This is a genomic window from Streptomyces sp. MZ04 (genome assembly GCF_004684775.1).
Classification (GTDB): Bacteria; Actinomycetota; Actinomycetes; order Streptomycetales; family Streptomycetaceae; genus Streptomyces.
The window spans coordinates 1-42,188 of sequence record NZ_SRIC01000042.1 but is presented as its reverse complement, the minus strand read 5'-3'; the positions used below and the strand labels follow the sequence as shown (position 1 = coordinate 42,188).

Genomic DNA, 42,188 nt, shown 5'->3' with positions numbered 1-42,188 from the left:
CGCCCCCACCGCAGCGCTCCCGGACACGTCAGGACCCCGACCCGCGCTCGACGGCCTCGACGGCCTCGACGGCCTCGACGGCATCCCGCTGATCGACGTCTCCGCGACCGGGCCAGGGCCCGCCCCGCTGCAGCAGGCCATGGAACTGACCCGGCGGCACGGCCCGGTGGTGCGGCGGCGGCTGCACGGCAGGGACGCCCTGTTCGTCAGCGATCTCGACCTGGTCGCCGAACTCGCCGACGAGCGGCGCTTCGCCAAGCATGTCGGTCCTGCTCTGGAGAACGTGCGCGAGTTCACCGCGGACGGCTTGTTCACCGCGTACAACGACGAGCCCGACTGGGCCCGCGCGCACGACATCCTGATGCCCGCGTTCGCGCTGGGCTCGATGCGGACCTACCACCCCGTGATGCTGCGCGTCGCCCACCGGCTCATCGAGTCGTGGGACCGCGGCGCGCGCGACGGGCGGCCCGTGGACGTGCCCGGCGACATGACCCGGATGACGCTGGACACCATCGGCCTCGCCGGGTTCGGCTACGACTTCGGGTCCTTCGAGCGGGCCGAGCCGCATCCCTTCATCGACTCCATGGTCCGCTGCCTCGAGTGGAGCATGACGCGTCTGAGCCGTACGCCGGGCGGTGACCACTCGGCGGCCGACGCGGCGTTCCGGGCCGACGCCGACCATCTGGCGCAGGTGGTCGACGAGGTCGTCTCCGCGCGCGCCGACGCGCCGGGCACGGCGGAGTCCGCCGAGGATCTGCTCGGCCTGATGCTCACCGCACGGCATCCCGGCGACGGCGGGAAGCTGAGCACCGCCAACATCCGCAACCAGGTGATCACGTTCCTGATCGCGGGGCACGAGACGACGTCGGGCGCGATGTCGTTCGCCCTCTACTACCTGGCCAAGCACCCCGCCGTGCTGCGGCTCGTGCGCCGCGAGGTCGACGCGCTCTGGGGCGACACCGCCGACCCGGAGCCGACGTTCGACGAGGTGGGGCGGCTCACGTACACCCGCCAAGTCCTCAACGAGGCGCTGCGGCTGTGGCCGACGGCCGCCGCGTTCGGCCGCCACGCCCGCGAGGACACGCTCCTCGGCGGCCGCATCCCGCTGCGCGCCGGGCAGGGCGTCACGGTCCTGACGCCGATGCTGCACCGGCAGCCGGTGTGGGGCGACAACCCGGAGCTCTTCGACCCCTCGCGGTTCACCCCGGAGGCGGAGGCGGCCCGTTCCCCGCACGCGTATCTGCCGTTCGGCACCGGTGAACGGGCCTGTATCGGGCGGCAGTTCGCGCTGCACGAGGCGACGATGCTCCTCGCCATGCTGGTCCACCGCTACCGGCTGCACGACCACGCCGACTACCGGCTCACCGTCAAGGAGACGCTCACCCTCAAGCCCGAGGGCTTCACGCTCACCCTCACGCCCCGCACCGCCGCCGACCGCGTGCACGGCGAACTGCCGGGCGCGACGGCCCACCGCGCGGCGGCCGAGCCCGACACCGCGACACTTCCGGCGAGGGTCCGCTCCGGCACCCGCGCGCTGTTCCTGCACGGCAGCAACTACGGGACCTGCCGGGACTTCGCCGCCCAACTCGCCGACGCGGCCGACCTGTTGGGCTGCGAGACGGAGGTGGCGCCGCTGGACGCGTACGCGGACTCGCTGCCCGTCGACCGCCCGGTCGTCATCACCGCCGCCTCCTACAACGGCCGCCCCACCGACGACGCGGCCGCCTTCGCCGCCTGGCTGGACGACGCGCCCGCGGGCACCGCCCAGAACCTCTCGTACGCGGTGCTCGGCGTGGGCGACCGCAACTGGGCGGCCACCTATCAGCACGTCCCGACCCGCTTCGACGAGCGGCTCGCGGAGCTGGGCGGCACCCGGCTCCTGGAGCGCACGGCGGCCGACGCTTCGGGCGATCTCGGCGGCGCTGTACGGGACTTCACGGCCCGGCTGCGCACCGCGCTGCTTGAGCGGTACGGGGACCCCGACTCGGCAGACGTGGAAGATGATCACGCCTCGGACGCTCACGGGGGCGCACACGAGAACGCGTACGACGTCCGTGAGCTGACCGGCGGCCCGCTGGACGCCCTGGCGGCGCGCCACGGGCTCGTCCCGATGACCGTCACGGAGGCGCACGACCTCACCGCGCCCGGCCACCCCCGCGTCAAGCGGTTCGTGCGGCTCGCGCTGCCCGACGGCGTGACCTACCGCACCGGCGACCACCTCACCGTGCTGCCGGTGCAGGACCCGGCAGTGGTCGAACGAGCCGCCGGCGCGCTGGGCGTGGACCTGGACGCGGTCCTCGACATCCGCGCGGGCCGCCCGCGCCGTGCCGGTCTCGCCGTCGACCGCCCGCTGACGGTCCGCCAACTCCTGTCCCGTCACGTCGAGTTGCAGGAGCGCCCGACCACCGGGCAGCTTGCCGTGCTCGCCGCGGCCAACCCCTGCCCGCCGGAACGGGCCGCTCTCGCCGCGCTCGCCGACGACGCCGAAGCGCGGGCCGCCGACGGGCGCACGCTGCTCGAAGTGGTCGAGGCGCACCCGGCCCTGCGCGGCGCGCTCGACTGGCCGACGCTGCTCGATGTGCTCACGCCGCTGCGTCCGCGCCACTACTCGGTGTCCTCGTCGCCCGCCGTACGGCCCGGCCATGTGGACCTGATGGTCTCCCTGCTGCAGGCGCCCGCCCGCTCCGGGAGCGGCCGCCTCTACCGGGGGACGGGCTCCGGCCATCTCGTCGGCCTGCGGCCGGGGGACACGGTCCTGGCCCGCGTCCAGCCGTGCCGCGAGGCCTTCCGCATCGATCACGGGGACACAGCAGACACAGCGCCGGTCGTCATGGTCGCCGCGGGCACCGGCCTCGCGCCCTTCCGGGGTACGGTCGCGGACCGCGCAGCGCTGATGGCCTCAGGATCCCAACTCCCGCCCGCTCTCTGCTACTTCGGCTGCGACCGGCCGGACGCCGACTTCCTGCACGCCGATGAGCTGCGCGCCGCCGAAGCCGCGGGGGCGGTCTCGCTGCGGCCCGCGTTCAGCGAGGCGCCGGTGGACGGGGTCACGTTCGTCCAGCACCGCATCGCGGCCGAAGGCGACGAGATGTGGGAGCTGCTGACCGCCGGCGCCCGCGTCTACGTCTGCGGCGACGGCTCCCGGATGGCGCCCGGCGTACGCGACGCCTTCCGCACCCTGCACCGGGAGCGCACACCGGGGGCCACGGCTGCCGACTCCGAGGAGTGGCTCAACGAGCTGATCGGGGCGGGGCGTTACGTCGAGGACGTGTACGCCGCCGGGTAGGGCGACGCATCGCGGCGGGCCAGGATCTCCAGGGCCCGCTCGCACCAGCGCAGGTTCTCCTCCTCGAAGGCGCGGCCGCGCATCAGCGTGAGGTAGGGGCCGACGCGCTCGGCTTCGCGCAGGAACGCCTCCTCGTCGCGTCCGGCGAGGAGGCGTTCGCGCTGCCGTTCATAGCCGGCGAGCTTGCCGCGCGACCACGTCACGCGCTCCTCGAGCAGCGCCCGGGTGGCGGCCGGGTCTCCCCCGTCCATGGCCTGGATCTTGACCAGGAGTTCGTCACGGATGGCGGTCGGCCGCGGCGGCTCGGCGGCGAAGGCGTGCAGCGCGCGGCGGCCGCTGCCGGTGAGCGTGAACATCCGCTTGTTCGGCCTGCGTTCCTGCTCCACCACGCGCGCCTCGATCAGGCCCTCGCCGCCCAGGCGCTCCAGCTCGCGGTAGAGCTGCTGGGGCGTGGCCGACCAGAAGTTCCCCACGGACACGTCGAAGACCTTCGCCAGGTCGTAGCCGGACGACTCGCCTTCCAGGAGCGCCGCGAGGACCGCGTACTTCAGAGACATCTGGACACCGTACACCGATGTGATTAGTCTCCCACGCACCTACTCAACAAATTGACTATGCAGGTCTTTACGAGCAGTGAGGTGTGGCATGCAGGCATTCCGCAAGGCCGTCGAGGCGGGCGACCACACGGCCATCGAGGCGCTCCTCGCCGAGAACGTCGTCTTCACCAGCCCCGTCGTGTTCCGCCCGTACACCGGCAAGGCGACCACCGCGGCGATCCTGCGCGGTGTCACGCGCGTCTTCGAGGACTTCCGCTACGTACGCGAGATCAATGACGCCGGCGGCCGTGACTCGGCGCTCGTCTTCGCCGCGCGCGTCGGCGACCGCGAGATCAGCGGCTGCGATTTCCTCCACCTCGACGAGGACGGCCTGATCGACGAGTTCACGGTGATGGTGCGGCCGCTTTCGGCCGCGCAGGCGCTGGCCGCCGCGATGGGCGCCCAGTGGGAGCGGATCACCGAGGAGGCGGCCGGCGAGTGAGCCGGGCCCGCGGCTACCAGGTGCGGGCGGACCGGATGAGGTGGTCGCGGACCAGCGCGACGTGCGGGTTGTCGGCGGATCCGGGGCGCTGGACCAGGTAGCCGGTGTTGATCGGGGCGTCCTGCGGATCGTGCAGCAGGACGAGGCCGCCCGCGGCCAGCGCGTCGCGGCACAGGTAGCGGGGCAGCACGGAGAAGCCGGCGCCCGCGATCACGGCGGCGAGCACGCCGCGCAGGTCGGGCACGGTGACGGAGGCCTCGCAGGTCAGGCGCTTGCCGAAGACGTGACGCCAGTAGCGGCGGGCGATCGGCAGGTCCTCGGCGTAGGTGACGAGCGGGACGCCGTGCAGCACCGCGGGTCCTTCGGCGGCGATCCGGTCAGGGCCGCCGATCCGCTCGGCCCACGATGCGGCGGCGACCAGGACGAACTCCTCGTCGGCCAGCGGCACCGCGTTCAGGGAACGGCCGCGGGGCCGGGCCGTGGCGATGACCAGGTCGTGGCGTCCGGCGCGCAGCTCCTCCAGGAGCGGATCGGTCAGGCCGGTGGTGACCCGCAGCCGGACGCCCTTCTCGACCAGAGGCGCGAGGGCGGGCAGCGCGCAGTGGCAGAGCATCTCGGCCGGGCCCGCCAGGTGGACGGGCTCGGCGGGGGCGCCCTCGAGGGGGCCGCCGTGACCGGTGACCGCCGCCAGGGCGTCCAGGGGATCGACGATCCGGGAGGCGAGGGCGTCCGCGAACGGGGCGGGGGCGACGCCACGCGGCAGCCGCTCGAACAGCTCCCGGTCGACCTGCCGCTCCAGGGCGCGGATCTGGGTGGTGACGGTGGGCTGCGAGAGGCCGAGCAGGCGCGCGGCGGCGGTGAAGGACCCCGAGCGGTACACGGCGAGGAAGGTGCGCAGCAGGTTCAGGTCCAGCGGAGCACCCGTTGTCGCCGCCTGCGTCATCCCCGGCGACCCATCGGAATCCTGATTTCCCATATGGCTCAGCCTATTGGATTTCCTTGGGCCGGCCCACCTACCTTCGAGGACATCAACGCACTGACGTTCTGAGCACGGAACGTCAGGGACTCCAGCCTCGGAAGCCTCGGAGAGACACATGTCCAAGATCCTGTTCGTCATGACCGGCGCCCACCACTGGACCCTGGCCGACGGCACCCAGCACCCGACCGGCTTCTGGGCCGAGGAGGCCGTCGCGCCCTACGAGGCGTTCAAGGCCGCGGGCCACGAGATCGTCGTCGCGACGCCGGGCGGTGTCGTCCCGCCCGTCGACCGGGCCAGCCTGGCGCCCGAGTTCAACGGCGGCCAGGAAGGCGCCGACAAGGTCGCCGCCACCCTCGACTCGATCGACGAGCTGAACCACCCCATCAAGCTCGAAGAGGCCGACCTGGCCGACTACGCCGCGGTCTTCTACCCCGGCGGCCACGGCCCCATGGAGGATCTCGCCGTCAACGCGGACTCCGGCAGGCTTCTCACCCTCGCCCTGGAGTCGGGCAAGCCGCTCGGAGTCGTCTGCCACGCCCCGGCCGCGCTGCTCGCGGCGGCGAAGGCCGACGGCTCCAACGCCTTCGCGGGGTACGAGCTGACCGGCTTCACCAACGTCGAGGAGACCCAGTCCGGGTTCGCCGACAAGGCCAAGTGGCTGCTCCAGGACCGCCTGGTCGTGGCGGGCGCCGACTTCCAGGAGGGCGAGCCGTGGGCCCCGAAGGTCGTCGTCGACCGCAACCTGGTCACCGGCCAGAACCCGGCGTCCGCCGCCCCGCTGGCCACCGAACTCCTGAAGAAGCTGGCCTGACTTCGATGGGCACCGACCGGCTCGACGAGGTCCTCGACGCCGCCTACGACTGCCTCACCAGGTACGGCGTACGGCGCACCACGATGGACGACATCGCCGGCACCATGGGCGTGTCCCGGTCAGCGGTCTATCAGTACGTACGCAACAAGGACGACGCCTTCCGCAAGCTCGCCCGGCGCCTGCACACCCAGGCGCTGGAGCGGGCCGAGCGGGCGGCCGCCGACCCGGACGCCCCGCACGCCGAACGCGTCCGGGGCGTCCTCGCGGCCAAGCTCGACCTGGTCCTGCGCCTGGCCGGGGACTCGCCGCACTCCGCCGAACTCCTCGACGCCAAGGCCCGCCTGTTCGGCGACATCTGCGACGGCTTCACCGGCACGCTGCGCCACCTGCTGATCGGCCTGTTCGCCGAGGCGGGGACCCCGGCGACGGTGGACCCCGCAGAGGCGGCCGACCTGTGCATCGCCCTCGTCATCGGCCTGGAGTCCGTGCCCGAGGGAGAGCGTCTCTTCCGGCCCGCGACGGACGCGCTCTTGACCGGAATCCTTGCCGCACCCCCTTTCGACGTGCCGCAGAACGTGCCGCAGAACGTGCCGCAGAACGTGCCGCTGAGCTGACTTTCGGTCAATTCCTGTGGCGGCCCTGTGGATTTTTCGCCCCCCGCCTGCGGCTCCCGCCGCCGCGCCATAGGCTCCCCCGCCTGATCGTTCACGTTCCCGGGAGGAGCACCCATGGCAGCACAGCGCCGTTCGGCACAGGATGCGGAGGCTGAACCGGATGGGCCCGACGGGTCCGAGGGGCCCGGCCGCCGCAAGGTGCTCGCCTATCTGCTCGCGGCGCCCACGCTGGCCGTCGGCGTACGCCTCGGCGTGGACTCGGCCGGCGAGAGCGCCGAGGCCGTGGTGCCCTCACCGCCGCAGCCCGAGAACCTCCTCGACCTCGGCGATCTGCAGAACCTGGCGGCGGCCCCGACCGCGGGCCTGATCGCCGTCCAGGTGCACGCCGACGGCACAGCCTCCTTCGCGGTGCCCCGGGCGGAGGTGGGCCAGGGCATGACCACGGCGGTCGCGATGATGATCGCCGAGGAGATGGACCTGCCCATCGGCAAGGTCAAGGTCACGCTCGCCGACGCCCGCCCCGAGCTCCTGATGAACCAGCTGACCGGCGGCTCGAACTCGATGCGCAGCATCTACCGCCCGGTGCGCGTCGCGGCGGCCGTGGCCCGGCAGCGGCTCGTCGCCACGGCCGCCGAGCGGTGGGGCGTCGACGCGGCCGAGCTGACCACCAAGGACGGCGTCATCACGTACGGATCCAAGGAGAGCGCCACGTACGGATCGCTCGCGAAGGCGGCGGCCAGCACGCACGTCGTCCAGGCCTCGGCCAGGCTGAAGGACCCCTCGGAGTTCACCGTCCTCGGCACCCCGCACAACCGCGTCGACGCGCTGGCCGCCGTGACCGGGCGGAAGACGTTCGGCATGGACATGCACGTCCCGGACGCCAAGCCGACGATGGTGCGCAGGCCGCCGACGATCAACGGAACGGTCGTGTCCGTCGAGAACGCCGACGCGGTACGGGACATGCCCGGCATCACCGATGTCGTGACCGTCCGGCACGGTGTGGCGGTGCGCGGCGAGACGTTCGGCCAGTGCATCGACGCGCTGCGGGCGCTGAAGGTGACCTGGGGCCGGGGCACCGTCGACGGGGAGTCGGACGACACCGTCCTCGCCAAGCTCAAGAAGGCTGCGCTGCCGATGGTCGTGCCGCCGCTGCTGACCAAGAAGGTCGACGCGGAGTTCACCTTCGCGTTCGCCAGCAACAGCCCGCTGGAGCCCGACAACGCGATCGCCGACGTGCGCGCCGACCGCGCCGAGATCTGGTCGAGCCTGAAGGTGCCGATCGTCGCCCAGCGGGAGATCGCCACCCAGCTCGGGCTGCCCCAGAAGGCGGTGACCGTGCATGTGATCGAGGGCGGCGGCTCGTTCGGGCGGCATCTCTTCCACGACGTGGCCGCCGAAGCCGCCGAGATCTCGCAGAAGATGGGCAAGCCGGTCAAGCTGTCGTGGTCCCGTACGGACAACTTCCGGCAGGGGCGCACCCATCCGATGTGCGTCTCGCGCGTCCGCGCGACGTACGCGCTCGGCAATGTGCTCAGCTACGAGCAGCGGCACACCAGTTCACAGACCGACTTCGGGCACGGCCTGGGCGAGATGATCACCTCGACGGCGGCGAAGCTTCCGGTGGCGGGGAATCTGACGTTCGCCGAGACCATCTTCCAGCTGACCCAGTCAACGCCGTACAACTTCGGGGTGACCACGCAGCTCCTCAACGAGGTGCCGCTGAAGTTCAACACGGGCAGCATGCGCAACATCTACTCGCCGAACGTGGCGTGTGCGAGGGAGCTGGTCGTCGACCTGCTCGCGGCGAAGCTCGGCAAGGACCCGGTGGCGTTCCGGCGCGAGTTCCTCAAGGACAAGCGGCTGAGAGCCGTACTGGACAAGGCGGTTGAGGAAGGCGAGTGGGGCAAGTCCCTGCCCGCCGGGATCGCGCAGGGCATCGCCCTGCACTCCGAGTACCGGGGAGCGGTCGCCGCGCTCGTCGAGATCGACTGCCGGCCCGAGACGGTGAACAGGAAGGTCAGGGACGGAGTCACCGGACCGCGCGTCACCAAGGCGCTGATGGTCGTGGACGCGGGCTTCGCCATCAACCCCCGCGGCCTGGAGGCCCAGATGATGGGCGGCATGAACGACGCCCTCGCCATGGCGCTCACCTCCAGCCTGCACATCAAGGACGGCATCCCGCTGGAGGGCAGCTGGGACAACTACTTCTACACCCGGCAGTGGAACACCCCGCTCGATCTGCGGGTCGTCGTGATGCCGAGCACCGGCGACAAGCCTTCCGGGGCGGGCGAGTTGGGCGTCGCGCCCGCGTTCGCCGCGATCGCCTGCGCCTACGCGCGCGCCACCGGGACGCTGCCGACCAGCTTCCCGATCAACCACGGCACGCTCAGCTTCGAACCGCTGCCGCTCGAGCCGTCGACGCCGCAGTCCCCCACCGACGGTCTCGACCGCGCCTACTGAGGAGCCCTCCGTGCCAAGCCACACCTTCAAGCTCAACGGCGAGCAGATCACCGTCGAGGCCGAGGACGACGTACGCCTCCTGTGGGTCCTGCGCGACCTGCTCGGCGTCACGGGACCCAAGTACGGCTGCGGACTGGGTGTCTGCCAGTCCTGTACGTCCCACATCAACGGCAAGGCGTTCAACCCCTGTTCGGTGCCCGTGTCGAAGATCGGCTCCGACGACGAGATCACCACCATCGAGGGCCTGCCCGGCACGGTCGGCAAGGAACTGCACCCCATGCAGGAGGCCTGGCTCGAGCTCGACGTGTCGCAGTGCGGGTACTGCCAGCCGGGGCAGATCATGGCGGCGGTCGCCAAGGTGCGGCAGGCCGCCGACGCCGGTCGTGAGATCAGCGACGGCGACCTGGACGAGATCCGCAACATCTGCCGGTGCGGCACGTACACGCGGATCCGGGAGGCCATCAGGGCCGGGGCGAAGCGGATGTGAACTCCTTTGTCTCCTCGGTGAGTTCCGGCGCCCGGGCGGCGTCGGGGCCCGCTCCCGGACGCCGGGCGGGGAACCCGTGCCCGCGGGCGGATACCACCACGACGAGCACCGGGACGAGCAGGGCGAGGACGCTCCAGGGGAAGGACTCCGCGCCGAGCCGCCCGAGGAGGATGCCGCCGGCGACGCCGCCGCCCGCCATGGCCGCGTTCCAGAGCGTGACGAGCATGGCCTGCGCGGCGTCCGCCGAATCGCCGCCCGCGTCGCCGACGGCGGTCTGCAGGAGCGTGGGAGCCCCGCCCCAGCCGAGCCCCCACAGCGTCACCGCCACGTACACGAGGGCGGGGCTGTCGGCGAGCACCGCGAGGAGCGCTGCGGCCACGGCGACCAGCAGGGCGCTCGCGATGGTGAGCGTACGGAGCCTGCGGTGGATGTGGGCGCCGACGATCCAGATGCTCAGCAGGGAGGCGGCGCCGAAGACGAGCAGGACCACGTCGGTGGAGCCGCCCATGCCGAGGTGGTCGAGGAAGGTGGCGATGTAGGTGTAGAGGATGGTGTGGGCCAGGACGAAGACCAGCGTGACGGTGAGGACCGGCGTCACGCCGGGGATGCGCAGGGTCCGAAGGACCGGGGTGCGGCCCTCGCTCCGCTGTCCGGGGTGGTCGGGGACCGAAGCGGTGATCCAGGCCAGCAGCACGACGGTGAGCACCGTCATCAGCAGGAACGCGACGCGCCAGTCGAGCGCCTTGCCCAGGAAGGTCCCGGCGGGCACGCCGAGCGACAGCGCGAGGGGGATGCCGGCCATGGCGATGGCGATCGCCCTGCCCTGCAGATGGACCGGCGCCAGGCGGCGGGCGTATCCGGCGAGCAGCGCCCAGGCGAGACCGGCCGCCACGCCCGCGACGAACCGGGCCACCATGGTCAGCGCGTAGTTGCCGGAGACCGCTGTGACGGTGTTGGCGAGGGCGAAGCCCGCCATCGCGGTCAGCAGTAGCCGCTTGCGCCGCCACGCCGCGGTGGCCGCGGTCAGCGGGATCGCGGTGAGCGCGGTGCCGATCGCGTAGACGGTGACCGTCTGGCCCGTCGCGGACTCGCCGACGCCCAGGTCGGCGCTCATCGCGGGCAGCAGTCCCACGGGCAGCGTCTCCGTGAGGCTGGTGATGAAGACGGCGGTGGCGAGGGCCAGGAGTGCGGCGAGGGGCAGCTTCTGGGTCCCGGATCCGCCCCGGGAACCCACGTGTTGTGCGGTGTGGTTGCTCATGTCGCCTATGCTCGAACCCTCACATTGGTGTGAAGGTCAAGCGAGAGGCTGCGAGGTCGATCAGATGCGGATCGGAGAGCTGTCGGAGCGCACCGGCACACCCCGGCGACTGCTGCGCTACTACGAGGAGCAGGGCCTGATCATGGCCGAGCGCGCGGCGAACGGCTACCGCGAGTACGACGAACGCTTCGTGGACCGGGTCCTGCAGATCCGCGGGCTGCTCGACGCGGGCCTTCCCACCCGGATCATCAAACAGATCCTCCCCTGCCTGGACAAGCCCCGCACGATCTACTTCCCGGACGCGACGCCCGAGATGATCGCCACCCTGGAGCACCAGCGGGACCGCATGACCGAGCGCGTGAACTGCCTGAGCCGCAACAGGGACGCCATCGCGGAGTACCTCGACGCCGTACGCAACGGCACCTCATGACCCGAGCAACGCCTCGAGCCCCGCGGACAGTTGCTCGGGCCCGCCGCGGTCGCCCATGGCGAGGGCGGTGGCCCGCAGCCGCGGGAACTCCTGCGCGGGCATGCGGTAAAGGCCGAGACGGAAGGCGGGGTCCGGCTCGCCCGGATCGTCGTCCATGGCCCGCAGCTCCACGAAGAGATAGCCGAGCAGCCACGCGGTGAACGCGCGGTGCACCCGCACGGCGCGGCCGTCGCTCAGCCCCGCGTCCTGCAGCAGCGCCAGGACGCGCTCGTCGCTGCGCAGCACGGCCACGGGCCGCCGGGCCAGAGGGGTGGACAGGAGGCGGGTTGCGAGGAGCGGGACCACGTTCGGATGGCGCAGGGCCACGCGGTAGGTGGCGAGCGCGGGGCCGACGAACTGTGCCCGTACGGGCTGCGCGGCAACAGCGTCGTGCGGGCTCAACTCCGACCAGCTGCCGATCGTGGAGATCCCCCTGGCGAACGCCGACGACCTGGACGCGGTCGCCATGTTCCTGTGAGAGCAGGGCATCTATGTGACGCCGGCCGCCCTCCGACGCCGCGGTCATCGCCCACCACTCCGCCTTCTACCGGCAGTTCGCTCCGGGGAGCGCCGCCCGCTCCCTCGAGTTCGGGGCCGGGCCCAACCTCTATCCGCTGATGCTCGCCGCCGCCGCGAGCCGCCGGATCGACGCCGTGGAGGCGAGCGCGGCGGGCGTCGCCCATCTGACCCGGCAGCTCGAACGGCCGCCGGACGCCAGCTGGCCGCCGTTCTAGAGGCTGTGCCGCAGCCTCAACCCGGGCTGCCCCGCAGCCTGCGGGAGGCCCTGACGCGCGTACGCGTGGTGCACGGCGACATCCGGGCGCTCGCACCCGGCGGCTACGCCATCGCGTCGATGAACTTCGTCGCCGAGGGCGTCACCGAGGACTTCATGGAGTTCACCGACTTCTGCCACCGCTTCGTGCGCTCCGTCGGCCCCGGCGGGCACCTGGTCGCCGCGTTCATGGAGAACATGCCCACCTACCGCATCGGTCCCGCGTCGCGGTGGCCCGGCTGCCCGGTGGACCCGGACGTCGTCACGGAGGTGTTCGCGCCGCTCACCCGGCGGCTCGTGGTCACCCGGATCGACGCCGATCCGACCCTGCCCGACTACGGCGACTCCGGCATGGTGCTCCTGACGGCCGTCCGCCGCCCCTCCTGAACGCCCGCGTCGCGCAGCGCGAAGGCCGTCTCGACCAGGGCGATGTGGCTGAACGCCTCGGGCGCGTTGCCCAGTTGGCGCGCGCATTCGGGGTCCCACTGCTCCGCGAGCAGACCCACGTCGTTGCGGACGTCCAGGACGCGCTCGAAGGTCTTCCCGGCCTCTTCGAGCCGGCCGGTCGCCGCCAGCGCGTCGGCGTACCAGAGAGAACACACCACGAACGTGCCCTCGGAGCCGCGCATGCCGTCCACGCCGTGCACGCCGCTTCCGTTGTGGGCGTACCGCCGTACGAATCCGTGGTTGTCCAGGGCCCGCATCGCGAGGACGGTGTCGCGCACCCGCGGGTCGTCGGCCAGCAGGAAGCCGACCTTGGGGATCAGCAGGGCCGACGCGTCCAGGGCGGGCGAGCCGTAGGACTGGGTGAACGAACGGCGCTCCTCGTCCCACCCCTCGCGGCACACCTCCCGGTGCACCTCGTCGCGCATGGCCCGCCACTCGGGCGCGCATTCGTTCCTGCCGAGCAGCTCGCCCATGCGCAGGGCGCCCTCGGCGGCGACCCACGACATGACCTTGGAGTGGACGAACTGCCGCCTGGCGCCGCGGACTTCCCACAGCCCCTGGTCCGGTTCGCGCCAGTGCTCCCGCAGGTGGCGGATCAGGTGTTTCACCAGGCTCCACATGTGGGGTTCCATCGGAATCCCGGCGCGCAGCGACAGACAGAGCGTGTCAGGACCTCTCCGTACACATCCAGCTGGAGCTGGGTCACCGCGGCGTTCCCGAAGCGGACGGGCCGCGAGCCTTCGAAGCCGGGCAGCCACGGCGCCTCGGCACGACGAGCCCCGTCTCGTACGCCGCCACGACCGCCTGTGTGCGGTCCCGCAGGCCGAGTTTGGCGAGCACCCGACTCACATGGGTCTTCACGGTCTCCTCGCTGACGTGCAGCCGTCCGGCGATCTCCGGGTTGGACAGGCCCTCCGCGATCAGCCGCAGCACCTCGGTCTCGCGCGGGGTCAGGGCGTCGAGACGGGCGGCGGATCCGCCGGGCGGTCCCGGCCTGAGGCGGGCGAACTCGGCGATGAGCCGGCGGGTCACGGTGGGCGCGAGCAGCCCCTCGCCCGCGGCCACCACGCGTACGGCGTCGAAGAGGTGCTCCGCGGTGACGTCCTTGAGCAGGAACCCGGCGGCGCCCGAGCTCAGCGCGTCGTACACGTGCTCGTCCAGGTCGAAGGTGGTGAGGATGAGGACGCGCGTGCCGGTGCCGGCGAGCCGTCCGGTCGCCTCGATGCCGTCCATCACGGGCATGCGGACGTCCATCAGGACCAGGTCGGGCAGCAGCTCGCGGCAGAGCCGGACCGCCTGGGCGCCGTCGGCGGCCGTGCCGACGACGGTGAAGTCGGGCTGGGTGGCGAGGAGCCCGGCGTATCCGGCGCGGACGACCTCGTGGTCGTCGGCGATGACGATGCGCAGGGGCGCCTGGCTGCCGCTCGGACTCTCGCTCATGCGGCATGCTCCCGCACCGGTGCGGGGAACGTCGCCTCGATGAGGAAACCGCCGCGCCGCGCGGGGCCCGCGCGCAGCTCGCCGCCGACCATCGTGGCGCGCTCCCGCATCCCGAGCAGACCGTGGCCGGCGTCGAGGCCGTCCGAGCTGTGCGGGCTCGGCCCGTTGTCGCGCACGCGCAGCCGCAGGGCGTCTTGGGTGTAGTGGAGTTCGACGTCCACGGGGGCGCCCGGTGCGTGGCGGCGCGAGTTGGTGAGGGCCTCCTGCACGATGCGGTACGCGCTGAGTTCGACGCCGGGGTCGAGGGGGCGAACGGGGCCTTCGACGATGAGCCGTACGGCGGCGGCCGACGCGTCCCGCGCCTCGTCGACGAGCTCGCCGATCTGTTCGAGACCCGGCTGCGGGCGGCGGTCCGGCGTGACGGGTCCCGCGTCCTCGCGCAGCACGCCGAGCAGGCGGCGCATCTCGGTGAGCGCGGTGCGGGCGGTGTCGCCGATGGCAAGGAAGCGTTCGGCGCCCGCGGTGGGCAGTCCGGCGGTGGTCAGCCGTGCGGTCTCCGCCTGTACGGCGATCATGGAGATGTGGTGGGCGACGACGTCGTGCAGCTCCCGGGCGATCCTGGCCCGTTCGCCCCGGGCGGCGTGCTCGTGGAGGGTCTCGGCGATGGCCCGCTCGGCCGCGCTGTTCACCAGGGCGGTGTCGCGGGCGCTGCGGGCGATCCCCGTACCGGCGGCGACGCCCGCGCACACCGCGACCAGCACGGTCATGACCCGCTCCCCCGCACCCTCCGCCGACGCCGCCGTGACCGCGTACACGACGAAGGGCAGCGCGAGGAGCACCGCCAGGAGCCTCGGGCCGTGGCGACCCGCCTGGTGGAGGGCCACGAGCAGGGCGCACAGACCAGCAAGAGTCAGTACGTGGAAGGGCGCGAGGGCGAGCATCGCGGCAGCGGAGGCGGGCAGGGCGGCGCCAGAAGTGCTTGATCGGCTGCCCCTCCCCAGTGTCGCACCGCCCCCGAGCGCCGCGACCGGCACGGTCGTCCCCAGCGCGAGGGAGAGGGCGAGCGGCAGCGGGATGTCGCCGTTCGCGCGCAGCAGCAGTTCCACGGCGGCGGCGAGTGACAGGAGTGCCGCGGCAGCGGGCGGTGTCCGCGGGTGGCGCAGGACGCCGCGCATACGTATGTGTCCGCCTGCGCGCATGCCCCTGGCGGGAGTTGTGACGCTCACGCGCTTCATTGTCACCGTCACGAGGCCCCTCGGAGTCCCTCACGTGAGGGATACGAAGACGGCTCCCGGGCGTGACGACCTGCGGCCGTGCGGTCCCTAGCCTCGCTTCTCATGGATGGCATCACGGCAACAACTGATCGCGGGGCGGCGCCCGTCGGCCACGCGGCGACGATCGAAGTGCGCGGACTGCGCAAGCGTTACGGGCCGGTCACCGCGGTCGACGGTCTCTCCTTCACGGTGACTCCGGGGCAGGTCACCGGATTCGTCGGCCCCAACGGCGCCGGCAAGTCCACCACCATGCGCATCGTCCTGGGTCTGGACTCCGCCGACGAGGGCACCGCGCTCATCGGCGGCCGCCCCTATCACGCGCTGCGCACGCCGCTGCTCGCAGTGGGCTCGCTGCTCGACGCGGCGGCCGTGCATCCCAGCAGGCGCGGGCGTGACCATCTCCTGTGGATGGCGCACTCGCACGGGCTTCCCGTGCGCCGAGTGGACGAGGTGCTCGACCTCGTCGGGCTCGGCCAGGCGGCGCGGCGCCGGGCCGGCGGCTACTCGCTCGGCATGCGCCAGCGACTCGGCATCGCGGCCGCGCTGCTCGGCGACCCGCCCGTCCTGCTCTTCGACGAGCCGGTCAACGGACTCGACCCGGAGGGCATCCGGTGGATCCGCGGCTTCCTCAAGGGTCTCGCCGCCGAGGGCCGTGCCGTGCTCGTCTCCAGCCACCTGATGAGTGAACTGGAGGACACCGCCGACCACTTGGTCGTGGTCGGGCGGGGCCGTGTCATCGCCGACACGAGCGTGCGGGAGCTGCTCGCCGCGGCGTCCGGCGACCGGGTCGAGGTCCGCACGGACGAACGGGCGGCGGCGATGACCGTGCTCGCGGGCGCGGGGGCGAGCGTCGCGGCCACCGGACGCGACACGCTCACCGTCTCGCACCTCGCGGCGGGCCGTGTCGTGGAACTGCTCGGCGGCGCGGGAGTCGGCTTCTCGGGGGTCGCGGCGCACCGGGCCACGCTGGAGGAGGCGTACATGGAACTCACCAGGGACGAGGTCGAGTTCGCGGGCGGACAGGCATCCGGCGGGAGTTCCGGACCTGGCGCCCCGAACCCCTCCGGGGAGGGCACACGATGACCACCGTCAGCCCGCCCCGCCGCCCCGGCACCGCGCTCGTCGGCCGCGACGGCTTCCCGCAGCTGCTGCGCGCCGAGTGGACCAAGCTGCGCACGGTGCGCCGCTGGGGGCTCACGCTGCTCGCCGCGGTCGTGGTGACCGTCCTCATCTCCCTTTTCTCCGCGTCGAGTTCGGGCATCGAGACGACGCGCGGTGGCGGCGAGGGCGGTTCACCCGCGCCCACCGGGCCCGGCGGAGTGTCCATCCGCGACGACTTCACGTTCGTACACCGCACGCTCACCGGCGACGGTGCCATCACCGCCCGGGTGACAGGACCCACCGGCGAGCAGCCGCGCGAGGCTCCCGAGTGGGCCAAGGCCGGGGTGCTGATCAAGGAGAGCACCGATCCGGGGTCGGACTACGCGGCGGTGATGGTCACCGCGGGGCACGGGGTGCGGCTGCAGAGCGAGTTCGTCCGCGACGTGGCGGGCGGCGCCGCGTCCGCCACCACGCCGCACTGGCTCCGCCTTGTCCGCGAGGACGCGACCGTCACGGCGTACGAGTCCGCGGACGGGCGCACATGGCACAAGGTGGGGACCGCCCGGCTCGGGACGTCGGCCGAAGCGGTCCAGGTCGGTCTCTTCGTGGCGTCGCCCGACACGCGGTCCATGGAGCGGAGGTTCGGCAACGTGTCGGTGAGCGACGAACCGTCGCGGTCGTCGGGACGCTTCGACGAGGTGACGGTGAAGGGGGCCGTAGGCGGCGACTGGCGACTGACGGACGTCGGACGGCCGAACGGGGGCGGGCAGCCGACGGGAGACGGACAGCCGGCCGGCCCCGAGCAACCGACCGGCGCCGGGCAAGGTGAACTCCGCCGGGCGGGCGGCGCGTTCACCGTCACCGGCTCGGGCGACATCGCCCCCGGCACCCCGATGCAGCCGGACCTCGTCGCGACGTCCCTCAACGGCAGTCAGTTGAGCCTCGTCCTGGTCGCCGCGCTCGGCGTCCTGTTCATCACCGCCGAGTACCGGCGCGGGATGATCCGCACGACGTTCGTGGTCAGTCCGCGCCGCGGCCGCGTCCTGCTCGCCAAGGCGGTGGTGATCGGCGCGGTCACCTTCGTGACCGGGCTCGTGGCATCCTTCCTCTCCTACCTGTTGAGCATGCCCGCACTGCGCGACAGCGGCCACAAGCCGCCGCTCTTCCCCGAGTTCTCGCTCACCGACGGGCCCGTGCTGCGGGCCGTGTTCGGCACCGCGGCCCTGCTCGCCCTGATCGCCGTGCTCGCCCTGGGTCTCGGCGCGCTGCTGCGCAACACGGCGGCCGCGATCACCACGGTCGTCGTGGTGATCGTCCTGCCGCTGATCCTGGTCAGCATGGTGCCACTCGGCCTCTCGCAGTGGCTGCAACGGCTCACGCCCGTCGCGGGGTTCGCGATCCAGGAGACGACGCCGCACTACGACCAGGTGGCGAGCCGCTGCCTCCCGGAGGACGGCTGTTATCCGCAGGGCGCGTGGACCGGCTTCGGCACGCTCGCCGCGTACGTGGTCGTGGTGCTCGGTGTCGCGGTGTGGCGGGTGCGAAAGAGGGACGCATGAGGAGCGCCGAGCGCTCGCTCGGCGCGCTGCATGCCGAGTGGACCAAACTCCGTACGCTGCACAGCACTTGGTGGCTGCTGTTCGCCCTGATCGCCCTGACGGTCCTGGCGGGCGTCGCCTCCACCGCGTCGCTGACCGCGGGTGACTGCCCGGTCCCGGCCGACTGCCACGAGGACACGGTCAAGCTCAGTCTGACCGGGGTGTGGCTGGGCCAGGGCGCGGTCGTCGTCCTCGCGGTGCTCACGATGAGCGGCGAGTACGGCACGGGCACCATCCGCACGACCCTCACGACGGAACCGGGCCGGGTACGGGTCCTCGCGGCCAAGGCGGTGGTGCTCTGCTCCCTGACCGCGGCGGCGAGCACCGTCGGCGTGCTCGGCGCGCTGCTCGCGGGCCGGCTGCTGCTGTCCGCCGACGGCTTCGCGGCACCCGCGCTGACGGATGGACCGACCGTACGCGCGGCCGCGGGCACGGTCCTCTACCTCACGCTCACGGCCCTGACCGGCCTGGGCGCGGCCACGGCCCTGCGCGACACGGCGACCGCCGTCACCACGGCCCTGGCCCTCTTCTACGCCTTCCCGCTGCTCGCAGGTCTCCTTGCCGACCCCGACTGGCAGGAGAACGCACGGCGGGCGGCGCCCGCGACGGCCGGCCTCGCGATCCAGGCGACGATCGACCTGGACCGGCTGCCGATCGGCCCTTGGGCGGGCATCGGGGTCCTCGCCGCCTACGCGGCAGCGGCGCTGGTCATGGGCGGGGTGCTGCTGCGGGTACGGGACGCGTGAGGCGCGGGGATCGTCCGGCGCGGCGCGGGCTGCGTATACAGTCACCACCGATCAGCTCCGCATTTTTCGTACACCTGAAAGACCCGCACCATGGCCGTCGACGAACTCGACACCCGCATCCTGCGGCTGCTCCTGGAGCAGCCGCGCACCAGTGTCCGTGAGTACGCTCGCGTACTCGGTGTCGCCCGCGGCACCCTGCAGGCCCGGCTCGACCGGCTCGAGCGGGACGGTGTGATCACCGGGACGGGTCCTTCGCTCTCCCCCGCCGCGCTCGGCCACCCGGTCCTCGCCTTCGTGCACATCGAGGTCACCCAGGGGCATCTGGACGAGGTGGGCGACGCGCTGGCCGCCGTGCCCGAGATCATCGAGGCCTTCTCGATCACCGGCGGCGGCGACCTGCTGACCCGCGTGGTCGCCCGGGACAACGGCCACCTGGAAGACGTCATCCAGCAGCTGATCCAACTGCCGGGCGTGGTGCGCACCCGTACGGAGATGGCGCTGCGCGAGCGCGTGCCGCACCGGCTGCTTCCGCTGGTCGAGTCGATCGGGCGGGCCGCGGCCGGGCAGCGGTGAGCCGGGCCTTTGGCATGCTGGACGGCATGAGCACCAACGGCTGCACCTCGGTCATCTTCGATCTCGACGGCACGCTCGTGGACAGCGAGCCGAACTATTACGAGGCGTCACGCGCGCTGCTCGCCGAGCTGGGCGTCGATTACACCTGGGCGGACAACGAGGCCTACGTCGGCATCGGCACCCAGGAGACCCTCGCCACCTGGAAGGACCGGTACGGCATCGACGTGCCCGTCGCCGAGCTGCTCACCGAACTCGACCGCCGCTATCTCGCCCTGGCCCGCGCGGACACCCACGTCTTCCCCGAGATGCGCAAGCTCGTGGAGCAGCTGCACGGCGCCGGAGTGCCGATGGCCGTGGCTTCCGGCTCCTCGCGCGCGGCGATCGACGCGATCCTCTCCGGCACGGGCCTGGACGCGCAGCTGACCACCGTGATCTCCGCGGACGAGGTCGCGCACGGCAAGCCCGCCCCCGACGTCTTCCTCGCCGCGGCCGCGCTCCTGGGCGCGGACCCCGCCGACTGCGTGGTCCTGGAGGACGCCGCTCCGGGCGCGACGGCGGCGCACGCGGCCGGCATGCGCTGCATCGCGATCCCCTATGTCGCCGCCCATGCGGACGCCCCCGCGTTCGCGTCGGCGGGGCTGCTGCTGCGGGGCGGGCAGAGCGAGTTCACGGCGCAGGCCGCGCTCGACTTCCTCGGCTCTCTCAGCGACCTCAGCGCCTGGTCGCGGCCCGTGCCGCAAGCTCCGTCTTCTTGATCTTGCCGGTGGCGGTGAGCGGCAGTTCGTCGAGGAGTTCCACGGCGGGCACCTTGTACGTCGCCATGGCACCGGCCGCCCAGTCGCGCAGCTCCCGCGCCGTGAGGGCGCTGCCCTGGACGGTGCGCACGTACGCATAAGGGCGCTGGCCCGCGGCTTCGTCCGGGACGGCGACGACGGCCGCCGCCAGGACGTCCGGGTGCCGGGCGAGCAGCGTCTCGACCTCGGCGGGGAAGACGCTCATGCCCTTCACCTTGATCATGTCCTTGTCGCGGCCCAGGTAGTGCAGACAGCCGTCCTCGTCGAGGCGGCCGATGTCTCCGGTGTGCAGCCAGCCGTCGCGCAGTGCCGCCGCCGTCGCCTCGGGGGCACGCCAGTAGCGGGTCAGGACCGAGGGGCCGCGGACGATGATCTCGCCGGGGTCGCCGATCGGCAGCGGACGGCCGGTCTCGAAGTCGACGATCAGGACGTCGGTGCCGGGGGCAGGCAGACCGCAGAAGGTCGCGTCGCCCGCCAGGTCGTGGTCGCCGTCCTGGAAGCCGACCGTGCTGGTGTCGCTCGTGTGGGTCTCGGTCATGCCGTACGAGGCCTCGCGCAGCACGCTGTCGTCGCCGACTGCCGTGCGCCAGCGGGCCCGCAGCTCGGGGGTGAGCTTGCGGATGAAGGACACGGTGAGCGGGGCGGTCAGGGAGCTCAGGTCGTGGCGTGCGAAGTCGGGGTGGGAGAGGAGTTCGAGGTAGTTCTCGACCGTTCCGGCCATGGTGGTGACCTGGTGCCGCTCGATCGCCGCGAGCACGGCGGCCGGGTCCCAGCGGGGCAGCAGCACGCTCGTGCCGCCGGAGACGAGCGGGGCGAGGATGCCGAGGTTCTCGCCCGCGATCCAGAAGACCGGCAGGAAGCAGAGCGAGACGATGCCGTCGTCGAACGGCAGCGGGCCGCGGCTGTTGTCGATGGCGGTGGCCGTGTAGACCATGTGGCGCTGGGTGTGCTCGCACGCCTTGGGCATTCCGGTGGTGCCGCCGGTGTAGTTGAGGGCGGCAAGGGCGTCCAGGTCGTCGGCGATGCGGCCGAGCGGCGGGTGTCCGATGGCGGCGTCCCAGGCGTCGGCGTCGTCGGCCACCAGGACTTCCCGCACCGCCGTTCCCGCGCGCACCTCCTCGAGCAGGCCCGCGAGCGAGCTGTGCGTGATGACGATCTCCGGTCCCGCGTCGCGCAGTTCATGGCTCAGCTCCGCCGCCCGGAACATCGGGTTGACCGGTACGTGCACGGCTCCGGTCCGCAGCACGGCGAGCATCGCGATCACGAACTGCGGACAGTTGGGCAGCTGCACGCCCACCCGGTCACCGGCCCGCACGCCGCGCGCGTCGAGCCGGCCCGCCAACCGGTCGGTGAGATCGTCGAGTTGGCGGTACGTGAACGTCTCGTCCCCGAAGACCAGCGCGGGCCGCTCCGGTGCGGACCGCGCCCAGTGCCGTACATATCCGGGCACGGTGCGTGTCCCCGCGCGGTGTTCCGCCGTCTCGGCCTGCCGGCCCCGCCTGGCCTTCGCCTGACGGGCGCGCAGGTCTCGCAACTGGTCTTCGCTGGGCAAGGGGCTGGGCATGGGGCGGCTCCTCAGCGTTGGGGATCGACTCCGAGCAGGTGCAGGAACATGGCGGTGACGTCGCGCACGGCCGCGTCGTACGTCCGTGGGTCGGCTGCGGCGCGCCGGGCGAACTCGATGCTCATGCCGCCGACCGCGCGGGCGACGGACAGGGGATCGGCGACCGGGGCGGCGCTGCCCTCGGCGACCAGGCGGCGGATGTAGCGGGCCGAGCGGTGGATCGGCCGCTCCTGGGTCTCCTGCCACAGGGCGCGTACGTCGTCGTCGAGTTGCGCCTGCTGCTCCAACAGCCGTAGCAGCGGCAGGTGTCGGGCGTGCGGCGATGAAGGCGGCGGTGGAGGCGTGGCAGATCTCGAGGGCGTCGTCCCGGTCGACGCCCGGCACGTCCTGCGCGGCGAGGAACGCGTCGCGCACCCGCACCGCGAGGACGCGGAAGATCTCCTCCTTGGAGGCGAAGTAGACGTAGAAGCCCGCCCGTGAGACCTCTGCTTCGGCCGTGATGTCGGCGATGGTCGCCGGGCCGTAGCCGCGCCGCGCGAAGACGGCCTCGGCGGCGTCCAGGAGCCGTCCGCGGGCCGGGGCGTCAGTGCGGTCGTGTGCGGTGCGGGTTGCCCAGGGCTGTTGATCGCGTGCCACGCGGCGAGCATATTGACGTTGACGCCAATGTCAATGAGCATGGCGGCGCCCCCTCGGGGGCCGGATATCTCAGGAGGGGCTTCATGGGTTCTGCCGCCGTGCTCGTCGCCAATCGCGGGGAGATCGCCGTCCGCGTCCTGCAAGCAGCGGCGGAGGCCGGGCTGCGCACCGTCGCGGTGTTCGCGGAGGACGAAGCGGCCGCGCGCCATGTCCAACTCGCCGATGAGGCACAGCCGTTGGGCCGTTCCGGACCGGCCGCGTATCTGGACGCGGAGGCGGTCGTCGCCGCGGCCCGGCGCTCCGGGTGCGAGCTGGTGCACCCCGGCTACGGCTTCCTGAGCGAGGACGCGGACTTCGCCGCGCGGTGCGCGGACGCCGGGCTGCGGTTCGTGGGGCCGTCCCCCGAAGTGCTCGGCCTGTTCGGCGACAAGGCACGCGCGCGTGCGCTCGCGGTCAGCCTCGGGGTGCCTGTCCTGGCGGGCACGCAGGGGCCGACGACGCTGTCCGATGCCGCCGACTTCCTTGCCGGGCTCGGCCCTTCGGGCGCGGTGATGGTGAAGGCGCTGGGCGGGGGCGGCGGCCGCGGCATGCGCGCCGTGCACCGCCCTGCCGACCTGGCGGACGCCTGGGAGCGCTGCCGTTCGGAGGCCCTGCAGGGCTTCGGCCGGGACGAGTTGTACGTCGAGGAGCTGCTGACCGGTGCCCGCCACATCGAGGTGCAGATCATCGGCGACGCGACCGGCGAGGTCAGCCACCTCTGGGAGCGCGACTGCAGCGCCCAGCGACGGCACCAGAAGCTCATCGAGATCGCCCCCGCTCCCGGCCTCTCCCCCACGGTTCGCGAGCAGCTGATCGACGCCGCCCTCCGGATGGCCCGCGCGTGCGACTACGTAGGCCTCGGCACCTTCGAATTCCTGCTCCAGGGCGAGGAGTTCCACTTCATCGAGGCGAACCCGCGCCTCCAGGTCGAGCACACGGTCACCGAGGAGGTGACGGGCGTCGACCTGGTCACGGCCCAACTGCGCCTGGCGGCAGGCGAATCACTCGCGTCGCTCGGCCTGTCCGGTCCCCCGCCCGAGCCACGCGGCTACGCCGTACAGGCCCGCGTCAACGCCGAGTCCCTGGCCGCCGACGGCTCGGCACTGCCCTCGACCGGCACACTCACCCGCTTCGACGTGCCGACGGGCGCCGGGATCCGCGTGGACACGGCGGCCCGCACCGGGGCGCAGGTCGGGGCGCGCTACGACTCCCTCCTCGCGAAGGTCATCGCCCATGTGCCGCAAGGGGACTTCGCGGCGGCCTGTGAGCGCGCGTCGCGCGCGCTGGCCGCCTTCGCCGTAGAGGGCGTACGTACGGGAATCCCGCTGCTGTGGACGCTGCTCGCCCATCCGGGCTTCACGGCGGGCGGCACCCACACGGCCTTCGTGGAGGAGCACATCGCGGAGCTGCTTCCGCAGGCGCCCACCGATCCCGCGGAAGCCGGCGGCGGCGCGACGGTCGCCGCCCCCATGACGGGCACGGTCGTCACCGTCGATGTCGCCGTGGGCGAACACGTCGCGGCGGGACAGCAGTTGCTCGTCCTCGAGGCGATGAAGATGGAGCATGTCGTGCGCGCGAGCGCCGCCGGCACCGTGACCGCCCTGCACGCGCGCGTGGGCGCCACGACGGCGGAGGGCCGCCCCCTGGTGACGGTCGACGCGTCGGCGGCGGGCGAGGTGAGCGACCTGCTCCCCGAGGAGGCCGCCGACCCCGACGCCATCCGCCCCGACCTCGCCGAGGCCCTGGCCCGGCACGCGGTCGGCCTCGACGCGCGGCGCCCCGAAGCCGTCGCCAAACGCCACCGCATCGGGCGGCGCACGGCGCGCGAGAACATCGAGGACCTCTGCGACGCGGGCACCTTCACGGAGTACGGCGCGCTGGCGATCGCCGCCCAGCGCCGCCGCCGCTCCCTCGACGACCTGATCGCATCGACGCCCGCCGACGGCATGGTCACCGGCACGGGGCGGATCGACGGCGTGCGGTGCGTGGCGATGTCGTACGACTACACGGTGCTCGCCGGCACGCAGGGCCTGCAGAACCACCGCAAGACCGACCGGATGCTGCAACTGGCCGGGGAACGGCGGCTGCCGGTGGTGCTGTTCGCGGAGGGCGGCGGCGGCCGCCCCGGCGACACCGACACCACGTCCGTCGCCGGACTCGACGTCATGACGTTCCATCAGATGGGGCGGCTGAGCGGACAAGTCCCCCTGGTGGGCGTCGCGTCGGGCCGCTGCTTCGCGGGCAACGCCGCGCTGCTCGGCTGCTGCGACGTGGTGATCGCGACGCCCGAGGCGAGCATCGGCATGGGAGGCCCCGCGATGATCGAGGGCGGCGGTCTCGGCGTGTTCCGACCCGAGGAGGTCGGCCCGCTGTCGGTCCAGGTGCCGAACGGCGTCGTGGACATCGCCGTGGCCGACGAGGCGGAGGCGGTGCGGGTGGCACGGAAGTACCTCACGTACTTCACGTACGCCCCTGGGGCGGGCGGCAGTTGGGAGACCCCGGACGAGCGGCTGCTGCGGCATGCGGTCCCGGAGAACCGGCGCCGCGCCTATGACGTACGGACCGCGATCGACGGCATCGCCGACACGGACTCCGTCCTGGAGCTGCGGCGCGGCTTCGGCGTCGGCATCATCACGGCGCTCGTCCGCGTCGAGGGCCGCCCGATGGGCCTGCTCGCCAACAACCCCGGCCATCTGGGCGGCGCGATCGACCGCGAGGCGGCGGACAAGGCCGAGCGCTTCCTGCGACTGTGCGACACGTTCGGTCTTCCTGTCCTCTCGCTCTGCGACACACCGGGCTTCATGGTCGGCCCGGACGCCGAACGGACCGCGACGGTACGGCACTTCGCGGCACTCTTCGTGACGGGCGCCCAGCTCCGGGTGCCCCTCGTCAGCCTGGTCCTGCGCAAGGCGTACGGGCTCGGCGCGATGGCCATGATGGGCGGCTCGACCCGGGCACCGGTGGCGACGGCGGCCTGGCCGAGCGGCGAGTTCGGCGGGATGGGCCTGGAGGGCGCGGTGCGGCTCGGCTACCGCAAGGAGCTTGCGGCGATCGACGATCCCGCCGAGCGGCAGCGGGTGTTCGAGGCGCATGTCGCCGAGCTGTACGAGCACGGCAAGGCGGTGAACGCGGCGGCCGCCCTGGAGATCGACGCGGTCATCGACCCGGCGGACTCACGGCGGTGGATCCTCGCGGCGCTGGACGGCGCGGCCGGGCGGCCGGACGGGGGCGAATGACTCGACGGCCGTCCGGCGGCCGCGCACGGGTCAGGGCTGCACGGGTCAGGAGTGCACGGGTCAGGACTGCACGGGTCAGGACTGCACGGGTCAGGACTGCACGGGTCAGGAGTGCACGGTCAGGACTGGGGCCGCTTTCCGTGGTTGGCCGCGTGCTTGCGGCGTCCCTTCTTCTTGCGGCGTCGCTTCGAGGACATGACGTTCCCCTCACTCGGTGGGCGCCCGGTAGGGCATTTATCCGTTTTCCACCGTTCCACACCGATACATAACCAGCGACCCCAGATGCCCCACAACACTTGCCTCGGGATACGATCTCTCCGCCATGCAGATGAATGCCAAACACACCAGTCTCGTCGCGGTCGGCGACTCCTTCACCGAGGGCATGTCGGACCGGCTGCCCGACGGCAGCTACCGCGGCTGGGCGGATCTGCTCGCCGCACGGATGGCCGCCGCATCGCCCGGGTTCCGCTACGCGAACCTCGCGGTGCGCGGGAAGCTCATCGGGCAGATCGTGGACGAGCAGGTGGACGTCGCCGCCGCGATGCGGCCCGATGTGATCACCCTGGTGGGCGGCCTCAACGACACCCTGCGGCCCAAGTGCGACATGGTCCGGGTGCGCGACCTCCTCGGGCAGGCCGTCGAACGCCTCGCCCCCGCCTGCGAGCAGCTCGTCCTGATGCGCAGCCCGGGCCGTAACGGCCCCGTGATGGAACGCTTCCGGCCGCGCATGGAGGAACTCTTCGCGTACGTCGACGAACTGGCGGCCAAGCACGGCGCCGTGGTCGTGGACCTGTACGGAGCCGCCGCGCTCGGCGATCAGCGGATGTGGGACGTGGACCGGCTGCACCTGACGTCCGAGGGCCACCGGCGGGTCGCCGAGGCGGTCTGGCAGACGCTCGGCCACGCCCCCGAGGACGACTGGCAGGCGGCACTGCCCGCCACGGCCCCGCCGAACTGGACGGCCCGCCGAGTGGCCGACGCCCGCTTCGCCAAGCAACACCTCGTCCCATGGATCGGCCGCCGCCTCACGGGCCGCTCCTCCGGCGACGGCATGCCGCCCAAGCGCCCCGACCTGCTGCCTTACGACGGCTCGCTCTCGTAGCTTCCGACAAACCGGGCCGTGGCGCTGGCCTGCACGAACGGCCAGTAGAATCCGTACACGTGACTGCGCCTGCAAAGCCCCGTATCCCGAACGTCCTCGCCGGGCGTTACGCCTCCGCCGAGCTCGCCACCCTCTGGTCGCCCGAGCAGAAGGTGAAGCTGGAGCGTCAGCTCTGGCTCGCCGTGCTGCGTGCCCAGAAGGATCTGGGGATCGAGGTGCCGGACGCCGCCCTCGCCGACTACGAGCGCGTCATCGACGACGTCGACCTCGCCTCGATCGCCGAGCGCGAGAAGGTCACGCGCCATGACGTGAAGGCGCGTATCGAGGAGTTCAACGCGCTCGCCGGGCACGAGCAGGTCCACAAGGGCATGACCTCGCGCGACCTCACCGAGAACGTGGAGCAGCTGCAGATCCGGCTCTCCCTGGAGCTCGTGCGCGACCGCACGGTGGCCGTGCTCGCGCGGCTCGGGAAGCTGTCCGGTGAGTACGCCGAGCTCGTCATGGCCGGTCGCTCGCACAATGTCGCCGCGCAGGCGACGACCCTGGGCAAGCGCTTCGCGACGACCGCCGACGAACTGCTCGTGGCGTACCGCCGCGTCGACGATCTGCTGCGGCGCTACCCGCTGCGCGGCATCAAGGGCCCCGTCGGCACCGCCCAGGACATGCTCGACCTGCTCGGCGGCGACGCCGACAAGCTCACCGAGCTCGAGCAGCGGATCGCCGGGCACCTCGGCTTCGACCGCGCCTTCACCTCGGTCGGGCAGGTCTACCCGCGCTCGCTGGACTACGAGGTCGTCACGGCACTCGTGCAGCTCGCTTCCGGGCCCTCCTCGATGGCCAAGACGATCCGGCTGATGGCCGGGCACGAGCTCGTCACCGAGGGCTTCAAGCCGGGCCAGGTCGGTTCGTCCGCGATGCCGCACAAGATGAACACCCGCTCCTGCGAGCGCGTCAACGGCCTGACCGTCATCCTGCGCGGCTACGCGTCGATGACCGGCGAGCTGGCGGGCGACCAGTGGAACGAGGGCGACGTCTCCTGCTCCGTCGTACGCCGGGTCGCGCTGCCCGACGCGTTCTTCGCGCTCGACGGTCTCCTGGAGACGTTCCTGACCGTGCTCGACGAGTTCGGCGCCTTCCCGGCGGTCGTGGCGCGCGAGCTGGACCGCTACCTCCCCTTCCTCGCCACCACCAAGGTCCTGATGGCCTCGGTGCGCGCGGGCGTGGGCCGCGAGGAGGCGCACGAGGCCATCAAGGAGAACGCGGTCGCCTCCGCGCTCGCCATGCGCGAGCAGGGCGCCGAGCGCAACGAACTCCTTGACAAGCTGGCCGCGGACTCGCGCATTCCGCTGGACCGTGCGCAGCTTGACGAGCTGATGGCCGACAAGCTGTCCTTCACCGGTGCGGCGAGCGACCAGGTCTCCGTCGTCGTGGCGCAGATCGAAGCGCTGCTGAAGGAGCACCCCGAGGCCGCGGCCTACACGCCGGGCGCGATTCTCTAGTACGTCACGGCCGCTGCCGCACCGACCGGTGCTCGCCCTTGCCCGACCTGTGTACCCGCAGCACGACAAAGGTGAGCACCGCGAGTGCGGCCGCGGCCAGGACGCCCTTGGAGTACAGGCCCACCAGGTCGGTGACCTGGTGCCGGCGCTCACCCAGGGCGTGGCCGACCAGGACGAAGACGGACCGCCTTGGTGCCGTGCCGTTGGAACCACGCCTCCGTGCGGTCGCGGCCGAGCAGCGCGCCGATCGCGTAGAGCGCGAGCGCGCCCACCACCGAGCCCGCCGTCGTCCAGAGCAGGACCTCGACGAGGCTGAACCTGCCCTGGCTCGCGGCGAATCCGGCGAGCGGCAAGCAGCGGATCGTGGCGCTCGGCATGCTGCTCGGCCGGGCCCGCCGCACCCAGGACCCCGCCAAGTCGGCCGGGCTGCTCGCCCAGGCGCACGAGGAGAGCCGGCGGGCCCTGGTCGAACTGCGCGACGTCGCCTGGCGGGTCCACCCGGCGGCGCTGGACGAGGGCGGTCTCGCGGCGGCCCTTGAGACGGTGGCCGAGCGCGCCGCGATTCCCGTACGGCTCGACTGCGCCCTGCGCCAGACGCCTCCCCCGACCGCGCAGGCGGTGGCGTACTTCGTCGCCGCCGAGGCCGTCACCAACGCGGTCAAGCACTCCGGCGCCACCCTCGTCACCGTCCACGCCGAGCAGCGAAGTGACGTGCTGTGCCTGCGCGTCGAGGACAACGGCCGGGGCGGCGCCGCCCCGGCAGCAAGCGGCCTGCTCGGTCTGGCCCGGCGCGTCGCCGCGCTCGACGGCACCCTCACCGTGGACAGCCCCGCAGGCGGGCCCACGCTCATCACCGCGGAGCTCCCATGCGCGTAATGCTCGCCGACGACTCGACCCTGCTGCGGGAGGGCCTGGCCCGTCTCCTCGCGGACGAGGGCCACACCGTCACGGCCTCGGTCGGCGACGCGCGGGCGCTGCTCGCCGCCGTGGCCGAGGATCCGCCGGACGCCGCCGTCATCGACGTACGCATGCCGCCCACGCACACCGACGAGGGGCTGCGCGCCGCCCTCGAGATCCGGAACACCTGGCCGGGGACGAGCGTGCTCGTGCTCTCCCAGTACGTCGAACGGCGTTACGCCACCGAGCTGTTGACCACCGCCACCGAAGGCGTCGGCTAGCTGCTCAAGGACCGGGTCGTCCAGGTCGACGAGTTCCTGGACGCCCTGGAGCGAGTCGGCTCGGGCCGGACCGCCTTCGACCCGGAGGTCGTACGGCAGTTGCTGACCCTCAGCAGCCACACCGACCCGCTGGGGCGGCTGACCCCGCGCGAGCGCGAGGTGCTCGGCAAGATGGCGCAGGGGCACACCAACGCGGCGATCGCCGGGCAGTTGTACGTCTCGCAGAGTGCCGTCGAGAAGTACATCAACGCGATCTTCGACAAGCTGGAGCTGACGGGCACGACGGGATACAGCCGCCGCGTCCTCGCCGTCCTGCGCTACCTCGGCTCCTGAAGACGGGGCGCCGCATCAGAGGCCGACGTCCCTGCTGCGGAAGTCCTCCAGGGACTCGCGCCGCACCAGGAGCCGCGCGTGCCCGTCGGCCACCGCCACCACGGGCGGGCGGCCGACCAGGTTGTAGCCGGAGGCCATGGAGAGGTGGTAGGCACCGGCCACCGGCACGCCGAGGAGGTCGCCCGGCCTGATGTCGCCCGGGAGTTCGACGTCCGACGCCAGCACGTCACCGGCCTCGCAGTGCCGCCCCACGACGGTCACGGGCGCGGGTGCGACCAGGGAGTGGCGGCCGATCAGACGCGGCGCGTACCGGACGCCGTACAGCGCTGGCCGCGGGTTGTCGCTCATCCCGCCGTCCACGGCGACGAACGTGCGGCCGCCGGTGCGCTTGACGGCGAGGACGCGGTAGAGGGCCACTCCGGCCGGTCCGACGATGGCGCGCCCCGGTTCGATCAGCAGCCGGGGCACGGTGAGCCCGGCCGCCGCGCAGCTCTCGATCAGCGCGGCGCGCACCTTGCGGGCCAGGGCGGTGATGTCCAGGGACGGTTCGCCGGGGCGGTAGGCGATGCCGTGGCCGCCGCCCAGATCCAGTTCGGGGAGCGTGATGCCGTGCTGGTCCTTGACGCGGGCCAGCAGGCCGACGAGCCGGCGCACCGCCGCGAGGAACGGCTTGTCGGTGGTGATCTGCGAGCCCAAGTGGCAGTGCAGGCCGGTCAGTTCGAGACCAGGCCGGCCGATGACGCGGGCGATGGCGTGCTGCGCGGAGCCGTCAGCGATCGACAGGCCGAACTTCTGGTCGTCGGTCCCGGTACGGATCTTGGCGTGGCCGCCCGCCACGATGCCCGGCACCACCCGGACCAGCACCTTCTGCCGGCTGCCCGGCGGGATCGCCGCCGCGAGCCGGGCGATCTCCGAGGCGCTGTCGATGACGATGCGCCCGACGCCGAGCCGCAGCGCGGCCGCCAGGTCGTGCGGGCTCTTGGCGTTGCCGTGCAGCACGATCCGCTCGGCGGGGAAGCCCGTGGTGACGGCGAGTTCCAGCTCACCGGCGGAGCAGACGTCCAGGCCGAGGCCTTCCTCCGCCACCCAGTGCGCCATCGCGCGGCACAGGAACGCCTTGGCGGCGTAGTGCACTTCGGCGTCGGGGAAGGCGTGCAGATAGGTGCGGCAGCGGGTGCGCACGTCGGCCTCGTCGAGGAGATAGGCCGGGGTGCCGAAGCGTTCGGCGACTTCGGTGAGGGGTACGCCGCCGACGGCGAGGTCGCCGTGGGCGCGGCGCGCGGTGGATGCGGGCCAGACGGACAGGTCGTCGTCGGCGGTGGCGTCCGGGGTGACCGGATCATGCAGAGTGGTCATGGCAGGTTCTCTCTTCGCCTCGTCTCGCCTCGTCCTCAGCCGATCCAGGTGGTCAGGGCGCCGACCACGGCGGCCGCCCCGGTGACGCGCAGGGCGCCGACCGCCCGCGGGTCCCAGTCGCGCCAGGCGGGCGTGCGCCGCCGGGGTGCGGCGACCGGGTGCGCGGCGAGCCGCGGGTCGACGGTGACGCGGGTGACGCCGAGCGGCTCGGTGAGCGCACGCAGTGCCGGCTCGGAGAGCCTGATCCAGGCCTGCCGGGAGCCGAGGGCCGCGGTCAGCCGCTGGGGGGTGGTGAAGGCGACGGCTGTGCGGCCGCCGACGGGAGTGCGGAACAGGCGGGCCACACAGCCCGCGGGTCCCGGCCGGACAGGGACGAACAGCGGTCCGGCCGGGCCGGGTTCACAGGGCTCGGGGTCCTCGCCGCACTGAAGCTCTGCCATGGAATGCCTCCTAGAGGATCTTCAACTTCCCGTTCGGTGAACGGTGGCCCGCGGGCGGTGAACCAACAGGCCTGTGCCGACGTTATGCCCGGCACGGGATGCCATCTGCCCCTCCATGACGCGACGTTGACGCCGGCGGGTGAGGGACGTCCCTTCTGGGCCTTGCTCGCGGCAGGCGGCGTGATCCTCCTGATGGAGGGAAGCGGCGGCGAACTCGACCCCGTCGGCCTCTTGTTCGCCCTCGCCGCAGGAGCGTGCTGGGGCCTGTACATCCTGGTCGGTGCGGCACTTGGCCGCCACACCACGGAAGGCAATGGCCTGGCCCTTGGCATGGCCGTCGCGGCGCTGGTGGCCGTGCCGTTCGGCGTGGCCGGGAGCGGAACGGCGCTGATTCAGCCGTGGGTCCTGATCGCGGGGCTCGGCGTGGCGCTGCTGTCGTCGGTGATCCCGTACTCGCTGGACCTGGAAGCACTGCGCAAGATCCCACCGCGGGTGTTCGGCATCCTGATGAGCCTCGAACCGGCGATGGCGGCCCTCATCGGCCTCATCGTGCTCCAGGAGTCGCTGCGGGTGTCGCAGTGGATCGCGGTGCTGTGCGTGGTGGCGGCATCGGCGGGCGCCGCACGGGGCACCCGCCCGGACATGTGATCGGGGAAAGGCCAATGATGTTGGGCGAGCCGGGCGTTGACGGTCTTGGCGAGGTTGTGGGCGTGCTGCGGGAGTGGCAGTACGACGGGGCGCCGATGCAGCTGCATCCGGGGGACCTGGGCTGGTTCTGGCGGTTCGGTGCGGTGGCGACGGCCGCGGCGGTCCGGACATGGAGCCGTGACGGACGGATTCTCGCCGTCGGTCTCCTTGACGGGCCCGGGCTGTTGCGGCTGACGATCGCGCCGGACGCTCTGCGCGACAAGGAGCTGGCACGGCAGGTGGTCGAGGACGTGACCAAGCCGGAGCGCGGCGTGCTGCCTGCGGGGAAGGCGAGCATCGAGGCGCCGGCGGGTGCGCTGGTCCACGATTCTCTGTACGAGCACGGCTGGGGCACCGACGAGCCGTGGACGCCGCTGCGCCGCGACCTCACGGAGCCGGTGGACCTCACAGAGCCGGTGGACCTCACGGAGCCGGTGGACCTCACAGAGCCGGTGGACCTCACAGAGCCGGTGAGTGATCCAGGCGTGCGGATCGAAGTGACCGGGCCGGAGCAGGCGCGGGTGCGGGCCGCCGTGCAGCGGGCGGCGTTCGGCACGTCGACGTTCACGGAGGAGCGCTGGCAGTCGATGGCGGCCGGACTGCCGTACGCCGACGCCCGGTGTCTGGTCGCGTACGACGACCGGGGCGACGCGGTGGCTGTGGTGACGGTGTGGTCGGCCGGTCCGGGCAAGCCGGGGTTGCTGGAGCCGATGGGCGTGCACCCGGAACATCGCGGTCACGGCTACGGCAAGGCGATCAGCGTCGCAGCGGCGGCCGCACTCCAGGAGCTGGGTTCCTCGAGCGCGATCGTCTGCACGCCGAGCGGCAATACCGGGGCCGTCGCCACCTACAAGTCGGCCGGATTCCGGCAACTCCCCGAGATCCGGGACCGATACCGGAACGCCTGGCCAGGGCGTGTCTGTTCGGATCACTTTGCCCGCCCCCTCGGGTTGTCTCCGTACACTCACGCGCATGGCATGCCGCATCAGTGAACTGATCCTCGACTGCGCCGACCCCGAGCGGCTCGCCGCGTTCTGGAGCGAGGTCCTCGGCTACGTCGAACTCGGCCGGGAGGACGACGGAAGCATCGAGATCGGGCCGCCCGACGCCGGCTCCGGCGGCCCCCAGCCCACCCTCGTCCTCAGCCCCAGCAGCGACCCGCGTGCGGGCAAGCTCCCCCTGCACATCGACGTCAACCCCACCGACCGCGACCAGGACGCCGAGCTGGAGCGGCTCCTCGCGCTCGGCGCCAGGCCCGCCGACGTCGGCCAGACCGGCAACGAGAGCTGGCACACCCTGGCGGACCTGGAAGGCAACGAATTCTGCCTCCTGCGCCGCCGGATCAAGCCCGTCTGAACAACGCGGCTGGCTGGGGCTCGCGCGCGTGATGGGTGAGCACGAAGACCGGGGCGTGGAACGGCGGATCGTCGCCCCACCAGCCGTTCCACTGCCGATCCCACGCGCCGCGCACGGGGCCGAACATGTTGCGCCCCATGATGAACGCCTTGGCGCCGGCGCTCTGGTCGACCTCGGCCCGGTTCTCCTCCGGCGTCTCGAACATCCAGGCGTGCAGCTTGTCGCCCCAGCTGTCGCCGCCGTCGTCGCCGAACGGGCGTTCCTCGGTCTGATTGAGCCCGGCCGAGTACCCGTCGGCCGAGATCGTGATCTCGCAGATCACCCTGCCGCTGTGTTCGGTCATCACTCTCCTCCTCGTGGCCGAGCTTCCTGTCAAGCATCCGCGAACACCAACGCGAGCCGCGAGCTCGCCCCGCGCGCGAGAACCGGCAGCCCTGCCGTCAGGCGGTCGTCAACGCGGTCGGGCGGCGCGTCAGTGGTGCGTCAAGGGTCGGGCGCCGCGGAGCACCTGGCCATGTGCCGCCCCTAGCGTCGCCTCATGGCCCGACGCATGACGCGCCCCGCACGGCGTACTCCCGGCGGCCCCGAGACCCCGGGCCCCACCGAACACGACCCGTGGACGCACGACCCGTGGACGCACGACCCGTGGACGCACGATCCGTGGACGCACGACCCGTGGACGCACGACCGCACCTGGTCCGGGGACGCCCGCTCCGCCGCGGGCTGCGCCGCGCTGCTCTGCGGGCTGCTCCTGCTGCTCGACGCGGCGACCGGTCGGCTCGACGCGCGCCGGGCGTGGCCCTCTGGCCGACCCTGGGCGCGCTGCCTTTCGCCGTGCTGACGCCGCCGCGCGTCAGAGCCCGCCCGGGAGTCCTGGTCTCCCGCGGCCTGCTGCTGCGGCGGTCCGTCCGGCTCGACGACCTCGTCGCCGTACGCCGCGACGACGGCATCGCGCCGCGCCTTGTCCTGCGGGACGCCTCCGGCGGTCAGGTCGTGCTCGACCCCGACGTACTGGTCGCCAATCCGCCGCTGTGGCGTCTCATGGACGACGGCGCCCGCGCTTGCGCCTGCGCCGAGCACGGATCGCTGCTGTGCGGGGCGACGGCACTGCGCCGGATCGCGGAACGCGTCGAACATGGCGCAGCCGAGGGATGCGCATGGGCCGTTCAGAGGCGGCCATCGCCGTAGCCGTCCGCTCGTTTGAGATCAATAGCGTTCGGAAGAGGTCAAGGTCACAGCCCTACACGGCACCGAGTGCCAGGGGTTCCGCCCTAGCATCATGGGCATGACGGTCCTGCCTGACGACGGGCTTACGCTGGCCGCCGAGTTCCCTGATGCGACCCATGAGCAGTGGCAGCGCCTGGTGGAAGGCGTGCTGCGCAAGTCGGGTAAGGACGTATCGGGCTCGGCCGCCGAGGAAGCGCTGTCCACCGCGCTCGAGGACGGGCTCAGCACCCGCCCCCTGTACACCGCCCGAGAAGCCGCGCCCGACGCCGGCTTCCCGGGTTTCGCCCCCTTTGTCCGAGGCGGCAGCGCCGCGGGCACTGCCCCGTCCGGCTGGGACGTGCGCCAGCGGCACGCGACCACGGACCCGGCGCGCACCAACGAGACGGTGCTCGCGGACCTGGAGAACGGCGTCACGTCGCTGTGGCTCGGCGTGGGTCCCGGCGCCCTTCCGGTGTCCGGACTCGAGCGGGCACTCGACGGCGTCTATCTCGACCTGGCACCCGTCGCCCTGGACGCGGGCTCCGAATTCGAGCCCGCCGCACGCGAGTTGTTCCGTCTGTACGAGGCGCGCGGCGTCGCCAAGGACGCGGCGCGCGGCACCCTGGGCGCGGATCCGCTCGGGCACGAGGCACGCACCGGTGAGCGGCTCGACTCCGCTGCCGCCGTCGAACTGGCCCGCGTCTGCGAGCGGGAGTACCCGAACCTGCGGGCGCTGACCGTCGACGCCCTGCCGTACCACGAGGCGGGCGGCTCGGCCGCGCAGGAGCTCGGCGCCTCACTGGCCACCGCGGTCTCCTGTCTGCGCGAGCTCACGGAGGCCGGGCTCTCGGTCGAAGCGGCCTGCGCCCAGCTGGAATTCCGGTACGCGGCCACCGCCGACCAGTTCCTGACCATCGCCAAGCTGCGCGCCGCACGGCGCCTGTGGGCCCGCGTGGCCGAGGTCTGCGGCGCGCCGCAGGCCGGTGCCCAGCGGCAGCACGCCGTGACCTCGCCGGTGATGATGTCGCGCCGCGATCCGTGGGTGAACATGCTGCGCACGACGGTGGCCTGCCTCGGCGCGGGCGTCGGCGGCGCCGATGCCGTCACCGTCCTGCCGTTCGACCACTCGCTGGGCCTGCCGGACGCCTTCGCGCGCCGTATCGCCCGCAACACGTCGACGATCCTCCTCGAGGAGTCTCATCTGGCCCGGGTGATCGACCCGGCGGGCGGCTCCTGGTACGTGGAGCGGCTCACGGACGAACTCGCCCACGCCGCCTGGGAGTTCTTCCAGGAGATCGAGGCCGCGGGCGGCCAGGCCGCGGCCCTGCGCTCCGGTCTGATCGGCGAGCGGCTCGCCGCGACCTGGGCCAAGCGCGGCAAGAAGCTCGCCACGCGCCGTGAACCGATCACCGGCGTCAGCGAGTTCCCGAACCTGACGGAGCGTCCGGTCGAGCGCGAGGCCTCCCCCGCCGAGCCGTCGGGCGGCCTGCCGCGCGTGCGCCGCGACGAGGCGTACGAGACCCTGCGCGCCCGTTCGGACGCACACCTCGCGGCGACCGAGGCCCGCCCCCGCGTGTTCCTCGCCGCGCTCGGCCCCGCCGCCGCGCACACCGCGCGGGCCTCCTTCGCCGCCAACCTCTTCCAGGCGGGCGGCATCGAGGCCGTGCACGACCCGGTGTCGGTGGACGCGACGACGGCCGCCGAGGCGTTCAAGGCCAGCGGGGCCGCGGTGGCGTGCCTCTGCTCCAGCGACGCCCGCTACGAAGAGCAGGCCGACGAGGTGGCCAGGGCACTCAAGTCGGCGGGCGCACAAAGGGTGTTCCTCGCGGGACGCCCCGCCGAGTACGCCGACGTCGACGCGTACGTCTTCGCGGGCTGTGACGCCGTGTCCGTACTCTCCTCCACCCTCGACCACATGGGAGTGGCGTAATGCGGATCCCCGACTTCTCCGGCGTCGATCTGACGTCGGACGCCCCCGCCGACGGCTCCAAGGACCAGTGGCGCAGCGCCGTCAAGGAGTCCTCGGGCAAGGCCGACGACGACCTCCTGTGGGAGACCCCGGAAGGCATCGCGGTCAAGCCGCTCTACACGGGCGCCGACCTCGAGGGCCTCGACTTCCTGGAGACGTACCCCGGTGTCGCGCCGTATCTGCGCGGCCCCTACCCCACGATGTACGTCAACCAGCCCTGGACGATCCGGCAGTACGCGGGATTCTCCACCGCCGAGGAGTCCAACGCCTTCTACCGCCGCAACCTCGCGGCAGGACAGAAGGGCCTTTCGGTCGCCTTCGACCTGCCGACGCACCGCGGCTACGACAGTGACCACCCGCGCGTCACCGGCGACGTCGGCATGGCGGGCGTGGCCATCGACTCGATCTACGACATGCGTCAGCTCTTCGACGGCATCCCGCTGGACAAGATGACGGTGTCGATGACGATGAACGGCGCGGTGCTTCCCGTACTCGCCCTCTACATCGTGGCCGCCGAGGAACAGGGCGTACCGCCCGAGAAGCTGGCCGGGACCATCCAGAACGACATTCTCAAAGAGTTCATGGTCCGCAACACCTACATCTACCCGCCCAAGCCCTCGATGCGGATCATCTCCGACATCTTCGCGTACACCTCGCAGAAGATGCCGCGCTACAACTCCATCTCCATCTCCGGCTATCACATCCAAGAGGCGGGCGCGACGGCCGACTTGGAGCTCGCCTACACCCTCGCCGACGGGGTGGAGTACCTGCGGGCGGGACAGGAAGCGGGCCTGGACGTCGACGCGTTCGCGCCGCGGCTCTCCTTCTTCTGGGCGATCGGCATGAACTTCTTCATGGAGGTGGCCAAGCTCCGTGCGGCCCGCCTCCTCTGGGCGAAGCTCGTCAAGCAGTTCGACCCGAAGAACGCCAAGTCGCTCTCCCTGCGCACCCATTCGCAGACCTCTGGCTGGTCGCTCACCGCGCAGGACGTGTTCAACAACGTCACGCGTACGTGCGTCGAGGCGATGGCGGCAACGCAGGGCCACACGCAGTCGCTGCACACGAACGCCCTGGACGAGGCGCTGGCCCTGCCGACCGACTTCTCCGCGCGCATCGCCCGCAACACCCAGCTGCTCATCCAGCAGGAGTCGGGCACGACGCGGACCATCGACCCGTGGGGCGGCAGCGCCTACGTCGAGAAGCTGACGCACGACCTGGCGCGCCGTGCCTGGCAGCACATCGAGGAGGTCGAGGCGGCCGGCGGCATGGCCAAGGCCATCGACGCGGGCATCCCGAAGCTGCGCGTCGAGGAGGCCGCGGCCCGCACCCAGGCGCGGATCGACTCCGGACGCCAGCCCGTCATCGGCGTCAACAAGTACCGCGTCGAGAACGACGAGCAGATCGACGTCCGAGCAGTCGACAACTCCTCTGTACGCACCCAGCAGATCGCCAAGCTGAAGCGCCTGCGCGAGGAGCGCGACGAGGGGGCCTGCCAGGACGCGCTGCGGGCGCTGACGGCGGCGGCCGAGCGGGCCCCCGGTCCGGGCCTGGAGGGCAACCTCCTCGCACTGGCGGTCGACGCGGCCCGCGCGAAGGCCACTGTGGGCGAGATCTCGGACGCCCTTGAGGCTTCATACGGGCGGCACGCGGGGCAGATCCGTACGATCTCCGGTGTGTACCGCACCGAAGCAGGCTCGTCCCCGTCCGTGGAACGCACCCGTACCCTCGTCGAGTCCTTCGAGGAAGCGGAGGGGCGCCGGCCGCGCATCCTGGTCGCCAAGATGGGCCAGGACGGGCACGACCGCGGCCAGAAGGTCATCGCCACCGCCTTCGCCGACCTCGGCTTCGACGTGGACGTCGGCCCGCTGTTCCAGACCCCGGCTGAGGTCGCGCGCCAGGCCGTCGAGGCGGACGTGCACATCGTCGGCGTCTCCTCGCTGGCCGCAGGGCACCTGACCCTCGTACCGGCGCTGCGCGCGGAGCTGGCCTCCGAGGGCCGCGAGGACATCATGATCGTCGTGGGCGGCGTGATCCCGCCGCAGGACGTGCCGACGCTCCTCGAGATGGGCGCCGCGGCGGTCTTCCCGCCCGGCACGGTGATCCCGGACGCCGCGTACGACCTGGTGAAGCGACTTGCGGCCGAACTCGGCCACGAGCTGTGAGCCGGTGAGCCGATGGCCCCGACGATCGACATCGACACGTACGTCAAGGGCGTACTCGACGGGAAGCGGGCGCAGATCGCCCGCGCGATCACACTCGTCGAGTCGACCAGACCCCAACACCGTTCTCTCGCCCAGGAGTTGCTGACGCAGCTGCTTCCGCACAGCGGGCGGGCGCGGCGGATCGGCATCAGCGGGGTGCCCGGCGTGGGCAAGTCCACGTTCATCGACGCGCTCGGCACGATGCTGACGGGGCTCGGGCACCGGGTCGCGGTGCTCGCCGTCGACCCGTCGTCGACCCGTACGGGCGGCTCCATCCTCGGCGACAAGACGAGGATGGAACGCCTCGCGGTGGACCCGTCCGCGTTCGTGCGCCCGTCCCCGACCGCCGGGACGCTCGGCGGGGTCGCGAAGGCGACGCGCGAGTCGATCGTGGTGATGGAGGCGGCGGGCTACGACGTGGTCCTGGTGGAGACCGTGGGCGTGGGCCAGTCGGAGACGGCGGTCGCCAACATGGTCGACTCCTTCCTGCTGCTCTCCCTGGCCCGCACCGGCGACCAGCTCCAGGGCATCAAGAAGGGCGTCCTGGAACTCGCGGACGTCCTCGCGATCAACAAGGCGGACGGCCCGCACGAACGGGACGCCCGCTCGGCGGCGCGTGAACTGGCGGGCGCCCTGCGCCTGATGCACCCGGCGGACGCGGCATGGACTCCCCCGGTGCTCAGCTGCAGCGCGCGGGAATCCAGCGGCCTGGACGACGTCTGGGACCGTCTGGAGCAGCACCGCACGCTCCTCGACTCCACGGGCCGTCTCGCCGCCAAGCGGCGCGACCAGCAGGTGGACTGGACGTGGACGATGGTCCAGGACGAACTCCTGGACCGGCTGCGCGCCCACGCCGAGGTGCGGCTGCTGGCCCCTGGCCTTGAACAGGGTGTGCGGCAGGGGACGTTGACAGCCACCTCGGCGGCGGAGCGGATCCTGGAGGCGTTTCAGGGGGGCGGGGCGGGACCCCGGCCGGGGACGGCTTGAGCCGGGCTCGCGCCCCGTAAGGGGCGCGGGGGGATCTGCGCGACCAGCCACCACCGGCCCGCAGGTCCGTCACCGCACGCCCAGCAGAGCACTCAGCGCCCAGCGAAGGAGCCACCCAGCCCATGACGCCCGACTCCATCGACGCCACCGCCCCGGTTCTCCTGCACACCCGCGGCCGCGCCGGGCACATCGTCCTCAATCGGCCGCGTGCCATCAACGCTCTCAACCACGCCATGGTGCGGCTGATGGACGACGCCCTCACCAGCTGGGAGCGGGACGACGCGATCCGGACCGTGGTGCTCACCGGGGCCGGTGAGCGGGGGCTGTGCGCCGGGGGTGACATCCGTTCCATCCACGACGACATCCGTGCGGGCGGCGGCGCGGCTTCGGTGGCCTTCTGGCGTGACGAGTACCGCCTCAACGCCCGTATCGCCCGCTTTCCGAAGCCGTACGTCGCCGTGATGGACGGCATCGTGATGGGCGGCGGTGTCGGCGTATCGGCGCACGGCAGCGTGCGGGTCGTCACCGAGCGGTCGAGGATCGCCATGCCGGAGACCGGCATCGGCTTCGTGCCGGACGTCGGCGGCACCTATCTGCTGACCCGGACGCCCGGCGAGCTCGGCACCCATCTCGCGCTGACCGGCGGCGCGGTGGGCGCGGCGGACGCGCTGCTGTGCGGCCTCGCCGACCACTACGTACCCTCGGAGCGCCTTGCGGAGTTCACCGGGGCGCTGGCCGACGCGGACGTGGACGATGTGCTCGGCACGTACGCGACCACCGCGCCCGAGGGCGAACTGGCCGCCCACCGCGAGTGGATCGACGCCTGTTACGCCGCCGACTCGGTCGAGGAGATCGTCGCCCGGCTGTACGACTCCGGCGACCCGGCGGCCAAGGAGACCGCGGAGACCATCCTCACCAAGTCGCCCACCTCCTTGAAGGTCACCCTCGCCGCCCTGCGCCGGGCCCGCGCCCTCACCTCGCTTGAGCAGGTGCTCGAGCAGGAGTACCGCGTCTCGTGGGCCGCGGTCACGGCGCCGGACCTGGTCGAGGGCATCCGCGCCCAGGTCGTGGACAAGGACCGTGACCCGCACTGGTCGCCCGCCGGACTCGCCGGCGTGACCGACGCGGACGTGGCCCGCCACTTCGAGCGGCACGAGGACGCCGGGCTCGGCCTCAGCCCCGAGGCGGACCCGCGGTGACCACCCTCCACACGCCGCGGCTCGTGCTCCGCCGCTGGCGCGAGTCCGACGTCGCCCCGCTGACCACGATCAACTCCGATCCCGAGGTGATGCGCTGGATCGGCGACGGCTCGGTGCGCGACCAGGAGGAGCAGACGCGCGGCAGCCTGGCGATGTGGGAACACGGGTGGGAGACCGAGGGGTTCGGTCTGTTCGCCGTGGAGATCCGCGCCACCGGTGAACTCGCCGGGTTCACCGGCCTGTCCGTGCCGCACTATCTGCCCGAGGTGCTGCCCGCGGTGGAGATCGGCTGGCGTCTGGGCCGCCCCTTCTGGGGGCGGGGCCTGGCCACCGAGGCGGCGCGCGCCGCGCTCGACTTCGGCCTGACCGACCGCGGCCTGGAGCGGATCGTCAGCATCGTCCAGGTGGGCAACGACGCGTCGGAGCGCGTCATGAACAAGCTCGGCATGCGTGTGGAGCGGGGGACCGTGGATCCCGCCTGCGGGCGTGCCATCCGCGTGCACGCGGTCACCGCTGCCGCTACGGCGGATCGATCTCCGTGACGACCGCGATGAGCTGGAACGGCAGCTCCTTGTCCCACTGGGAGACGCCGAGGGCCACCCACCGCCCGTCGGCCTGCCAGAGATGAAGGTCGGGCACCAAGGAGCTCAGTGAGCACCACGGCTCCGGTATCTCATCGCCTGTGCCCTCCTCACCGGCGCTCAGCGTGCGCTCGAAGAGGCTGGAGAGGCCGAACACGGCGGGTGCTCCCCAGCGGTCGGCGAGCAGCACGGAGAGGCCGTCACGCTCGGCCTCGTACTGCTCCTCGGTTTCCTCCCGCCGTGTGCCGTCGTCGTCCCAGAACTCCTCGCTCGTGAGTAACTCGGCGATGTGATAGCCGGGACCGCCGGCGCCCGCGTCCGACCTGCCGTACTCCGCGGGGAACTCCCGGGAGCACAGCAGGTCGATCGTGGCGAGGTGCTGTGCCGTACTCATGCCGTCCAGTAAAGCGGCCACCACTGACAACTGGCCCGCTGCCAGGCCCCGGAGGTCGCATTCCGGCCGCCCGCCTCC

Annotated in this window: 37 protein-coding genes and 7 pseudogenes; 29 read left to right on the top strand and 15 right to left on the bottom strand. The window is 72.3% G+C overall.

Features of this window, described 5'->3' with window-relative positions:
- Positions 1 to 82 precede the first annotated feature (82 nt).
- A complete protein-coding gene (locus E2651_RS12480; protein WP_135331151.1) occupies positions 83 to 3,286 on the top strand; it encodes a cytochrome P450 in 3,204 nt (1,067 codons plus the stop codon).
- On the opposite strand, the gene E2651_RS12475 is transcribed toward E2651_RS12480, so the two are convergent.
- Positions 3,256 to 3,843: a PadR family transcriptional regulator gene (locus E2651_RS12475; protein ID WP_135331147.1), complete on the bottom strand. Its 588-nt coding sequence runs from the start codon at positions 3,841 to 3,843 to the stop codon at positions 3,256 to 3,258. The two genes, E2651_RS12480 and E2651_RS12475, sit on opposite strands and share 31 nt — an antisense overlap.
- A gap of 88 nt (positions 3,844 to 3,931) precedes the next feature.
- Between E2651_RS12475 and E2651_RS12470 the strand changes: the two genes are divergently transcribed.
- Positions 3,932 to 4,324 carry a nuclear transport factor 2 family protein gene (locus E2651_RS12470; RefSeq protein WP_135331146.1) on the top strand — a complete coding sequence of 131 codons (393 nt, stop codon included), beginning with the start codon at positions 3,932 to 3,934 and terminating at the stop codon, positions 4,322 to 4,324.
- Positions 4,325 to 4,337: 13 nt separating this feature from the next.
- On the opposite strand, the gene E2651_RS12465 is transcribed toward E2651_RS12470, so the two are convergent.
- Positions 4,338 to 5,300, bottom strand: a complete 963-nt coding sequence (locus E2651_RS12465) for a LysR family transcriptional regulator (protein WP_135331145.1) — start codon at positions 5,298 to 5,300, stop codon at positions 4,338 to 4,340.
- Between the two features lie 118 nt (positions 5,301 to 5,418).
- Between E2651_RS12465 and E2651_RS12460 the strand changes: the two genes are divergently transcribed.
- From E2651_RS12460 to E2651_RS12445, 4 genes are all read left to right on the top strand, one after another.
- Positions 5,419 to 6,114, top strand: a complete 696-nt coding sequence (locus E2651_RS12460; protein ID WP_135331144.1) for a type 1 glutamine amidotransferase domain-containing protein — start codon at positions 5,419 to 5,421, stop codon at positions 6,112 to 6,114.
- A 5-nt stretch (positions 6,115 to 6,119) separates the two neighbouring features.
- Entirely contained in the window at positions 6,120 to 6,728 is a 609-nt protein-coding gene (locus tag E2651_RS12455; RefSeq protein WP_135331143.1) for a TetR/AcrR family transcriptional regulator, read from the top strand.
- Positions 6,729 to 6,842: 114 nt separating this feature from the next.
- Positions 6,843 to 9,188, top strand: a complete 2,346-nt coding sequence (locus E2651_RS12450; protein WP_135331142.1) for a molybdopterin cofactor-binding domain-containing protein — start codon at positions 6,843 to 6,845, stop codon at positions 9,186 to 9,188.
- Between the two features lie 10 nt (positions 9,189 to 9,198).
- Positions 9,199 to 9,675: a (2Fe-2S)-binding protein gene (locus tag E2651_RS12445; protein WP_135331141.1), complete on the top strand. Its 477-nt coding sequence runs from the start codon at positions 9,199 to 9,201 to the stop codon at positions 9,673 to 9,675.
- On the opposite strand, the gene E2651_RS12440 is transcribed toward E2651_RS12445, so the two are convergent.
- The gene (locus tag E2651_RS12440; protein ID WP_135331140.1) at positions 9,650 to 10,933 is read right to left on the bottom strand and encodes an MFS transporter; all 1,284 of its coding nucleotides are present in this window, start codon (positions 10,931 to 10,933) and stop codon (positions 9,650 to 9,652) included. The genes E2651_RS12445 and E2651_RS12440 overlap by 26 nt on opposite strands.
- Before the next feature lie 64 nt (positions 10,934 to 10,997).
- Here E2651_RS12440 and E2651_RS12435 point away from each other — a divergent pair, with 64 nt between their 5' ends.
- Positions 10,998 to 11,363: a MerR family transcriptional regulator gene (locus E2651_RS12435; RefSeq protein ID WP_135331139.1), complete on the top strand. Its 366-nt coding sequence runs from the start codon at positions 10,998 to 11,000 to the stop codon at positions 11,361 to 11,363.
- Here the strand turns inward: E2651_RS12435 and E2651_RS12430 are convergent.
- Positions 11,358 to 11,870: a TetR/AcrR family transcriptional regulator C-terminal domain-containing protein gene (locus tag E2651_RS12430; protein WP_280922789.1), complete on the bottom strand. Its 513-nt coding sequence runs from the start codon at positions 11,868 to 11,870 to the stop codon at positions 11,358 to 11,360. The two genes, E2651_RS12435 and E2651_RS12430, sit on opposite strands and share 6 nt — an antisense overlap.
- Positions 11,871 to 11,908: 38 nt before the next feature.
- On the opposite strand from E2651_RS12430, the pseudogene E2651_RS12425 reads away from it, so the two are divergent.
- A pseudogene (locus E2651_RS12425) lies at positions 11,909 to 12,561 on the top strand (class I SAM-dependent methyltransferase); the annotation flags it as partial.
- Here the strand turns inward: E2651_RS12425 and E2651_RS12420 are convergent.
- The 3 genes and pseudogenes from E2651_RS12420 to E2651_RS12410 form a co-directional block, all read right to left on the bottom strand.
- Positions 12,510 to 13,387 (bottom strand): annotated as a pseudogene (locus E2651_RS12420) (glycoside hydrolase family 15 protein); the annotation flags it as partial. The pseudogenes E2651_RS12425 and E2651_RS12420 overlap by 52 nt on opposite strands.
- The gene (locus E2651_RS12415) at positions 13,324 to 14,061 is read right to left on the bottom strand and encodes a response regulator transcription factor (protein WP_135331137.1); all 738 of its coding nucleotides are present in this window, start codon (positions 14,059 to 14,061) and stop codon (positions 13,324 to 13,326) included. The pseudogene E2651_RS12420 and the gene E2651_RS12415, both read right to left, overlap by 64 nt.
- Positions 14,058 to 15,287 (bottom strand): sensor histidine kinase, encoded by a 1,230-nt coding sequence (locus E2651_RS12410; RefSeq protein ID WP_348541629.1) that lies wholly within the window; start codon positions 15,285 to 15,287, stop codon positions 14,058 to 14,060. Before E2651_RS12410 ends, E2651_RS12415 begins: the two co-directional genes overlap by 4 nt.
- A gap of 111 nt (positions 15,288 to 15,398) precedes the next feature.
- Between E2651_RS12410 and E2651_RS12405 the strand changes: the two genes are divergently transcribed.
- The 5 genes from E2651_RS12405 to E2651_RS12385 all read left to right on the top strand — a co-directional run bounded on the left by E2651_RS12405 (position 15,399) and on the right by E2651_RS12385 (position 20,108).
- A complete protein-coding gene (locus tag E2651_RS12405; protein WP_135331136.1) occupies positions 15,399 to 16,418 on the top strand; it encodes an ATP-binding cassette domain-containing protein in 1,020 nt (339 codons plus the stop codon).
- Positions 16,415 to 17,995, top strand: coding sequence for an ABC transporter permease subunit (locus tag E2651_RS12400; protein WP_135331135.1), 1,581 nt, complete (start codon positions 16,415 to 16,417; stop codon positions 17,993 to 17,995). The genes E2651_RS12405 and E2651_RS12400 overlap by 4 nt, the downstream gene beginning before the upstream one ends.
- Positions 17,992 to 18,780, top strand: coding sequence for an ABC transporter permease (locus E2651_RS12395; RefSeq protein ID WP_135331134.1), 789 nt, complete (start codon positions 17,992 to 17,994; stop codon positions 18,778 to 18,780). The genes E2651_RS12400 and E2651_RS12395 overlap by 4 nt, the downstream gene beginning before the upstream one ends.
- Positions 18,781 to 18,870: 90 nt before the next feature.
- Entirely contained in the window at positions 18,871 to 19,353 is a 483-nt protein-coding gene (locus E2651_RS12390) for an Lrp/AsnC family transcriptional regulator (protein ID WP_135331133.1), read from the top strand.
- A 26-nt stretch (positions 19,354 to 19,379) separates the two neighbouring features.
- Positions 19,380 to 20,108, top strand: coding sequence for an HAD family phosphatase (locus tag E2651_RS12385; RefSeq protein WP_135331132.1), 729 nt, complete (start codon positions 19,380 to 19,382; stop codon positions 20,106 to 20,108).
- On the opposite strand, the gene E2651_RS12380 is transcribed toward E2651_RS12385, so the two are convergent.
- Together E2651_RS12380 and E2651_RS45240 are read right to left on the bottom strand one after the other, a co-directional pair.
- Entirely contained in the window at positions 20,065 to 21,711 is a 1,647-nt protein-coding gene (locus E2651_RS12380) for an AMP-binding protein (RefSeq protein WP_135331131.1), read from the bottom strand. The genes E2651_RS12385 and E2651_RS12380 overlap by 44 nt on opposite strands.
- 11 nt (positions 21,712 to 21,722) lie before the next feature.
- Positions 21,723 to 21,998 carry a hypothetical protein gene (locus E2651_RS45240; protein WP_245238776.1) on the bottom strand — a complete coding sequence of 92 codons (276 nt, stop codon included), beginning with the start codon at positions 21,996 to 21,998 and terminating at the stop codon, positions 21,723 to 21,725.
- A gap of 55 nt (positions 21,999 to 22,053) precedes the next feature.
- Between E2651_RS45240 and E2651_RS45235 the strand changes: the two genes are divergently transcribed.
- Entirely contained in the window at positions 22,054 to 22,191 is a 138-nt protein-coding gene (locus E2651_RS45235; protein ID WP_245238774.1) for a hypothetical protein, read from the top strand.
- A gap of 9 nt (positions 22,192 to 22,200) precedes the next feature.
- On the opposite strand, the pseudogene E2651_RS45230 reads toward E2651_RS45235, so the two are convergent.
- A pseudogene (locus E2651_RS45230) lies at positions 22,201 to 22,347 on the bottom strand (TetR/AcrR family transcriptional regulator); the annotation flags it as partial.
- Between the two features lie 83 nt (positions 22,348 to 22,430).
- Between E2651_RS45230 and E2651_RS12370 the strand changes: the two are divergent.
- The 3 genes from E2651_RS12370 (at position 22,431) to purB (ending at position 28,223) form a co-directional block, all read left to right on the top strand.
- Positions 22,431 to 25,622, top strand: coding sequence for a carboxyl transferase domain-containing protein (locus tag E2651_RS12370; protein WP_135331130.1), 3,192 nt, complete (start codon positions 22,431 to 22,433; stop codon positions 25,620 to 25,622).
- Between the two features lie 322 nt (positions 25,623 to 25,944).
- Positions 25,945 to 26,724, top strand: a complete 780-nt coding sequence (locus tag E2651_RS12360) for an SGNH/GDSL hydrolase family protein (RefSeq protein WP_135331129.1) — start codon at positions 25,945 to 25,947, stop codon at positions 26,722 to 26,724.
- A gap of 59 nt (positions 26,725 to 26,783) precedes the next feature.
- Positions 26,784 to 28,223, top strand: coding sequence for an adenylosuccinate lyase (gene purB / locus E2651_RS12355; protein WP_135331128.1), 1,440 nt, complete (start codon positions 26,784 to 26,786; stop codon positions 28,221 to 28,223).
- A 34-nt stretch (positions 28,224 to 28,257) separates the two neighbouring features.
- On the opposite strand, the pseudogene E2651_RS12350 reads toward purB, so the two are convergent.
- A pseudogene (locus E2651_RS12350) lies at positions 28,258 to 28,600 on the bottom strand (DedA family protein); the annotation flags it as partial.
- Here E2651_RS12350 and E2651_RS12345 point away from each other — a divergent pair.
- Together E2651_RS12345 and E2651_RS12340 are read left to right on the top strand one after the other, a co-directional pair.
- Positions 28,575 to 29,099: pseudogene (locus E2651_RS12345) on the top strand (ATP-binding protein); the annotation flags it as partial. The pseudogenes E2651_RS12350 and E2651_RS12345 sit on opposite strands and share 26 nt — an antisense overlap.
- Positions 29,099 to 29,734, top strand: a pseudogene (locus E2651_RS12340) (response regulator transcription factor). The pseudogenes E2651_RS12345 and E2651_RS12340, both read left to right, overlap by 1 nt.
- A gap of 15 nt (positions 29,735 to 29,749) precedes the next feature.
- Here E2651_RS12340 and lysA read toward each other — a convergent pair.
- A complete protein-coding gene (lysA, locus tag E2651_RS12335; RefSeq protein ID WP_135331127.1) occupies positions 29,750 to 31,090 on the bottom strand; it encodes a diaminopimelate decarboxylase in 1,341 nt (446 codons plus the stop codon).
- 35 nt (positions 31,091 to 31,125) lie between these two features.
- Complete coding sequence (locus E2651_RS12330; RefSeq protein WP_135331126.1) at positions 31,126 to 31,530, bottom strand: SAV_915 family protein; 405 nt, start codon at positions 31,528 to 31,530, stop codon at positions 31,126 to 31,128.
- A 162-nt stretch (positions 31,531 to 31,692) separates the two neighbouring features.
- Between E2651_RS12330 and E2651_RS12325 the strand changes: the two genes are divergently transcribed.
- From E2651_RS12325 to E2651_RS12315, 3 genes are read left to right on the top strand one after another with little or no spacing between them, the layout of a single operon-like run.
- Positions 31,693 to 32,178, top strand: coding sequence for an EamA family transporter (locus tag E2651_RS12325; RefSeq protein ID WP_245238773.1), 486 nt, complete (start codon positions 31,693 to 31,695; stop codon positions 32,176 to 32,178).
- A gap of 14 nt (positions 32,179 to 32,192) precedes the next feature.
- Complete coding sequence (locus E2651_RS12320) at positions 32,193 to 33,209, top strand: GNAT family N-acetyltransferase (protein WP_135331125.1); 1,017 nt, start codon at positions 32,193 to 32,195, stop codon at positions 33,207 to 33,209.
- A complete protein-coding gene (locus E2651_RS12315; RefSeq protein ID WP_135331124.1) occupies positions 33,190 to 33,573 on the top strand; it encodes a VOC family protein in 384 nt (127 codons plus the stop codon). Before E2651_RS12320 ends, E2651_RS12315 begins: the two co-directional genes overlap by 20 nt.
- Positions 33,574 to 33,583: 10 nt before the next feature.
- Here E2651_RS12315 and E2651_RS12310 read toward each other — a convergent pair.
- Positions 33,584 to 33,916: pseudogene (locus E2651_RS12310) on the bottom strand (dihydrofolate reductase family protein); the annotation flags it as partial.
- A 195-nt stretch (positions 33,917 to 34,111) separates the two neighbouring features.
- Here E2651_RS12310 and E2651_RS45225 point away from each other — a divergent pair.
- The 7 genes from E2651_RS45225 to E2651_RS12280 all read left to right on the top strand — a co-directional run bounded on the left by E2651_RS45225 (position 34,112) and on the right by E2651_RS12280 (position 41,677).
- Positions 34,112 to 34,414: a hypothetical protein gene (locus E2651_RS45225; RefSeq protein WP_245238771.1), complete on the top strand. Its 303-nt coding sequence runs from the start codon at positions 34,112 to 34,114 to the stop codon at positions 34,412 to 34,414.
- Positions 34,408 to 34,761, top strand: coding sequence for a hypothetical protein (locus E2651_RS12305; protein WP_245238769.1), 354 nt, complete (start codon positions 34,408 to 34,410; stop codon positions 34,759 to 34,761). Before E2651_RS45225 ends, E2651_RS12305 begins: the two co-directional genes overlap by 7 nt.
- 97 nt (positions 34,762 to 34,858) lie before the next feature.
- On the top strand, positions 34,859 to 36,709 hold the full coding sequence (mutA, locus tag E2651_RS12300) for a methylmalonyl-CoA mutase small subunit (RefSeq protein ID WP_135331123.1): 1,851 nt from the start codon (positions 34,859 to 34,861) through the stop codon (positions 36,707 to 36,709).
- Positions 36,709 to 38,910, top strand: a complete 2,202-nt coding sequence (gene scpA / locus E2651_RS12295) for a methylmalonyl-CoA mutase (protein ID WP_135331122.1) — start codon at positions 36,709 to 36,711, stop codon at positions 38,908 to 38,910. The genes mutA and scpA overlap by 1 nt, the downstream gene beginning before the upstream one ends.
- Before the next feature lie 12 nt (positions 38,911 to 38,922).
- Positions 38,923 to 39,936: a methylmalonyl Co-A mutase-associated GTPase MeaB gene (gene meaB / locus E2651_RS12290; RefSeq protein ID WP_135331121.1), complete on the top strand. Its 1,014-nt coding sequence runs from the start codon at positions 38,923 to 38,925 to the stop codon at positions 39,934 to 39,936.
- A gap of 122 nt (positions 39,937 to 40,058) precedes the next feature.
- Entirely contained in the window at positions 40,059 to 41,135 is a 1,077-nt protein-coding gene (locus E2651_RS12285) for an enoyl-CoA hydratase/isomerase family protein (RefSeq protein WP_209446129.1), read from the top strand.
- Positions 41,132 to 41,677: a GNAT family N-acetyltransferase gene (locus E2651_RS12280; protein ID WP_135331120.1), complete on the top strand. Its 546-nt coding sequence runs from the start codon at positions 41,132 to 41,134 to the stop codon at positions 41,675 to 41,677. The genes E2651_RS12285 and E2651_RS12280 overlap by 4 nt, the downstream gene beginning before the upstream one ends.
- On the opposite strand, the gene E2651_RS12275 is transcribed toward E2651_RS12280, so the two are convergent.
- Positions 41,655 to 42,110: a hypothetical protein gene (locus E2651_RS12275; RefSeq protein WP_135331119.1), complete on the bottom strand. Its 456-nt coding sequence runs from the start codon at positions 42,108 to 42,110 to the stop codon at positions 41,655 to 41,657. The genes E2651_RS12280 and E2651_RS12275 overlap by 23 nt on opposite strands.
- Positions 42,111 to 42,188 lie beyond the last annotated feature (78 nt).

Bases quoted from the DNA above. Each gene is read 5' to 3' on its own strand.
- E2651_RS12475 (WP_135331147.1), bottom strand. From the start codon at position 3,843: ATGTCTCTGAAGTACGCGGTCCTCGCGGCGCTCCTGGAAGGCGAGTCG.
- E2651_RS12470 (WP_135331146.1), top strand. From the start codon at position 3,932: ATGCAGGCATTCCGCAAGGCCGTCGAGGCGGGCGACCACACGGCCATC.
- E2651_RS12465 (WP_135331145.1), bottom strand. From the start codon at position 5,300: ATGGGAAATCAGGATTCCGATGGGTCGCCGGGGATGACGCAGGCGGCG.
- E2651_RS12460 (WP_135331144.1), top strand. From the start codon at position 5,419: ATGTCCAAGATCCTGTTCGTCATGACCGGCGCCCACCACTGGACCCTG.
- E2651_RS12455 (WP_135331143.1), top strand. From the start codon at position 6,120: ATGGGCACCGACCGGCTCGACGAGGTCCTCGACGCCGCCTACGACTGC.
- E2651_RS12450 (WP_135331142.1), top strand. From the start codon at position 6,843: ATGGCAGCACAGCGCCGTTCGGCACAGGATGCGGAGGCTGAACCGGAT.
- E2651_RS12440 (WP_135331140.1), bottom strand. From the start codon at position 10,933: ATGAGCAACCACACCGCACAACACGTGGGTTCCCGGGGCGGATCCGGG.
- E2651_RS12435 (WP_135331139.1), top strand. From the start codon at position 10,998: ATGCGGATCGGAGAGCTGTCGGAGCGCACCGGCACACCCCGGCGACTG.
- E2651_RS12430 (WP_280922789.1), bottom strand. From the start codon at position 11,870: ATGGCGACCGCGTCCAGGTCGTCGGCGTTCGCCAGGGGGATCTCCACG.
- E2651_RS12415 (WP_135331137.1), bottom strand. From the start codon at position 14,061: ATGAGCGAGAGTCCGAGCGGCAGCCAGGCGCCCCTGCGCATCGTCATC.
- E2651_RS12405 (WP_135331136.1), top strand. From the start codon at position 15,399: ATGGATGGCATCACGGCAACAACTGATCGCGGGGCGGCGCCCGTCGGC.
- E2651_RS12400 (WP_135331135.1), top strand. From the start codon at position 16,415: ATGACCACCGTCAGCCCGCCCCGCCGCCCCGGCACCGCGCTCGTCGGC.
- E2651_RS12395 (WP_135331134.1), top strand. From the start codon at position 17,992: ATGAGGAGCGCCGAGCGCTCGCTCGGCGCGCTGCATGCCGAGTGGACC.
- E2651_RS12390 (WP_135331133.1), top strand. From the start codon at position 18,871: ATGGCCGTCGACGAACTCGACACCCGCATCCTGCGGCTGCTCCTGGAG.
- E2651_RS12385 (WP_135331132.1), top strand. From the start codon at position 19,380: ATGAGCACCAACGGCTGCACCTCGGTCATCTTCGATCTCGACGGCACG.
- E2651_RS12380 (WP_135331131.1), bottom strand. From the start codon at position 21,711: ATGCCCAGCCCCTTGCCCAGCGAAGACCAGTTGCGAGACCTGCGCGCC.
- E2651_RS12370 (WP_135331130.1), top strand. From the start codon at position 22,431: ATGGGTTCTGCCGCCGTGCTCGTCGCCAATCGCGGGGAGATCGCCGTC.
- E2651_RS12360 (WP_135331129.1), top strand. From the start codon at position 25,945: ATGCAGATGAATGCCAAACACACCAGTCTCGTCGCGGTCGGCGACTCC.
- lysA (WP_135331127.1), bottom strand. From the start codon at position 31,090: ATGACCACTCTGCATGATCCGGTCACCCCGGACGCCACCGCCGACGAC.
- E2651_RS12330 (WP_135331126.1), bottom strand. From the start codon at position 31,530: ATGGCAGAGCTTCAGTGCGGCGAGGACCCCGAGCCCTGTGAACCCGGC.
- E2651_RS12320 (WP_135331125.1), top strand. From the start codon at position 32,193: ATGATGTTGGGCGAGCCGGGCGTTGACGGTCTTGGCGAGGTTGTGGGC.
- E2651_RS12315 (WP_135331124.1), top strand. From the start codon at position 33,190: ATGGCATGCCGCATCAGTGAACTGATCCTCGACTGCGCCGACCCCGAG.
- E2651_RS45225 (WP_245238771.1), top strand. From the start codon at position 34,112: ATGGCCCGACGCATGACGCGCCCCGCACGGCGTACTCCCGGCGGCCCC.
- mutA (WP_135331123.1), top strand. From the start codon at position 34,859: ATGACGGTCCTGCCTGACGACGGGCTTACGCTGGCCGCCGAGTTCCCT.
- scpA (WP_135331122.1), top strand. From the start codon at position 36,709: ATGCGGATCCCCGACTTCTCCGGCGTCGATCTGACGTCGGACGCCCCC.
- meaB (WP_135331121.1), top strand. From the start codon at position 38,923: ATGGCCCCGACGATCGACATCGACACGTACGTCAAGGGCGTACTCGAC.
- E2651_RS12285 (WP_209446129.1), top strand. From the start codon at position 40,059: ATGACGCCCGACTCCATCGACGCCACCGCCCCGGTTCTCCTGCACACC.
- E2651_RS12275 (WP_135331119.1), bottom strand. From the start codon at position 42,110: ATGAGTACGGCACAGCACCTCGCCACGATCGACCTGCTGTGCTCCCGG.